Here is a 57671-nt window from a genome sequence, read left to right on the forward strand (position 1 = left end):
CCCGGCTGACCGACCATTATCTGCAAATCATCGCGAATCGCGCGCCGATCGGATTCGAGGCGGAGTTTGTCAGTACCCGCGGATTCAACACGATGTATCGCGGCATCCTGATGCCCTTTTCCTCCGACGAGGATTCAATCGATTTCATCTACGGCGTCATCAATTGGAAGGAGCTGGTCGACGCGGAGACGCAAGCCAAGCTCCAGGCGGAAATCACGGCGGCGGTCGCGACCGCACCCAAATCTGCCGTGACCGCACCGGTGTGGGCCGATGGTCCCAGTGCCGGTTTCGACGACGATGCGCCAATGGACCGCGAAAGCCCGACGATCGCCGGAGCCACGCTGATCGACCAATTGATGCTCGCACAGCAGACCGCCGCTGCGCTCCGCGCCGCCGACACCCGCCACCGCGCCACACTGTACCGCGTGCTCGGACGCGCCCACGAATTTGCCGCAGCGGCGGACGCCGATCCGGTCGGATATGACGCGCTGCTGGCATCGGCAGGAATCGCCGTACAATTGCGCGCGCCGATGACACCGATCGTGAAACTGATCTTCGGGGCCGATTACGACAAAACGCGTCTGACCGAATATGCGGCCGTTCTCGCCCACGCCCGCCGCATGGGCGTCGCAATAGGGGCCTTGGGTGACTTCCTCGATTCGTTCGAGGGGGGCATCAAGGGCGTGGTCAAGGCCGAGCGCGCCGCCCGAACCCCAAATCCGAAGGCGCGGGTCGATCGCGCGTCGGCGCTGGCCAATCGTCCGACCCTCGCCAGCGTCGCGATCGAAAGCAACGTGGCACCGGGGGACTATGTCCTGCTGCTCGCGCGCGCCAGCGACGGGGGCATGCTCGATATCGTCGCTGAAATTGGCGACGACGCTACGCTGACCGAGCGGGCGATGCGCCGGATGGTGTAAGCCGCCCCCTCCGCCCCGGCCGGGCAAATTTGTGCGCTGCCACAAGTCTTGAGGTCGTCACGCGACCGGCGCATAGGGCGGCTATGGCAAAAACCACGCTGAAATCGCTGTCGGATGCATTGGCCGTCCGGTTGACCAAAGGTGCGCTTCCGGGCGAATTGCAGGGGTTCGGCAAGACCGAGCGCGCGGATGCTGCGGCGTTTGTCGCCGCCACGGCCGAACGGCGCACGACCGGCGTTCCGAATATCGCGCTGGAGCCGCTGCCCGGCACCGACCCGCGCCGACGGATGCGGCTGGCCATCGTCAATGACGACATGCCCTTCCTGGTCGATTCGATCGCCGCGACGATCGGCAGCCACGACATTGCAATCGACCGCATCATCCACCCCGTCGTGTGCGTAAGCCGCGATTCGGACGGGGCGCTGGTCAGCGTCGACGACAAGGGTTCGCCCGAATCGATGATCTATATCGAGCTGGAGCGTGCCGATGCGCGCGAACGGCGCGATCTGATCGCCGCACTGGAACGCAATCTGGCCGATGTGCGCGCAGCGGTGGGAGACTGGCAGGCGCTGCAGGATGCGATGGCGGCGGACATCGCCACGCTGCCCGCCGGGGAAGGTGCCGCCTTGCTGTTCTGGCTGCTCGACCAGAAGTTCACGCTGCTGGGCCATGAATTGTGGATCGGCCGGAGCGAGACCGCGCTTGGCATTGCCCGCAACCCGCGCGCGGTGCCGATCCTGGCCGAAGCCTCGCGCACGCTCGCGATGGAATGGTTCGCCAAGGGCGGGCAAGCGCCCTTGCTGCTCAAATCCAACCTGATTTCGGGCGTGCATCGCCACGTCCCGCTCGATTTGGCGGTCGTGCCGGTTCGCGACAAGGACCAGATCGTCGGCCTGTCGATCCACGCCGGTCTGTGGACCAGCAGCGCGCTGAATGCGGCCCCGCAGGATGTGCCGGTATTGCGCGAACGGCTCGCGGCGCTCGAGGCGAAGTTCGGTTTCGATCCCAAGGGCCATACCGGCAAGGCGCTCACCCACGCGCTGGCCGGTTTGCCGCATGACCTGGTCATCGCCTTTACGCCCGATGCGCTCGAGGATGTCGCGCTTACCGCGATGTCGCTCGCGGACCGCCCGCGCCCGAAGCTGCGGCTGGTGCGCAGCGTGCTCGGTCGGCATCTGTTCGCGTTCGTTTGGCTGCCCCGCGACGACCTGACCACCGCGCGCCGCACTGCGATCGGCGACATGCTGGCGGAGGCGGCCAAGGCGAGCGTGCTCAACTGGTCGATCGAAGTCGACGACACGATTGCGCTGATTCGCTTCACGCTCGATCTGCGCGAGGGCGGCGTGCTGCCCGATACCGACGCTCTCGACACGCGGATCGCGCGGATGGTGCGCGGCTGGGTGCCGGCGGTCGAGGCGGCGCTGGTCGAACAGACCGATGCGGCGCGCGCCGCACGGCTTGCCCTGAAACATGCCGCCAATTTCCCGGCGGGCTATCGCAATGCCAACACTGCCGAGGAGGCCGCGCGCGACATCGTGCGGCTGGCGCGGCTGGAAACCGCAGCCGATCGCTCGGTGCGGATGTATCGCGACGAACGCGGCGCGGCGCGGCTGAAAATCTATCGTCTGGGCGGGGCGCTGGCACTGTCGGATGCGGCGCCGGTGCTGGAGAATTTCGGCTTCCGCGTGATCGAGGAATTGCCGACCGCGCTGATCGGCGACGAACAGGGTTTTGTGCATGAATTTCTGGTCGAGGCGGCGGGCGTGCGCTTGTCAGCCGACACCAGCGTGCTGGAAAATGCGATCCAGGCTGTGCTGGAGGGCAAGGCCGAAAACGATGCGTTCAATCGCCTGATCGTCGATGCCGACATGGCACCGGCATCGGTCGTGCTGTTCCGCGCATGGTTCCGCTATCTGCGCCAGGCGGGACTGACCTATGGTCTGGTTACGGTGGTCGACGCGCTGCGGCGCGCGCCGAAGGTGGCCGCCGCGCTGATCGAGCGCTTCGCTGTTGCGCATGATCCGGCACGCAAGCGCCGTGACATCGCCGCCGCCGACGCCGCGATCGATACCGGGCTCGACGCGGTTTCCGCGATCGACGACGACCGCATCCTGCGCTCGCTGCGCAGCGTCATCGCCGCAACGCTGCGCACCAACGCCTTTGCCCCCGCTGGCCAGGCGGCGCTGGCGTTCAAGCTCGACAGTCACCTCGTTCCCGGCCTGCCCGCGCCCGTGCCATGGCGCGAAATCTGGGTCTATTCGCCGCGGATCGAAGGCATCCACTTGCGCGCCGGGCCAGTGGCACGTGGCGGCTTGCGCTGGTCTGACCGGCGCGACGACTTCCGCACCGAAATCCTGGGCCTGATGAAGGCGCAGCGCGTCAAGAATGCCGTGATCGTACCGACCGGTGCCAAGGGTGGCTTCTACCCCAAGCAATTGCCGCCTGCGTCCAATCGCGATGCCTGGCTGGCCGAGGGCACCGAAAGCTACCGCGTGTTCATCCGGGCGCTGCTGTCGATCACCGACAATATCGTCGAGGGCGCGGTGGTGCATCCGACCGACGTCGTCATCCATGATGGCGACGACCCCTATTTCGTCGTCGCCGCCGACAAGGGCACTGCGACCTTTTCCGACGTCGCCAATGCGATTGCGCTCGAACACCATTTCTGGCTGGGCGACGCCTTCGCCAGCGGCGGCTCGGTCGGCTATGACCACAAGGCGATGGGCATCACCGCCAAGGGCGCGTGGGTCAGCGTCCAGCGCCACTTCGCCGAGCGCGGGGTGGACGTGCAGACGCAACCGATCCGCGTCGTCGGCTGCGGCGACATGTCGGGCGACGTGTTCGGCAACGGCATGTTGCTGAGCCAGACGCTCAAGATCGTCGCGGCGTTCGACCATCGCCATATCTTCCTCGATCCCGATCCCGACCCCGCCGCAAGCTGGGCCGAGCGGGCGCGCATGTTCGCCCTGCCCCGTTCGAGCTGGGCGGATTACGACGCCTCGCTCATCTCCAAGGGCGGCGGCGTGTTCCCGCGCACCGACAAGATCATCAAGCTGTCCAAACAAGTGCGCGCGGCGCTTGGCATCGAGGCAAGCGAAATGGAACCGGGCGCGCTGATCTCGGCGATCCTGAAGGCCCCAGTCGACCTGATCTGGTTCGGCGGCATCGGCACCTATGTGAAGGCGCGCGCCGAGAACAATATCGCGGTCGGCGATCCCGCCAATGATCGGCTGCGCGTCGACGCCGAGGATCTGCGCGCCACCGCGATCGGCGAAGGCGCGAACCTGGGTGTCACCCAGGCCGCGCGCATCGCCTTTTCGGCACGCGGCGGGCGCATCAACACCGACTTCATCGACAATTCGGCCGGCGTCGATTGTTCGGACAATGAGGTCAACATCAAGATCGCGCTTAACCGCGAGATGATCGAAGGCCGCCTCGGCTATGACAAGCGCAACACCTTCCTCGCCGGGATGACCGACGATGTCGCGCATCTCGTGCTGGAAGATAACCGCCTGCAAACGCTCGCGCTGTCGATCGCCGAGAGCGATGGCGCGCGCGACGTGCCGAGCTATGTCCGCTTGATCGAGATTTTCGAGGCAGGCGGTTCGCTCGATCGCGCGGTCGAGGGGCTGGCCGGCAATGACGACCTGTTGCGGCGCGCCGCCGAAGGGCGCGGGCTCACCCGGCCTGAACTCGCCGTACTGCTGGCGACCGCCAAGCTCGCCCTGCAGGCATCGATCGAGAAAGCGGGCCTCGGTCTCGATCCCGAGTTACTGCCCGATCTCCACGCCGCCTTCCCGCCTGCAATGCGCAAGAAGTTCGGTGCGGCGATCGACCAGCACCGGCTGCGCGGCGAAATCGTCGCCACCAAGCTCGCCAACCGCATCGTCAACCGCATGGGCGTGCTCTACCCGTTCGAACTCGCCGAGGAAGAAGGCGCGGCGATGAGCGACATCGCGGCGATGTTCGTCGTCGCCGAACGCCTGTTCGACTTACCGACCTTGTGGCGCGAGATCGAAACGGCGGCGATGCCCGAAAATGCGCGCATTGCCTTGTTCGACGAAGTTGCGGTCGCAACGCGCTCGCAAATTGCCGATCTGCTGCGTGTCACGCGCAGTGGCACCGGGCCGGGCGCGGCGCTCGCGCGGCTCAGCAAGGGCATTGCCCAGCTCGACAAGCAGACCAAGGCATTGCTGCTCGAAGAAGCCAGCGCGCAGAGCGCCCGCATCGCCGTCACTCTGGAAACGGCGGGGGCACCCAAGAAGCTGGTGCAGAAGGTCGTGCGCCTGTTCGAACTCGACGGCGCGGTCGGCCTGGCCGATCTCGGCGAGCGGCTGGGCCTGAACGAGACCGTGCTGACGCGCGCCTTCACCCGGCTCGGCCAGGCGCTGGGGCTGGATTGGGCGCAGGCCCATGCCGCGCGCATTTCGTCGAGCGATCCGTGGGAACGCTTGCTGATCGCAGGCCTCGCCCGCGACTTCCAGCAGTTGCGGCTGGAATTTCTCGGGCGCGGCGCGAGCGGCAGCGACGCGGATCCGCAGGCGCTGGTCGAGACGTGGCTGGCCGACAATGCCGGGCGCGTCGGCCAGTTCAAGGCGGTGGTCGACCGCGCCCGCATGGCCCCTGCACCCAATGCGGCGATGCTGGCGCAGATTGCGGGTCAGGCGCGGGTACTGCTGGGACGGTAAACCGGTGATCCTCCCCGTGCCGGGGAGGATCAGGCCCGCGCCCGCTGCCGCGCCTTCAGTTGCGCCCGCCAGCCCCGCGCGCGCCACCACATGATGATTCCGGTCACCGCCAGGATCGCGGGCAACAGCCCGCCCAGGAAGATCACGATCTGCCACACCAGCCCCATCCGGGTGCCGTCGTGGATTCGCCGCATCGTGCGCGCGAGCGGTTCGGGCGCGGCGCGGGTCGCCTCGGTCGCGCCATTTCGATCATCGATCGCAACGCCGCGTGCTTCATGCGCAAAGCCGACCTTCCACATCGGTTTCTGATCGGTCGGCCATTCCACTTTGGACACCTCGCCCGGTACCGCCGCCCGCGCGCTGGCGATCACGGTAGCAAGCGCGAGGCCCGGCTGCGCCAGCGGCACCGGGCGCGGTGCATTCGGCCGCATTCCCGCCGCCGGGCCGCCACCGCCAAAGACTTGCGGGAAGGAAATCCACGCCCCCGTCAGTGACAGCACGAACAGCGGCAACGCGATCCAGAAGCCGAGCAAATGATGCAGATTGGTGTCGGTGTTGCGGTGCCGCCGCCAGCGCAAGCCGCGTACCCAGCGCCCCACCGTCGGCCACCACAGCCATAGCCCCGATACGCACGACAGCAGCATCGCGACGCCGATCCAGCCAACCACCTGCCGCCCAACGCCCGGAATGAGCATCGACCCGTGGATCATGTGCAGCGTGCGGATCAGACCGCTCCCGCTATTGGCAAAATCCAGCACGCGCGCGCTCGGCGGATCGAGCCAGACCGTCTTGCGCGGCGGCGGACCTTGGACCCGCATGCCCTTGCCCGCGAGGCTCGCCGAAACGACGACCGGTTCGCCCGGCGCATCCGGCAGCGTCAGTGCCGCAATGCGGTCCCCCGGCTCGAGTACCCCGCGCGCGGCCGCAACGTAACGCTGCGGGTCCAGCGTGTTGCTGCCGCTGGTCGCATAGCGTTGCGGGTTGAGCGCATGGTCGAGCGCTTCGTCCCACACCAGCGCAGCCCCAGTCAGCGAGAGTGGGATGATGAGGATCGCGAGGGTCAGGCCGATCCATTTATGCACCTGAAACCAGGCGTTGCGCAGACCGATCTTGCTCATCACACCTCCGCCCACTGGCGCAGCAAATTGTGGTAGACACCGGTCAGCCGGACGACCTCGCTGTCCCCCTGCCCCAGCCGCGCGCCGACCGACTGGATCGCGGTGTCGAGATCGAGCAGCGTGGCGCGCGCTTCGTTGTTGCGGATCATCGACTGGATCCAGAAGAAGCTGGCGACGCGCGCGCCGCGCGTTACCGGCGCGACATGGTGCAGGCTCGACGCCGGATAGAGCACCATCTGCCCGGCCGGCAGCTTCACCCGCTGCTCGCCAAACTGCATCTGGACGACGAGTTCGCCACCGTCATAGCTGTCGGGATCGGCGAGGAAGAGCGTCGCCGACAAATCGCTACGAATGCGGAAGTCGCTGCCGCGGCGGATACGGATTGCGGTGTCGACATGCGCGCCGAAGCCGTCGCCCGGCGCATAGCGGTTGAACAGCGGCGGAAACACCTTGAGCGGCAGCGCAGCGGCCACGAACAGCGGCGAGGCGGCGAGCGCGTCGAGCACCATCGCCCCGCCGCGCCGCGCCGCCTCCGAATCCTCGGGCAGTTGCGCATTGTGCTTGGCCAATGCCGACTGGTTGCCCGAGGTATCGTTGCCGTCGATCCATTGCGCGGCATCGATCAGCGCGCGCACTTCCGCGACCTGGGTCGCGCTCAACATATCGGGAATGACGGTCAGCATGATGCAGCGGTCCTGAGGGCTTGCACGCCACGTTTGCGCAGCGCGGGGATATCGGATGTCGCCAGCCAGGCCGCTGCCTTCTCGACAAAGGCCGGGGTCGCTGTCGCGCCCGCGCGGCGAAGCCAGCTCAGTGCTTCGTCGATCCCACCCTTGGCAGCCAACATACGGGCGTGGTTGAAGGCACCCCGGAAATCACCGCCGTGCGCCGCGCGGGCATAGCAGGTTGCCGCCTTGGCAAGATCGCGCGGCACGACCCAGCCATCTTCATGAAAGCTACCGACGAAATTGATCGCCTTGGCATTGCCAAGCGCCGCCGCCTTGCAGAACCATTCCAGCGCCAACGGCTTGTCCTCGGTCACGCCCTGCCCGAGCGCGAGCAGCGTCGCATAATTGTACATCCCCCAATCGAGCCCGCGCTCGGCGGCGATGCGATAACACGCTGCCGCGCGCGCCTTGTCGGGCGCGGTGCCCCAGCCGAGATCGTAGCACCGCCCGACCATGTTGATCGCCATCAGGTGATGCTGCGCCGCCGCCTTGACGAACCAACCCAGCGCGGCGGGCGCATCCTGCGCCACACCCGTGCCGTCGAGCAGCAATTGACCGTACAGCGCCTGCGCCTCGGCCACCCCGCCTTCGGCGCACTCGCGCAGGAAGGCGGCGCGCTCTTCCGGCGATCCGGACAGGCGCGCGGCGATCTCCGCTTCCGACAGCGCGATCAAAACGCCACCTTCACCGTGCCGAACACGGTACGACCGGGCGCGATCGACGCATAATGGCTGGTGTAAGTCTGCGTGAAATAGACCTTGTCGGTCAGGTTCTGCGCGTTGACCGACAGTTCCAGCCGATCGTTGAGCTTGAACCGCGCCTGCGCGTCGAAGCGCCAATAGCTGGGGATGCCGCGCGTCAAGATCTTCGTCGCAGGATTGACCGTGATCACCCCAGCCGCAGTCTGCGTGGCCGTGCGGTTGTCGGCATAACCGCCATTCTGCTTGTCCATGTAATAGGCCCCGCCGCCGATCGAGAGGCGTTTGGTGACTTCATAATTGGTCGACAGAGTGAAACTATTGCGCGCGGTCTGCGGCACATCCTTGCCGGTGTTGACCGAGGGTACCAGCACCGTCGTTGCCTTCGCCGCGCCGTTTGCCGCCACCGTCAGTGCGGTGAAACCGCCATCGACGATCTTGGCGTCAAGGAAGGTGTAGCCACCGAACACTGTCCAGCCCGGCAGCACGGTGCCGCTGGCGGTGAGTTCGAGACCCCGGATGCGCGTCGAGCCGAGATAGGCGATGTTGTTATTGGCATCGGTCACGCGGGCATTGGCGATGTCGGTCTGGAACACCGCGAGGCCCAGCGCCAGCTTCTCGCCGAACAGGCTCGCCTTCGCGCCGACTTCATACGACTTGGTCTTTTGCACCTTCAACGAATCGAGCACGTTCGCCGTGGCCGAGGTGGTTGGTAGCGCATTGTCCTCACGGCCCTCGCCCAGCAGGCTGTTGGGCGGCGTCGCTGCGGTGGCATAGCTGGCGTAGAGGCTGGTTTCCTTGGTCGGCTTGAACACCAAACCCGCCTGCCAGTTGAACAGCTCGTCGGTGCGCGAGAAGCGGAACGACGTGGTCGCATTGGCCGCCTGCCCGGGCGTAATCCGCGAGGTGAAGCGGTCGTAGCGCGCGCCGACGTTCAGGATCAGCGACGGCAGCAGCGTGATCGAATCGAACCCGTAAAGCGCCTGGGTTTCGGCGTCGTTCTGCGTCTCTTCCAGCGGCAGCGAGCGCACGATCGGCGACGCGGTGGTCGAAGTGTCGCTGGCGTAATTGACCCAGGGATCGTTCGGATTGGCCGAGAAGATGCTCGCACAATAATAACGCGCGACGGTGGCGGTGTTGCAGCGCGGGGAAATAGTCGAGCCGTTGGAGAGGATCTCGACCCCGCTGGAATTGAGATAGCCGCGCGTGACATAGGTGCCGCGCCGCGCCTTTTCCCACGACACTTCGGCACCAACCGCAAAATCGTGTTTGATCGTGCCGGTGTTGAAGCTGCCCGACAGATCGAGCTGGTCGATGATGCTTTCGGCATAGCTGTAGCGCGTGTTCGAGCGCCGCCACACTTGCCCGCTGCCATAGACGTTGCCGGTCGAATCGTCGGGCAAGGTGAAGATATAGGCTTGGCTGTCATGGCTGAAGCGCGCGGTATTGCGCAGCGTTACCCCGCCAAAATCATGCTCGACCCGCACCGTAGCCTGATCGGTCGTGCTATCGCGGAAATCACGGTTGGCGAGGCCATAAAAGGCCGTGCGCGCGACATAGCCGGTCTGACCGGTGGCAGTGGTGATCTGCCCCAGCGCCGGTTCGGTGCGGATCGCGCCGGTGCCGGGCGCATTGGCGATCGTGTAGAGATAGGGAATACCGCTATCGGGCAATTCGTGGCTTTCCAGGCGATAATAGCCGACGGTCAGCCGCGTTGGCGTGCCAAGCCCGATCGTGAAGCTGGGGGCCACACCCCAGCGCCGTTGATAGATGGCGTCGCGTCCGGCGACATCCTGGTCATGCCACAGGCCTTCGATCCGGAAGGCGGCGGTATCGCTGAGCTTGAGGTTCAGATCACCAACAATGCGCTTATAGTCGGCATTGCCATAGCTGCCCGCGATCGAGCCAAAGGTGCGCGCCTGGGGCAGCTTGGTGAGGATGTTGATCGTCCCACCTGCGCTGCCGCGCCCGCCGAGCGTGGAATCCGACCCGCGCACGATCTGAACCGAATCGATCGCGAACACTTCGCGCGTCTGTGAGGCCAGGTCGCGCACCCCGTCGACATAAATCGAGCCCTGGCTGTCAAAGCCGCGGATGAACGGCCGGTCCCCGATCGGGTTGCCGCCCTCAGCCGCACCGAAGGTGATGCCGGGCACGGTGCGCAGCGCATCCTGCAACGTCGTCGAACCGGTTTGTTCGATCACCGACTTGTCGAGCACCACGATCGACTTGGGCGTGTCGACGATCGGCGCGACCAATTTGGGGTCAGCGGGGCGACGCTCGTGGATGCCGTTGACGATGATATCGGCCTTGCGCTCCGGATCCTCATCATTGGCGGGGGGCGGCGCGACATCGTTGGCGAAGGCCGGAAAACTGGCAAACGCCCCGACACAGGACAAAGCGAGATAAGCGGGCTTGCGAACGGCGTGTGACAAAGTGTGATCCCCTTGAAGATGGAGATCGGCTATTGCGAGTCACTCGCATTGTCAACGCTATTGCGATTTATTCGCATTTTTGCGCCGCCAACACCCAGCTTCGCAAAGTGCTGGCAAGGTTGGGGGGATCGTCCGCAAGGATCCGCACCGAATCGATTTGCGCGATCAACGCGTTGAGCGGCAGCAGGCGCATTTCCGCCTGCTCCTCCAGCGCACGCCAGAAGATCGGCTCCAGACTGATCGACGTTGGGTGTCCGGCAATGGTAACGGAACGCTTGACCGGGCCGATAAACCCGCCCGGCGGCGCTTCAACCACGCCCTCGCCCCATCGGGGCGTCGAAAAGGGCGGCGATCTGCTCTATGATCGTACCCCCTAGCTGTTCCGCATCCATGATCGTCACCGCGCGCGCATAATAGCGTGTCACGTCATGGCCGATACCGATCGCCGCCAGTTCGACCGGCGACTTGGCTTCGATCCAGCCGATCACCTGCCGCAAATGGCGTTCGAGATACGACCCGGAATTGACGCTCAGCGTCGAATCGTCGACCGGCGCGCCGTCCGAGATCACCATCAGGATCTTGCGTTCCTCGGGCCGCGCGATGATCCGCGAATGCGCCCAGAGCAGCGCCTCGCCATCGATATTTTCCTTTAGCAGCCCCTCGCGCATCATCAGCCCAAGCGAGGTGCGTGCGCGCCGCCACGGCTCGTCGGCCTTCTTATAGACGATGTGGCGCACGTCGTTCAGCCGCCCCGGCTGCGGTGGCCGCCCGGCGGCGAGCCAGGTCTCGCGCGATTGTCCGCCCTTCCACGCGCGCGTGGTGAAGCCGAGGATCTCGGTCTTGACCCCGCACCGCTCCAGCGTGCGCGCCAGAATGTCCGCGCTGATCGCCGCGATCGAAATCGGGCGACCGCGCATCGACCCCGAATTGTCGATCAGCAGCGTCACCACCGTGTCGCGGAAATCGGTTTCGCGCTCGACCTTGTAACTGAGCGACAGCGTCGGATTGACCACGATCCGCGCCAGCCGCGCCGCATCGAGAATGCCCTCTTCCTGGTCGAAATCCCAACTGCGGTTCTGCTGCGCCATCAAGCGGCGTTGCAGGCGGTTGGCGAGCTTGGTCACTGCCCCCTGCAAATGCACCAATTGCTGGTCGAGATAGGAACGCAGCCGCGTCAGTTCATCCGCATCGCACAGATCGGTCGCCGCGATGACTTCGTCATAGGCGGTGGTCCATGCTTTATATTCGAATTGCGGCGCGAAATCCGCGAACGGTCGGTTGGGGCGCACCGGGAGCATCCCCTCCTCGCCTTCGTCGCCGGGCTCGCCGTCCATATCGTCGAACGAATCGTCGCTTTGCTCGGTGCCTTCGCCCTCTTCGCTGTCGGAATCCTGCTCGGACCCGCGCGCCTCGATTTCGCCCTGGCCCTGCTCGCCTTCGTCCTCGCCTTCGTCGCCCTGATCGTCCTGCTGCTCTTCCGAGCCTTCATCCTCGGAACCGCCTTCCTCGGATTCGTCGGGGATCATGTCCCCTTCGATCAACTCCAGATCTTCGAGCAGCTTGGTGGTCAGGCTGGCAAAGGCGCGCTGATCGTCGATCGCGAGCCCCAGCGCATCGAGATCGCGCCCCGCTTTCTGTTCGATCCAGTCGCGGACGAGCTCGAGCCCCGGCACGGTGGCGTCGGGCGGCGGGGCACCGGTCAAGCGTTCGCGCACGATCAGCCCGAGCGCGGTCGACAGCGGCACCTCGTCGCGCGTCCGTGCGCGCGTGATCGGGTCGGCGCGCAACCGCGTTTCCAGCGCAACGTCGAGATTGGCGGCGATCCCGGCATAACCGCGCGCGCCAAGCGCCTCGACTCGCGCGCCCTCAACCGCGTCGAACACCGCGCGCGCCACCGCCTCATGCGGCGCGATCCGGCCATGCAGCGCGGTGTCGTGATAGCGCAGCCGCAGCGCGAAACCGTCGGCGAAGCCGCGCGCCTCGGCCACCTGCTCGGCCGGCAGCGTGCGCGCGGGCATCGGCACCTTGATGTGCTTGCCTGACTGGCTCGGCGAATCGGCGGTGAAGGCCAGCTCGATCTCGGGCTCATGCGCAACCGCGCGCGCCGCGCCGCCCAGCACGGCCTTGAAACGATCGAGAGGGGTCTCAGTAGGCACGGCTCAGCTCCGGCGACACGCTATGCCTGCGGACAAAAAGGGCAAGACGATGGATCATGGCGTCCCTGCTACCAGATTGCGGCGCGTCGGAAAGCGGGGATGTTCCGATACTATCCTTCGATCCTCGGCAGGTCAGATGCAGCGGCGGCATCCCTGCGACCGCGTAGGTAGCCCTCAATCGTGCTGACCCGGTCGCGCAGCGCGACATGGCTATCCGCCAGCCGCGTCAGGCCGTCGCTGAGCGCGGCCAGTTTTTTCTCCAGCCCATTCATACGCTCTTGATAGGTCAAAACGGCCTTGACGAGCCCGAACGCCTTTTCGCTCGTGCTCACGCCGGGTCGCCTGCCAAGGCGCGATCGATCGCCGCGCAGGCGCGGTCGATCGATTCATTCATCGCGTCCAACTGGCGGTTCCACTTCGCAAGGCTGATTTCAAGCTCCGGCAGCACCAGGGCGAGCGCCTCATCATAACTGTCCGCTTCGCTTTGCCCCCCAGCAAGGTATCGGGTCGAAGCCTCACGCAGGACATGCCCAACGGATTTTCCCGCGCCGGACGCATAAGAGTCTAGCGCCGCCTTGTTCTCGGGAGTGGTCAGAAAGGTGACACGTTCGGTCTGCATCGCGGCAATCCTTATCATGTGATTATAAGGTTTTCGCGCCCTTGGACAAGATCCCCTCACAGCGGGATATTATCGTGCTTCTTCCACGGGTTCTCCAACTGCTTGCCGCGCAGCTTGCGCAAGCCCAGCGCGATGCGGCGGCGGGTCGAGTGCGGCTGGATCACCTCGTCGATGAACCCCTTGCTCGCCGCCACAAACGGGTTCGCGAAGCGCGCCTCATACTGTGCGGTCTGCTCGGCAATTTCCTCGGGCGTGCGGCCGCGAAAGATGATTTCGACCGCACCTTTCGCGCCCATCACCGCGATCTCGGCGGTCGGCCAGGCGTAATTGAGGTCGCCGCGCAAATGCTTCGAGGCCATCACGTCATACGCCCCGCCATAAGCCTTGCGCGTGATGACGGTGATCTTGGGCACGGTCGCTTCGGCATACGCGAACAGCAGCTTCGCGCCGTGCTTGATGATGCCGTTCAGCTCCTGCGCGGTGCCCGGCAGGAATCCCGGCACGTCGACAAAGGTGACGATCGGGATTTCGAAGGCATCGCAGAAGCGCACGAACCGCGCCGCCTTCTTGGACGAATTGATGTCGAGGCACCCGGCCAGCACCATCGGCTGGTTGGCGACGAAGCCGACCGTGCGCCCCTCGATCCGCCCGAAGCCGATAATGATGTTCGCGGCATGGGTCGGCTGAACCTCGAAGAAGTCGCCCTCATCGACGGTCTTTCGGATCAGCTCGTGCATGTCATAGGGCTGGTTGGCCGACGCTGGCACCAGCGTGTCGAGCGACGCCTCGATCCGGTCCCATGGGTCCGACGAGGGACGTTCGGGTGCGCCTTCGCGGTTGGAGGCGGGCAGGAAATCGATGAAGTCGCGCGCCGCCAGCAACGCCTCGATATCGTTTTCGAACGCGACATCGGCCACGCCGGATTTGGTGGTGTGCGTCACCGCGCCGCCCAATTCCTCCTGCGTGACGATTTCGTTGGTCACCGTCTTCACCACATCGGGCCCGGTGACGAACATGTAGGACGAATCCTTCACCATGAAGATGAAGTCGGTCATCGCCGGGGAATAGACCGCGCCGCCCGCGCACGGCCCCATGATGAGGCTGATCTGCGGCACCACGCCGCTCGCCAAAACATTCCGCTGAAACACCTCGGCATAGCCGCCAAGCGAAGCGACGCCTTCCTGGATGCGCGCGCCGCCGCTGTCGTTGAGGCCGATCACGGGTGCCCCGACCTTCAGCGCCATGTCCATGATCTTGCAGATCTTCTGCGCATGGCGTTCCGACAGCGAACCGCCGAACACCGTGAAATCCTGGCTGAACACGAACACCAGCCGACCGTTGATCGTGCCCGATCCGGTGACGACGCCATCGCCCGGAATCTTTTGATCGGCCATGCCGAAATCGACGCAATTATGTTCGACATACATATCAAGCTCTTCGAACGAGCCTTCGTCGAGAAGCACATCGAGCCGCTCGCGCGCGGTGAGCTTGCCCTTGGCATGTTGCGCAGCGATGCGTTTCTCGCCCCCGCCCATGCGAGCGGCTTCACGTTTACGTTCCAGTTCGGCGATGGTCGAGGACATGGTCACTCCCTAAAACCCGTTGTGCGCTCTTTTCGCGGTTTGGCGACGGAACGCAACCCATGCACCCTTGCCAAGCACCAGCAGGGAACGGCAAATGCGCGCCCATAGGAGACCAAGATGTCCGAGCAGGAGCTTTATCCCGTCCCGCCCGAATGGGCCGCCCACGCCCGCATCGATGCGGACGGCTATGACCTGCTTTATGGCCGTAGCCTGGCCGATCCCGGCAGCTTCTGGCTCGACCAGGCCAAGCGGCTCGACTGGATCAAGCGCCCGGAGATCGCTGGCGATTGGTCGTTCGACAAAACCGATTTCCACATCCGCTGGTTCGCCGACGGCAAATTGAACGTCGCCGCCAATTGCCTGGACCGGCATCTTGCAAAACGCGGCGGCGACACCGCCTTACTCTGGGAACCCGACGAACCCACGGAGGAACCGCGCAGCTTCACCTATGCCGAGCTTCATCGCGAAGTCTGCGTCTTTGCCAATGTGCTCAAGGCGCAAGGGGTCGCCAAGGGCGACCGTGTCACCATCTATCTGCCGATGATCCCCGAGGCAGCATTCGCAGTGCTGGCCTGCGCGCGGATCGGGGCGATCCATTCGGTGGTGTTCGCTGGCTTTTCACCCGAGGCGCTGGCCGGGCGGATCGAGGATTGCGGATCGAGCATCGTCATCACCGCCGACGAAGGGCGGCGCGGCGGCAAGCGTGTGCCGCTGAAAGCCAATGTCGATGCCGCCGCCGCGCACGCGCCCGGCCTCAAGACCGTCATCGTGGTCGCCGCAACGGGTGCCGCCGTGCCGTTCGAACCGACACGCGATGTCTGGTATCACGAAGCGCGCGACGGCGTGCCCGCCCTTTGCCCGCCCGAGCCGATGGGGGCCGAGGACCCGCTGTTCATCCTCTATACCTCGGGCAGCACCGGCCAGCCCAAGGGTGTAATGCACACCAGCGGCGGCTATCTGCTGTGGGCCAGCCTGACCCACGAACTGTGCTTCGATTATCGCCCTGGCGATGTGTGGTGGTGCGCGGCGGATATCGGCTGGGTGACCGGCCACAGCTACATTCTGTACGGCCCACTCGCCAATGGCGCGACGACGCTGATGTTCGAAGGCGTGCCCAATTGGCCCGATGCCAGCCGCATCTGGCAAGTGGTCGATCGCCACAAGGTCCACACGATCTTCACCGCCCCGACCGCGCTCCGCGCGCTGATGAAGGATGGCGATGATTTTGTGGCCCGGACCGATCGCAGCTCGCTCAAGCTGCTTGGCACCGTCGGCGAACCGATCAACCCCGAAGCATGGCGCTGGTATCACGAAGTCGTCGGCGGCGGACGCTGCCCGATCATCGACACCTGGTGGCAGACCGAGACCGGCGGCGCGATGATTGCCCCCATGCCCGGTGCGACCGCGCTGAAACCCGGTTCGGCGACCAAGCCGATGCCCGGCGTTGACCCGCAACTCGTCAACCCGGAAGGCGAGGTGCTGAGCGGCGCGACCGAGGGCAATCTCGTCATCGCGCGGAGCTGGCCGGGGCAGATGCGCGGTGTGTGGGGCGATCGCGAACGCTTCTTCCAGACCTATTTCACGACCTATCCCGGCAAATATACCACGGGTGACGGCGCGCGGCGCGATGCCGATGGCTATTGGTGGATCACCGGCCGGGTCGATGACGTGATCAACGTCTCGGGGCACCGCATGGGCACCGCCGAGGTCGAAAGCGCGCTGGTGCTGCACCCCGAAGTGGCCGAGGCCGCCGTCGTCGGCATGCCACACGATATCAAGGGCCAGGGCATTTACGCCTATGTCACGCTCAATTCAGGGAACACCCCGTCCGAGGCGTTGCGCAAGGAGCTGATCGGCTGGGTCCGCAAGGAAATCGGCCCGATCGCCGCGCCCGACAAGCTGCAATTCGCGCCGGGCCTGCCCAAGACGCGTTCGGGCAAGATCATGCGCCGCATCCTGCGCAAGATCGCCGAGGGCGACGTGTCGAGCCTGGGCGATACGAGCACGCTCGCCGATCCGTCGGTGGTCGATGATCTGGTGGCGAACCGCGTGGCCTGACGCGCAGGCACGTGTTGCGGAGCCCCCACCCCACTGTTATGGTCGAGCATAACACAGGTTTTAGGGGGCTCCTTCATGCGTACATCCACCTTCGCCCGGCTCGCCGCCGCGGCCGCCATCGTCGCGCTCGCGGCACCCACGCTCGCCAAGGATGCCAAGAGCGGGCCGCGCTACGGCACCTTCGGCGTCGATCTGACGACGCAGAACAAGGCGATCAAGCCGGGCGACGATTTCTGGACCTTCGCCAATGGGGCGTGGGACAAGCGCACGCAGATCGCCGCAGATCGCACCTCGGCCGGCTATTGGGTGGTGATCAGCGACGAAGCCGAGCAGCATGTCCGCGACATCCTGACCGATCTTGCCGCCAATCCCTCAAGCTTTGGTGCATCGGGCAAGCAGATCGGCGATCTCTATGCGAGCTGGATGGACCAGGCCGCGATCGATGCGCACGGCACCGCGCCGCTCCAGCCCTATCTCGCCAAGATCGCCGCCGTGCAGGACAAGGCCGCGTTGCAGACGCTGTTCGCCAGCGTCGGCTATGCCTCGCCGGTCGAGCTCGGCCAGTTGCCCAACCCGTCCGACCCGACACGCTATGTCGCTGCCGCCAGCCAGGGTGGGCTTGGCATGGGCGGGCGCGATTATTACCTGCTCGAAGGCGCGAAATATGACGGCTTCCGCAAGGCGTATCGCGACTATGTGATCCAGATGCAGACGCTGGCGGGCATCCCCGATGCCGCGACCAAGGCCGATGCGATCATCGCGCTCGAAACCGCGATGGCCAAGGAGCAGTGGAGCCCCGAGCGCCAGCGCAATCTGATGGAAATGTTCAAGCCGATGGACCGCGCGGGCATGAAAGCGCTCGCGCCGCAGTTCGACTGGGATTTGATGCTGAAGACCGCCGGGCTCGACAGCATCCCGACCGTAATCATGGCGACCAGTACCGCGCTGACCGCCAATGGCAAATTGCTCGATTCGGTGCCGCTGCAGACGTGGAAGGACTGGGTCGCGTTCCGCTTCGTCAGCGATCACGCGCAATTCCTGCCCAAGGCGTTCGACGATGCGAGCTTCGCCTTTTACGGCAAGACGCTGCGCGACCAGCCGACCCAGCGCGACCGCTGGAAGCGCGGGGTTGCCCTCGTCAACGGTGGCCTGGGCGAGGCAGTCGGCCAGATCTACGTCGCGCGCTATTTCCCGCCCGAGAGCGAGGCCAAAATGGGCGAGCTGATCGGCGATCTGCGCGGCGCGCTGGGCGAACGGCTCAAGGCGAATAGCTGGATGGACGCCAAGACCAAGGCTGCGGCCCTTGCCAAGCTCGACAAGTTCGACCCGCGCATCGGCCACCCGGTCAAATATATCGACTATGCCAGCCTCAAGGTGGATCGCGGCGATCTGCTCGGCAATGCGGTGCGTAGCGGGGAATTCCAGCATCAGCTCGATCTCGACCGGCTGACCAAGCCCGTCGATCGCAGCCTGTGGGACATGACCCCGCAGACGGTGAACGCCTATTACAATCCGCTCTCGAACCAGATCACCTTCCCCGCCGCCATCCTGCAGCCGCCCTTCTTCGATCCCAAGGCCGATGCTGCGGTCAATTACGGCGCGATCGGCGCGGTGATCGGGCATGAGATCGGCCATGGCTTTGACGATCAGGGCAGCCTGTTCGACGGGACCGGCAAGATCAGCAACTGGTGGACTCCCGAATCCAAAAAGGCCTTCGCCGCGCGCACCGCCGTGCTCGGCAAGCAATATGACGGCTATGAACCGATCCCCGGCACGCACATCAAGGGATCGCTCACCATGGGCGAGAATATCGGCGATCTGGGCGGCGTGGAAATGGCCTATGCCGCCTATCAGCGCTATCAGGCGAAGCACGGCAAGGCACCCGTGATCGGCGGGCTGACCGGCGACCAGCGCTTCTTCCTCGCCTGGGCGCAGGTCTGGCAGGAGAAGGACCGCGAAGGCGCGCTACGCCAGCAATTGCTGACCAATGCGCACAGCCCGGCCTTCTTCCGCGTCAACGGCGTCGTGCGCAATGTCGACGCCTGGTACACCGCGTTCAACGTGAAGCCCGGCGACAAACTGTACCTCGCCCCCGCCGACCGGGTGCACATCTGGTAAGCTGAAAGATGGATCGCCCTTCCCGCTGCTTGGGAGGGGCGATCGATTACCGCAGCAGTACCAGTTCCTCCGCCATCGACGGATGCAGTGCGACCGTCTGGTCGAAGGCATCCTTGGTCAACCCGGCCTTCACCGCGACCGCCGCCGCCTGCAAGATCTCGGGTGCATCGGGGCCGATCATGTGCAGCCCCAGCACCACGCCGGACTCGGCATGGCACACCATCTTGTACAGCGCGCGTTCGTTGCGGCCGGCCAGCACATTCTTCATCGGGCGGAAGTCTGAGGTATAGACTTTGACCGAGCCGAACTTGTTCTTCGCCTGCGCCTCGGTCAGGCCGACGCCCGCCATCGGCGGGTGGCTGAACACCGCGCTCGGGATATTCTCGTAATCGACTTGGGTAGGCTTGTTGCCAAACAGCGTATCCGCAAACGCTTGCCCTTCGCGGATCGCGACCGGGGTCAGTTGCACGCGATTGGTCACGTCGCCCACGGCATAGATGCTGTCACAGCTCGATTTGTTGTCCGCATCGACCACGATCGCGCCCTTGTCGTCCAGCGCGACACCCGCCGCCGCCAGGCCAAGCCCTTCGGTATTGGGGGTGCGCCCGGTCGCGAACAACACGCAATCGACTTCGATCGGCTCGTGGTTGGTCATCGACACGAGCAGGCTGCCATCGGCTTGCTTCTCGATGCCGCGGAACGCCGCGTTGAAACGGAAGTCGAGCCCCTTCATCATCGAAATCTGCAACAAGCGGTCGCGGATCGACTCGTCATAGCCGCGCAGGATGACGTCGCTGCGGTTGATCAACGTCACCTTTGCGCCGAATTCGTTGAAGATGCCGGCAAATTCATTGGCGATATAGCCCGCGCCCGCGATCAGGATGCGCTTGGGCACGGCGTCGAGATGGAACACTTCGTTCGAGGTGATGCCGAGCTCGTGCCCCGGGCATTCCGGCACCACCGGCGTCGCGCCAACCGCGATCAGAATGTATTTCGCGGTCACTTCGCGCCCGTCGCCCAGCCGCACGCTGTGCGGCCCGGTCACTTCCGCACGATCAAGGATGATGTCGACGCCATTGTTGTTGAGCGTGGCGGTATAGGCACCGTTGATGCGGCTGACCTCTTCCATCACATTGTCACGCAGCCGCACCCAGTCGAAGCCGAGATTGTCGGGCACGTCCCAGCCGAAGCGCCTGGCGTCCTTCAGATCCTCGGCGAAGTGCGCGCCGTAAACGAGTAGCTTCTTGGGCACGCAGCCGCGGATGACGCAGGTGCCGCCGACGCGATATTCCTCGGCCACCGCCACCTTCGCGCCATGCGCCGCGGCGACGCGCGACGCGCGCGTGCCGCCCGAACCGGCACCGATGACAAAAAGGTCGTAATCATAAGAAGCGGTGGTCATCGAAGGCTCCGTAAGGGAATTCAGCGCAAGCCCGCGCGGCGCATCGGCATGGCGTCGATCGCGGCGATCAAGGTTGCGGGGGTTATCGGATCGGTCTGGCGCAGGGCGTCATGCCCGTCCTTGCCGATCAACAGGACAGTGAAATGGTCGCGGGGCAGCGACCAAAGCTGGCGCAACGCCGCCGCACGATCGCGCGCGCCCGTTACATGGTCCGCCATGATGGTGACGATCACGACGTCGCGCGCGGCGAGCGGCTCCTGGCTTGCGGCAAGCGCAGCGACCTGCTGCTGCGCTTGCCGATCGGTTCCGGCGGGTGCAGCGATGACGAGCAATCGGTGGTGATGACGCATCTCCACCACCGATTGGGTCATCAACGCCAGCGCCGCCAGCAACATCAGCCGAACGCGCGCTTGATCAGGTCGGTGGTCGACACATCGAACTCCTGCCCGCCCGCATCAGCGGCCTTGGCCATTTCCTTGCCCAACTCGACGCCGAACTGGTCGAACGGATTGATGCCGAGCAGCACGCCGTTCACGAACACACGCTGTTCGTAAAAGGCGATCAGCGCGCCGAGCGTGCGCGCGTCGAGCACTTCGAGCAGGATCGTCGAGGACGGCCGATCTCCCGAATAGCAGCGCGCGAGATCGTCATTCGGACGCCCCTTCATCAGCGCCGCCCCTTGCGCAAAGGCGTTGAGCAGCAACTGGCGGTGATGCTCCTCGGCCAGCGTATCGCCCGGCTCGATCACCGCGACGAATTCGACCGGCACCAGATGCGTGCCCTGATGCAGCAACTGGAACACGGCATGCTGCGCATCGGTGCCGACCCCGCCCCAGGTGATCGCAGCACTGGGCCGGCCAAGCGGCGTGCCGTCGATCGTCACGCCCTTGCCGTTCGATTCCATCTCGAGCTGCTGGAGATAGGATGGCAGCAAGCGCAGCCGCTCGTCATAAGCGAAGGTCGCGCGCGTCTCGGCGTGGCGCACTTGCGTGTAATACAGGTCGGCAAAGGCCGCGAGCGCGGGCGCATTCTGGCTGAGCGAGGTCTGGCGGAAGTGGCGGTCCATTTCGCCCGCACCATCGAGCATGTCCTGGAAATTATCCCATCCAAGCGCGAGCGCCGCCGGGAAGCCGATCGACGACCACAGCGAATACCGCCCGCCGACCGAATCCGCGAAAGGCAGCACGCGAGTTTCGTCGACGCCCCATTCGACCGCCTTGTCGGGGTCAGCGGTCAGCGCGACGACACGGCCATAGACATCGTCCACCCCGGCCTCACCCATCCACTGCAGCACCGATTCGGCGTTGGTCAGCGTTTCCTTGGTGGTGAAGGTCTTCGACGCGATGACGAGCAGCGTGGCGGTCGGATCGAACTTCTTGAACACCTCTTCCAGTGCCGCACCGTCGATGTTGGAGACGATCGCGACGTCGTAGCGGCTGTCTTCGCGCCCCAGCGCGTCGATCAGCAGATCGGGCCCAAGTGCCGATCCGCCGATGCCCACGTGCAGCACATGGCGAATCGGCCCGAGCGCCTCGCCCTCGATCGCGTCGATCAACGCGCGCATGCGCGCGTGCAGCACCCGGGCCTGGGCGACATCGTCGACACTGCCTTCGCCACGCTCGGCGACATGGGTGACGGCGCGGCCTTCGGTGGTGTTGATAATCTCGCCCGCGAACAGCGCCTCGCGCTTGCCCGCCAGGTCCTGCGCCTTGGCCAGCGCCTCGAACGCGGCCACCGCTTGCGCCGTCAAATGCGTCTTCGACCAGTCGAAATGCAGACCCGCCACATCGACGCTGAAGGCCGCCAGCCGGTTGGGGTCTTCGGCGAACAGGGTTTCCAGGCGCGGCGCGGGCAAGGCTTCGATCGCGGTCCAGTCGGCAGGCATTAGGGCACCTCTTTGGTCAATGGGGGCGGGGGGAGGGTCCGCCTTAGATTGCCCTAGCGCCGCGCGGTTACAACCGCCAGCTTGACGCGACACCGGAGCCGCACCAAACCGCGCGCATGGCCGACCCCACCTCCCCCGCCCGCAAATCCGAAACGCGCGAGACGCTCGTCTTCTTGCTGAAGCTCGCGGTGATCGTATTCGTGTTCCGCAGCTTCGTGTTCGCGCCGTTCAGCATCCCGTCGCAATCGATGCTGCCGCGATTGTACATTGGCGACTATCTGTTCGTGTCGAAATGGAATTACGGCTATTCGCGCTGGTCGCTGCCGTGGGGCGTTCCGCTGATCCCGGGCCGCATCCTTGGGCGCGATCCGGCACGCGGCGACGTGGTGGTGTTTCGCGGCCCGCCCGGAGAGGATCACGATGTCATCAAGCGCGTGATCGGCCTGCCCGGCGACACCATCCAGATGCGCCACGGCCAGGTGATTCTCAACGGCACGCCCGTACCCAAGGTCCGTGTCGCCGATTTCACCATCCCGCTCAGCCCGAATTATCCCGGCGGCAGCGAATGCCCGAGTGAGTTCGAGGACAGCCTGAACGGCACCCCGATCTGCCGCTATCAGCAATTCCGCGAGACGCTGCCGAACGGCAAAAGCTACAACGTGCTCGACCGGGGCGAGCAGCCCAATGCCGATGAGACTGGCGTCTATGCCGTCCCCGCCGGGCATATCTTCGTGATGGGCGACAATCGCGACGACAGCGGCGACAGCCGCTTCGATCCGCCCGAAGGCATGGGCATGGTGCCGATGGAGCGCGTCGAAGGCAAGGCAGTCTTGTCGTTCTTCTCGACCGATGGTTCGGCCAACTGGTTCCTGCCATGGACGTGGTTTTCGGCGGCGCGCTGGAGCCGGATCGGGGCAGGTTTTTGAGCAACACGCTGCACGACTGGCTGACCGCGGCGCTGGGCCACGCCCCGCTCGACCTGATACCGTTCGAACGCGCGCTGACGCATGGCAGTCAGGCCGCAGCGAATTATGAGCGGCTCGAATTTCTGGGCGACCGCGTGCTCGGGCTGGTGATGGCCGAATGGCTGTTCGAGCTGTTCCCGGGCGAGCCCGAGGGTGCCTTGTCCAAGCGACTGAATGCGCTGGTGACGGGCGCGGTCTGCGCCGATGTCGCACGCGGCCTTGGCGTCGCCGCGCAGCTCCGCCTCGGCAAGCAAGCGCGCGACGATGGCGCGGCCGACAGCGACAATGTGCTGGGCGACGTGATGGAGGCATTGATCGGTGCCTTATACCTCGAAGCGGGGCTGGACGGCGCGCGCCGTGCGATCCGCAAGATCTGGGCGGACCGCCCCAGCCGCCAGATCGCCGCCCCGCAACACCCCAAATCCGCGCTGCAGGAATGGGCCGCCGCGCACAATCGCAAGACGCCGGCTTATGACGTGGTCGAGCGCTCCGGCCCCCACCACGCCCCGCGCTTCCGCGTAAAGGCCACGCTCGGCACGTTTGCCGAAGCCGAAGCCGAAGGCAGCTCCAAACAGGAAGCCGAAACGGCGGCGGCGGCGGCGTTGCTCGCCAAATTGCGCTAAGCGCGCGACAGGTTCAGGGCGAACGGTGTATGGGGGGCGGACGGTATCGTTACTTCCGTTCGCCCTGAGCCTGTCGAAGGGCACCTTCCCACACGGGCGAGGCTGACATATGGCGTTCTGGGCCTATCTCTTGCGCTGTTCCGACGGTAGCTTCTACACCGGCCATACCGAAGCGCTTGAACATCGCATCGGCCAGCATCAGTCCGGCCAGATCCCCGGCTACACGCACACCCGCCGCCCGGTGACCCTGGTTTGGAGCCAGGACTTCCCCTCTCGCCTCGAAGCGCTGGAGGCAGAGCGCCAGATCAAGGGGTGGAGCCGCGCCAAGAAACAGGCACTGATCGCTGGCGATTGGGAACGGCTTTCCTTACTGGCACGGAATCGCCAAGATACGAGCAGCACTTCGACAGGCTCAGGGCGAACGGAATTGGCGGGCGATGTCTCCCGTACCGTTCGCCCTGAGCCTGTCGAAGCGCCCGCACTACCCAAGGACCATCAATGACTGACCCCACCCCCCAACATTGCGGCCTCGTTGCCATTCTCGGCGCGCCCAATGCGGGCAAATCCACCTTGGTCAATGCGCTGGTCGGGCAGAAGGTGGCGATCGTCAGCCCCAAGGCGCAGACCACGCGCGTGCGGCTGATGGGCGTCGCGATCGAGGGCGACACGCAGCTCCTGCTGGTCGACACGCCCGGCATCTTCGAGCCCAAGCGGCGGCTCGATCGCGCCATGGTGCAGGCGGCCTGGGGCGGTGCCGAAGGGGCCGACGTGCTCGCGCTGGTGGTCGATGCCAAAGGCGGGCTCGGCGCGAAGGTCACCGATATTGCCGAAGCAATCAAGGACCGCCGCGAACCCAAATACCTCATCCTCAACAAGGTCGATCTGGCCGACAAGGGCAAGCTGCTGCTGCATGCCGAGAAATTGACCGGCATGGTCGATTTCGCCGAGACCTTCTTCGTCAGCGCGGCGACCGGCGACGGCCTGCCCGAACTGAAGGCGCACCTCGCCAAGGCGATGCCCGAGGGCCCATGGCATTTCCCCGAGGATCAGGTATCCGACGCAAGCGAGCGCAGCCTCGCCTCCGAAGTGACGCGCGAGCAGCTCTATCTCCAGCTCCACGCCGAACTGCCTTATGCCTCGGCGATCGAGACCGAACAGTATAAGGAGCGCGAGGACGGCTCGGTCGAGATCCACCAGCAGATTTTGGTCGAGCGCCCGACGCAACGCGCGATCGTGCTCGGCAAGGGCGGCGCGCGCATCAAGGAAATCGGCGCGCGCGCGCGGGCGGAACTCAGCGAGATCATGGGCCGCCCGGTCCATCTCTATCTGCACGTAAAGGTGCGCCCCGGCTGGGACGACGAACGCGACGTCTATCGCGAAATGGGGCTGGACTGGGTGGAATGAGCAAGACCGTGAAGGCGGCGCTGGTCCAGGCCGCCCCTATCCCGCTGGCAATCGGCGACGGCATCACCGCCCTGCTCGATCACGTTGCCGATGCCGCCGATATCGGCGCACAGTTGGTCGCGTTCGGCGAGACGTTTCTCGGGGGCTATCCGATCTGGCTGGATGAAGCGCCCAATGCGGCCTTGTGGGATCATCGCGGGACACAGGCATTGCATGCGATCCTGCTCGACCAGGCGCTGCGCCCCGACGATCCGCGCCTGGAACCGCTGCAGCAATTGGTCGATGCAGCCAATATTCTCGTTTCCGTCGGCGCGCATGAACGGGTGCGCTCGAGCCTGACCAACACCCAATATCTCTTCCGCCCGGGCTTGCCGCCGCTGCTCCATCGCAAGCTGGTGCCGACGCATGGCGAACGCATGATCTGGGGCCGGGGCGACGGCTCGACGCTCGATGTGCATCAAGCACCGTGGGGCACCGTCGGATCGCTGATCTGCTGGGAGCATTGGATGCCACTTGCGCGGGCAGCGATGCACCATGCGGGCGAAGCCGTGCATGTCGCGGCGTGGCCGACGGTGCGCCCGATGTACCGCGTCGCCTCGCAGCATTATGCGTTTGAGGGGCGTTGCTTCGTGCTTGCGGCCGGGCTGGTTCAGCACCGGCGCGATTTGCTGGACGGGCTCGACCGGGTCGGCGGCGATGCAGATGCGCGCGACCTGATCCTCGGCATCGCCGATACCCAACTGCAATCGGGCGGGAGTTGCATCATCGCGCCCGACGGGACACTGCTTGCCGAAACCGGCGCGGATCCCGACCTGTTGATCGCCGAGCTGGATCTCGATGCAATCGGGCGCGGGCTGACCGCGCTCGATACCGATGGCCATTATGCCCGGCCCGACGTCTTCGAATTGCGGGTCGATCGTCGGCCCCGGCTGGGCGTGGCCGATGCCGAGGACGGATTCGCGCAGGGCTGAACGTTCAGGAAAGGCTCGTCAGCAGCGCATCGACCCAGGCTGGCACCAATTCTCCCGCGGGGCCGAGCCGGGTTTCGTGAAAATAGCCGCTGCCCGCCGACCGCTCCAGGTTCAGTTCCAGCGTCCGCGCGCCCGCATAGCGCGCACCCTGCACAAAACCGGCGGCGGGATACACCGCGCCCGACGTACCAATCGAAACGAACAGGTCAGCCTCCCCCAGCGCGCGCTCGATCCGGTCCATCGCATAGGGCATTTCCCCGAAGAATACGATGTCGGGACGCAGCGCCAGCCTCCCGCACGCGCCGCACGGTGCCCCGGGCGGCAGAGCCGTTACCCAGCGCACACGCGCGCCGCAGGCGGCACAAAGGGCCGATTGCAATTCGCCATGCATATGCACCAACCGCGCAGCGCCCGCGCGCTTATGCAAATCATCGACATTTTGCGTGACGATCAACAGTTCGCCACGCCACGCCGCATCGAGCCGCGCGAGCGCGACATGCGCCGCATTGGGGACAACAGCCGACAGCGCGGCGCGGCGTGCATCATAAAACCGATGGACCAAAGCCGGATCGGCGGCGAGCGCATGAGGCGTACATACATCCTCGACGCGGTGCCCCTCCCACAAGCCGCCAGGACCGCGAAACGTGGCAATTCCACTTTCGGCCGAAACACCGGCACCGGTCAGGATCACAAGGTTGTGCGCGTCGAACATTAGACCACGCATAACTTAATCCTCGTCCCCGTGCCACGTCCGGTACCGTCATTCGACAAGATCCGTCCGTCGCCTCGGACAACAGAAGCGACTGCACTTATATATAGTTAATATTTAAATAATTATTACAAAACGTTCTGCCGACACGATGCTCACTATTCCGACGCTCTACAATATAAAAAAATGAGCGATTGGATTTTAGAATGAACTTTCTTGCCCAAGTTAAAATCGGTAAACGATTGCTTATCATTGGCGCAGCATCACTGGCCGGTCTTTCGCTCGTATTGATCTTGTCGGTAAATCAGCTGAATTCGGCTTTGCGACAGGGCTTTAACGAGCGCACCAAGCAGACCCTTGAAGTGGCCTATAGCCAACTTCAGCGCTTCCAGGCCGAGGAAAAAGCCGGCCGGATGACGCACGATCAGGCTCAAGCCACTGCAAAAGAAGCGATCCGGACGATGCGCTTCGGCAAGGACAGCTATTTTTTCATCCTCGACACCAATTACAAGATGATCCTGCATCCGGTGAAGCCCGAGAAACAGGGCAAGATGGTCCGTGACGAAAAGGATGCCGACGGAAGAACGCACTATCAAACGATGGTCGAGGTCGCGACATCGCCTGCGGCTGCCGGCTTTGTCGATTATAATTTCAAGCTTCCCGATGGTTCGGGTTCAAAGCCGAAAATCTCGTATGTGCGCCTGTTCAAGCCGTGGGGCTGGGTGATTGCCACCGGCGTGTTCAACTCCGAGATCAACGAGGCCGTTTCCCGCTCGGCGTGGAACCTGGCGATCGTAGTGGTCCTGGTTCTTGCCGCGCTCGCCGCCGTAATCCTTACGATCAGCAATTCGATTACGGGACCGCTCAAGCATATCACCGCTCGCATGGGGAGCCTCGCCGACGGCGATACCCAGGCCGAAATCCCGGGCACGGAACGCGGTGACGAACTGGGCGGGATGGCGCGTGCGCTGCTCGTGTTCCGCGACAACGCCATTGCCAAGTCGTTTGCAGAAGCGGTCCAGGCCAAGTCGGACGCCGACCAAAAGGCGATCGTGTCGCTCCTTTCGGAGAAGCTGGAAGCTCTGTCCGAGGGCGACCTCACCAGCACGCTGCAGGACGGTGTTCCCGCCGACTATGTCGCGCTGAGCAACAACTTCAACACCGCGCTTTCCAACCTGCGCGATTTGATCGGCGTCCTCGCCGAGGGCTCGATGCGGATCGAAACCGGTTCGCATGAAATCGCGGCCGCCTCGGACGACCTCGCCCGGCGCACCGAGAGCAATGCTGCAAGCCTGGAACAGACGTCCGCAGCGCTTTCGCAAATGAACAGCCGCCTCCGCTCCAGCGCCGAAGCCGCAGACCGTACCGTCAATTCCGCGCAGCAAGCGATCGGCGTGGTCGGGTCGGGTCGATCGACCGCCGAACAAGCGACCGCCGCGATGATCCGCGTTTCCGATAGCGCGCGCGGCATCGACAGCGTCATCGAAGGTCTCGACAAGATCGCCTTCCAGACCCGCGTTCTCGCCATGAATGCGGCGGTGGAAGCTGGCCGGGCGGGTGAAGCCGGGCGCGGTTTTGCGGTGGTCGCCGATCTGGTTTCCGCACTGGCGATGCGCGCAGAGGAAGAGGCACGCCGCGCCCGCGAACAATTGACCGCGACGCAGACCGATATCGTTGTCGCAGTCGATGCCGTTAAGAATGTCGATAGCGTGCTGCAGCAGATCAGCGGCAGCGTCGAGCAAGTCCACGAGTTCGTCGAATCGATGGCGAACGACAACCGCGCTCAGTCGTCGACGATCAGCGAAATCGCCTCCGCCGTGAATGCGATGGACCACTCCACCCAACAGAATGCTGCCATGGTCGAACAAACCTCGGCCGCCGCGCGCAATCTGGCTGGTGAAGTTGCCACGCTCAGCCGCCAATCGGCCCGCTTCAATGTCGGCTCGACCTCGCCGACCAGTATGCCAAAGCCGGTGGCCATTGCAGCGCGCGCGCGGCCAAGTGGGAAAATCTCCCCGCCGCCGCTTGCCGCCCGCACACCGACCGCCGCCAACGCCGACTGGGCAAGCTTCTAACTCCCGAGCGGGGTGACCTGCGAAGGCCACCCCAAACACCGCTCCCTCCACGACACCACCGCTCCGCGCCCCGTTTGGGACGCCTGGCGGAGCCTTGCCAACAAGATCGAGGATCATCATGCGCATCTCCCGTTCCGGTTTCGCCATTGGCGTTTCGCTGCTTTCCCTTGTCACCGCGTCGGGCGCAGCCCACGCCGCACCGGATGCTTCGGCTTCGCCGAGCGCGCCCGCCGCCAGCCCGTCGCCAACCTCCGAAGCGAGCAGCACCAAGCCGACCGCCGTAGCCAGCGCCGCCAAGACAGCGCAGCAAGCCAATGTCGACCCCAACCGGCCAGTACCGCCCGCACAACGGTCGACCCCGCCGAGTGAAGCAACCGAGCAGCGCGCGCCCGCCAACCCGTCGGTGCGCACTTATCCGCGTCAGGCCGACGGCCATGGCATCATGCTGGGTGGCTATAACGCCTCGCGATGGGCCGAAGATTGGCGCGTGATGCGGGACCCTAAGAAGCGCAAGGATATCCTCGATCGCCTCAAATACATCCCGATCGACGACCAGGGCAAAATCTACATCACGCTGTCGGGCGAGGTGCGCTATCGCATCAACGACTATTCGGAGCCCAATCTGGTAAAATCGGGATATCGGCTGGAGGAGCAGACGCGTCTGGTCGGCGGTGCCGATGTCCATATCGGTCCCGTGCGTTTCTACGGCGAACTCGGCCATGGTGGGTTGAGCGGGTACAATTACGGCGTGGCACCGGCAAAATCGCGCGACGCCCTCATCGCCCAGCAATTCTTCGGGGAGATCAGCGGGACGATCGGCAATTTCGGCCTCGGCGTGCGCTATGGCCGTCAGGAATTTACCGATGGCCCCTCCAATCTGGTGTCGCAAAAGGACAACAACACCATCCATACCTCGGTGCAGGGTCTGCGCACCTGGGGTCAGACCGGTAACGTCCGCGCCGATTTCTTCGATTTCAAGCAAGTCACGCTCGGCACGCACGGGCTGAGCGACGACGTCGCCGATGACAAGACGCGCTTCTCGGGCGCGACCTTCGGCCTGGTGCTCGCCAATTCCAAGACCCGCAAGCTGTTCTTCGATCCGTTCGCCTGGCGCGAGCGCAACGATTCGCTGAAATGGGGTCGTGTCACCGGGCGCGAAGTGCGCAACTATTACGGCGCACGCTTGTGGGGCAGCCTCGATCAGTTGACCCTCGATTGGACGGTCGATCATCAAAGTGGCAGCTTTGCCGGGCGCGACATCAGCGCGTGGAACGCCTTCATCGCGCAGACCTATGTCATCAACCCCAAAAACTGGAAGCCAAAGGTCGGCATCCATTTCGACTTTGGCGAAGGCGGTGGCAGCTATGGCAGCGGTACGCTTCATGTCGCCAAGGCCCCGTTTGCGGGGACGATCGCCTATAGCTATCAGGGGGCGCTCAACTTCACCAACCTGTTCCAGGCGTCGCCCAACCTCACGGTCTCACCCTTTAAAAAGCTGGATCTGACGACCGAATATCAACACAGCTGGCGGGTCAGCCCGCACGACGCGATCTACCGCGGAGCGGGCACCCCTTATACCGGCAGCGAAACCCTTCCCGGTAATAATGTTGGCGACGCGATCCGCCTTCAGGCGACGTTGAAGGTTACGCGTCGGCTGTCGATCGTCGGGCGCTATGAATATTTCATTCCGGGCCCGATCCTTGACCAGCTCGGCTATGTCAATTCCCACTATCTGGCCAGTTGGATAAGCTACCGCTTCTGACCAACGGCCGGGCCCTTCGCTAGTCCCGCCGTTTCGACCAATTCCGGCATGGCGTCGGCGGCTCTGCTTCGGTAGAGCCGCCACGCAGCAAATCGGGAGACGTGCGATGACCGCGATCGGGATTATCGGCAGCGCGGGCCGAATGGGTCAGGCGCTTGCCGCCGCTGTGCCCGACCTGGGGGCGACCTTGGCTGGCGGAATCGACGCGGGCGGCGACCCCGTCGCACTGGCGCTCGCTGCCGACGTGCTGGTCGATTTTTCGACACCGGCGGCGCTGGAACGCACGCTTGCCGCCGCCCGGCAAGCGCGCACCCCGATCCTGATCGGTACCACCGGCCTTGCGCCTGCCCATCACGCGCTGATCGACGCCGCCGCTGCCGAAATCGCGGTGTTGCAAACGGGCAATGTCTCGCTCGGTGTCACCTTGCTCGCCAAATTGGTGCGCGAAGCGGCGTCGAGGCTGGGGCCCGATTGGGACATTGAAATCGCCGAGATGCACCATCGCCACAAGGTCGACGCCCCCTCTGGCACCGCCCTGCTGCTCGGCGACGCCGCCGCCGCCGGGCGCGGTATCACCCTTGCCGAAGCGCGCGTGGCGGACCGTGCCGGGCTGACCGGCGCTCGCTCCGAAGGGACGATCGGCTTTGCCAGCCTGCGCGGCGGATCGGTTGCGGGCGATCATCTGGTGATCTTTGCCGGCGAGGGCGAGCGGATTGAGATTGGGCACCGCGCCGAAAACAGAGCGATTTTCGCGCGCGGTGCCATCACCGCCGCGCTGTGGCTCGCCGAGCAAGGCGCCGGACGCTACAGCATGGACCAGGTGCTGGGGGTTTGAAAAAAGCCGACGTCGTCGAATTTTATGCCCGGCTGGCGGCGGACAATCCCCATCCGGAAACCGAGCTGGAGGCCGGCAACCCTTTCCAGTTGGTCGTCGCGGTCGCGCTGTCGGCACAGGCGACCGATATCGGCGTCAACAAGGCCACCAGGCGGCTGTTCGAACAGGTGAAGACGCCCGCGCAAATGGTTGCGCTTGGCGAGGACGGGCTGAAGGAGCACATCAAGACGATCGGCCTGTTCAACACCAAGGCCAAGAATGTGATCGCCTTGTCGCAGCGCCTGATCGATGTTTACGGTGGCGAGGTGCCCGCCGATCGCGACGCGCTGGAAACGCTGCCCGGTGTCGGGCGCAAGACCGCCAATGTCGTGATGAACGTCGCCTTCGGGGCCGAGACGTTCGCGGTCGACACGCATATCTTCCGCGTCGGAAACCGTACCGGTCTGGCGCGCGGCAAAACGCCGCTGGCGGTCGAACTGAAGCTCGACAAGGCGACCCCGCAACCGTTTCGGCTGCACGCGCATCACTGGCTGATCCTGCACGGCCGATATGTCTGCAAGGCCCGCACCCCCGAATGCTGGCGGTGCGTCGTCCGCGACCTGTGCGCGTACAAGCCCAAGACGACAGCACCAAAGCGTGGCGCGACAGAAGCGACGTGACACGCATATGATGGCGCTGTGCCGGTCATGCCAGACCGCAGGTAGGGACTGGCGCAGCGCGATTGGCTTTGCTAGGCGAAGGATCAGGCACCCGTAGCTCAGCTGGATAGAGCGCTGCCCTCCGAAGGCAGAGGCCACTGGTTCGAATCCAGTCGGGTGCACCATAAAATCAATGATTTAGCTGAATGTCGCAGTGGCCGTACGGGAAACGTACGGAAACATCATCGGACGGAATGCGACTAATGAACGCGCGCCGGGACGATTCTTCGTGCGCAGCCCAGTGCAACGCACGCGCGGCCTGCCCCCTACCGATCGAATACGAATTCGCGAGGGAGCTTAGATTTCGCCCTATCTATACAGCTTCACGTCAGAATTTTGCCAATGGTTGCCGACGCCCCCCACATTCCTCCCCAAACTTTGGGCGATATTTAATGGAGCGTCACGACAGGATTTGCGATTGCTATGGCGCGAAACAACCGAACGAGCGGCGGGTTGCGAGACGGGGTGGGCGACCCGAACAGCCGATGTCGGGCCGATAGCGATCCCGCGGTTGACCTCGCTGAACGCAAGAGTGTGCGGTAGCACCGCACACTCTTGGCACCGCGCCATGCTGGACTTCCGTGTATCGGCCCGGCCATGCGATGGCCGCAAACGCCCAGCCCAAAACGATACCCGGCATCACCGGTCTCGGCCCATTTCATCAGGGCAACGATGCCGCCTGATTGGAAGACTTCCTGTGCGGCGTTTTCGCGCAGGCGAGAGATACGCTCGTCGCGGGCGCGATAATCGAGCGCCTCTTCCTCGATTTCGTCAGCCGACTCATCGACCCATGACTTGCTAAATCGCCACGCGCTTCATTGCACCAACCCGCCCTCCAGACCGGGGCGGGTCCTATGGCGCGAGGGGGAGATCCATAGTGAAGACGTTATGAGCGCCCTCCCGCTGATACGAGGCGGTCCCACCGTGCCGCAAGCTCGCGACGTGAACCAGCGCGAGGCCAAGCCCGATCCTGTCGCCCCGGCCGCCGAACCGCGCGAACGGATCGGCCCGGCGATCGTCAGGCAGTTCGGGCCCGGCACTGGTAACAAAGAACCGCACTTTTTCATCCAGCATGCGGACGCCGTAATGAACCGTCGCTCCTTCAGGAGCAAATCGCACAGCGTTATCGAGCAGATTGTGGATCGCGCGCATCAGGAGGCCATGATCGCCATCAATCCAGACGCCGTTCTCCTGCAGATCGCTCTCATCGCGCAACGTCAGACGGCGCCGCTTCGCCCGTGCCCACGACATATCCGCCGCCTCTGCCGCCACGTCAGCAAGATCGACCGGTTCGCGCCGCAGCAACGCAGTGCGCGCCCGGGCAAGGCGCACGAAATCGTCCGCCATCGCCAGGCCGCGCTGCGCATGGCGGCGTAGCCAGTCCACCCGGAGGGTTTCACCGCGCGATTGATCAAGCAAGGTCAATATCTCCGCATAGGGAGACCGGATGTCATGGCCCAGTAAATGCAGCGTGTCCTCGCGCTCCCGCTCCATCGTACGCAGGGCCGTGACATCGGTGAGCCGGACGATCCTTTCACCCCCTCCAAGCTTGACCTCCGCCAAGACGAAAGCGCGGTCGGCCTGCGTAACCACCTGACCCGTATCAGCGTCCAATTGCCTAAGCGTACGGCGTAAATCGGCAAAGGACTGCCCGATGCACGCCATGCCGAAGATCTGGGTCGCCGCTGGATTGGCCGATCGAATGATGTCGTCGGGTGCCACGACGCATATCGCATCAGGAAGATGGTCGACCAGCCGCGCAACGAAACGTTCGAGCCGAATCAGTTCTGTTTGCAGCAAGGCTGCACGAAGCCCCATGAGCATCAGCCCGGCTCCTGCGGCCAGCGCTGCCGCTTGGGTTCCGATAGCGATAGCGACGAACATCGATGCAGCGCAGAACGCGGTCGGCATCAGCATGCCGATCAATCTGGAGTGTCGTATCCGGCATTGCCCCTCCCCAGCGGCCGCGTCGGCGAACAGAAACAGGAAAAACGGGATGGCAAACGTAACGTTGACGACATGACCGGGAGGTGGTGGATTCGGCCCCCTAAACACCCATCCGTTCATTAGGGTAGAGTCGAGCCAGTAGCTCGTCAGAAGCGCTGCCAATGCTATCGCGAACCTTCGATGCACAGGATCGGGTTGCGCCGCGATTGCGAAAATCGACAGCACCGCGGCGCCCATGTTGATAATCGCGTGGTATCGCGAGGTCAGCTTGTCCCAGGCAGGATCGGCAGCATGCTGGTGCGGAAATATCGAGGGATAGAGGAGGTAAAAAAGCAGGCCCGCCAGCAGCAGGGCCTGTGCTCCATCGATCAAACGATAAGGCCGCGTCGCGTCGTGTTCCTGGCCGCGGGCGAGGATTAGCAAATACGGTATCAGCCGAAGCATAAAGAACAGTTCGTCGAAATAAACCCGCGCGCCATCAGGGTAATGCGCCTGCAACCACGTTATCGCCCAATAGGCCATGTCCCAGAGCACCAGCGCGAGACAGAGCATCACCCAATGCCAGCGAATTTCCGTGCCCGATCGGCACGCACGCGTGAGGCAAAATGCGACCATCACGCCAAGCACCAAGGTCACACCGAGCGCGGTGGTCCAGACATGGCCGACATAGCGGAGCGCCAGGAACGCATGACAGGTCGTCGCGCAAAGCAGCACAACGCACCACTTTCGATTGTCGCTATCCGGTGTCGAGGCGATCACAGCGCGTCCGCTACATCGTCCTGCGCGGCCGAGACATAGGTGTCGAGGCGATAGCCATAACCGAACACCGTCTGCAAACGGTAGCCGTTCTCCGATCGCAACTGAAGCTTCGCGCGCAACCGGGACACATGCATATCGAGCGTGCGCGTCGATAGCCCGGCTGCACTTTTCCAGACGCATTCCAACAAATAGGCGCGCGACAACGGACGGTCTCGCCGCTGGAAAAAATGGAGGGCGAGCGCATATTCCTTGGGCGTCAATTCAATCGCGCGTCCGTCGAACAGAACATGCTCGCCCTGCAAGTCAAAGCTGTAGCGGCCGAACACTTCAGGCTCGTTGTCACCATCGCGGCGCAACGTGCGCCGCAGGATCGCGTCGATCCGAGCCGCCACGACCTTTGCCGTCTCCGGCTTTACAATTTAGTCGTCCGCCCCTGCCTCCAAAGCGGCGACGATATCGTCGCGATCATGCCGAGCCGTAAGCATCAACATGGCCGGCGGCACGGCAATGTTCGCGCGCGCCCAACGAACAATCTCCAGCCCCCCGATATCCGGCAGGTTCCAATCGATGACGAGCAAATCGAACGTGTCACGCGGCAGCGTGCCGATCAAATCTCGCCCTCTGCGGAAGGGAACGCAGACATGCCCCCTTTCGGTCAGCACGCTCCGGATGAACGCCAGAGCCGTCTCGTCATCATCGATTACACCGACCCGCATCATTATCCTGTCCGGTTAACGATCCCTAACACCCGATCGCGGCCGTAATCCACTATCCCCTGGCTTGGTTACATCTATTTACAACACCGGCGCTCGATCCCGACGGCGTTACATTCCGTTACACCATGTCAGCGGTTTCGCAGTGGACGGGTTCTACATCGCCTGATGCAGATGTCGGATCCCACAGGTAGACCGCTATGAAAATCAAAGTCCCCACCTCCGCTGTTGAGATCGGCATGTTCGTTGATTCGATGGAAGGATCGTGGTGGCTCAACCCGTTCTGGAAGAGCAGTTTCCTCATCGCCTCTCAAAAGGACTTGAAACGACTGACATCGAGCAACATCGCATGGGTCGTGATCGACGATAGTCGCGGTGTCGGTTTTAAAAAGGCACCGCGCACGGTTGCGGCGATCCCGCCGGAGCCCAGGCGGGCCCGAATGCCGACCGTCCACGTTCCGCCGCCCCCTACTCCCACACCATCAGCGAGACGTCCTGACTTCGAGACACAGCGCGTTGCCGCGATCATCGACCGATCGAAGCGTGAGGTAATTCGTCTGTTTACCGACGCGCGGATGGGCAAGGCGCTCGAACGGCGGGCGATGACGGCAGTGGTCGACGATATCTGTGATTCGGTCGGCGACGATCCGACCGCTGTCCTGAAAGTGACGCGCCTCAAAAAGAAGAACGAATACACCTATCTGCACTGCGTAGCGGTTTCCGCATTGATGATCGCGCTGGGTCGGCACTTGAAGCTCGGGGAAGACACCGTGCGCGAACTGGGCCTCGCCGGCTTGCTTCACGACATCGGAAAGATGACAATCCCAACCGACCTGCTCGAGAAACCCGGCCGACTGACTGCGGCCGAATTCGAGATTGTCCGGGCGCATCCGGAGAATGGATATGCGATGCTGATGGAGGACAATATGTCCTCCATCGTCCACGACGTCATTCTGCATCATCACGAAAAGCTCGACGGCAGCGGCTACCCGCACCGCCTGTCCGGTGACTCAATCACCTTGCATGCCCGGATCGGCGCGATCTGTGACGTCTATGACGCGGTGACCTCCAAGCGGTCCTATAAGCGCCAATGGACCCCGTCCGAGGCGCTGACCCAGATGCGGTCCTGGACGGGACATTTCGATCCCGAGATCCTCGACGCCTTCATGCGCTGCATCAGCATCTATCCGATAGGTCTTCTCGTTCGGCTGCGCAGCAATCGCCTCGCCGTCATTCTGACCGAGAATGTGACCCGCCCGACGGAAGCCATCGCGCGCGCCTTTTACCTGCCGCGTGAATTGCAATTCATCGAGCCAGCTGACGTTCGGCTTTCGTCGGGTCTGAAGGGGGATGCCGTCGTCGAGATCGAGGATCCGGAACGTTGGTTCCCCGGCGAGTGGGAGGGGGTCCGCGACGCTGTGCTGTCAGGACAGCAGCCGACCTTCGCCACCCTTGGCGACCTTTCCGCCGCCACGGTGGCATCATGACCACGCAGGCCGAACGGAATGCCGTGGCAACGGGCACGCTCCGCACGCGCCCTGCCCCGCAGTGCGCACCGCCGTCGCGCCCGAAAATCCTCTCCCGGCTGCTGCGAGGATGGTCTAGCGAGGTCCCGGTCGCGGCGGACGCGCAACCCTCTCATAAACGCAAACTCTATGACGAGATCGGTCACTTCCTCTTCGCCCATAACCTAGATTTGACGCCGCTAAACTTTGGATGCGCGCATGATTACGTCGTTGGTGGCGATCGACGTTTGGTTAAGGACGTCGATACGGCGCTCGATCAGCAAAGCGTTTCCAACGGCTGGATCGAGGACTATGTCGCCGGGCGACAGCGCCATTCGCTTGCACCAGAGATGCTGGTCACCATGGCTGCCCAGGCAGAGGGTGAGCTCAATCGCTGCCTTGTGATCATGAAGGCGTCTGCGGACCGCGCCAACGACTATAGCGAATCGCTGAGCGCGCCGCAGCCGGCGGTGACGGCGGAGGACATGATCGAACGCCTTGCGGGTTTGACCCGCGAAATGATTGGCCAGACGCGTCTCGCCGAGGCCGAGATGCGCGCCAGCTATAGCAAGGTCAGCCAATTGCAAACGTCGCTCCGCGCAGCCCGCAAGGCATCGGAGACAGACCCCTTGACCGGCCTTCCCAACCGGCGCGGTCTGGAACGGCGCTTCGGCGAGTTGTGCGCGACCCATGCACAGCGTCCAATGGCGATTGCGCTGTGCGATGTCGATCATTTCAAAGCAGTCAATGACCGGTTTGGACATGAGACAGGCGACCGCGTCCTAAAAACGATCGCCGGTGAGCTCCGCTCGGTAAAAAATCGCGGGGGATATGTCGTACGGCTAGGCGGCGAAGAGTTCGCCGTATTGCTGCCCGATCATGCACTTGAACGCGCAGGGGCGGAAGTGGACCGTGTCCGCGAACGGCTGGGCGCACGCAATCTGATCGACAGCGTCACCGAGCGGCCGATCGGCTCCATCACCTTCTCAGCCGGCATCGCAATGGTCGATGGTCAGCAGGGACTGAGGCGCGCCTTGCGACTGGCGGACGCGGCGCTCTACGCGGCCAAGCATGCCGGCCGAAACCGCATCTATGCTGCGTTCGGTGACGGACAAATGGCACCGATGCACAACGATATGCGGTGATCGACCGCCCTGCGATCGGGATAGCACAGTAGAGGGGTTCTCTCGCAACGCCCGTTCCATCATTTATCGGCTCAGCACGCCGACCACATCATCCGCTGGTGAAAATCTAGCGGGGGGTCGATGTCGCGAAAACCGAGCTTGAGATAGAGTGCGCGTGCCCGAAGGTTGGTATGGGCCACGTGCAAATCGAATCCCTTGCTGCCCGCCGAAACAAGCGCGGCCTTGGTCCAGTTGATCAACGCCACGCCGAAACCGCGTCGGCCGGGCAGAAACCCCATATCCAGCGCGCGCCACATGCTGCCGTGCCGGTCGAGATAATAGCGCCCGATCGGCACCACCGTCTCGCCCTGCGCGCGCTCTACGATCCAATAATCGGCGCGAGGAAACTGTTTGAGGAAATGGCGGTGCTGCAGGTCGAACTGTTCGCGGATGATCCGCTCACGGGCCTCTGCGCCCCATGGTGCCAGCACGAAATCGGGCGCGGTGAGGGCGCGGTGCAGCGCACGGAGAAAACCGAGATCGTCTCGTCCCGCCGCCCGGAGCCGCACCCCGGCAGCCTGGAGCGTAGCCGAGAGTTGGGGCGGCGCGGCACGCGGAAGGGGAAAGCGCGGCAAAGGGCGATCGACCGGCGTCTGAGCGGTTGCGCCCATGCTGGCAAGCTTTACCATTGACCAATGAATCGCAACGCCGCCGAAGCGGTACATTGGGGGATGACTATGAAACTGCCGACGCCGGAAGATTTCGAACCGTGGGTGGGCAAAGTCGTGCGCGTGTTGACCGTGCCCGAGCCGGTCGAGGTCCGGCTGCTACGGCTCCATCGCAAGGCCCATTTGGTCAACGAATTTCGCGAACCTTTCACACTCATCTTCGAATCGCCCGAAACCGTCTATCTGCTCGATGAAACCTATGAATTCGATTGTGGCAATGGTGGCCCCTACCCCATCGCCATAAGCCAGCTACAGCCGAGGCCCGGTCAGCCCCGGCTGTATCAGGCGACCTTTTGTTAGGGGTGCGGCGGCCAGATGCCGACTGTCGCGATCATGGTGAAAACCGCGATTACCGGCTGGATATTGGGCACTGGGGTGGTCCCACCCGCCAAACCGATGGTGACTGATCCCTGCGGCGTGAAGGGACCCCCAGTAACCGTAAGGCCGCCGAGATTGACGGCAGTCGTGCCTGAGCCTGCTGGCGCATAGACTTTCACCGTGCTGGGCCCGCTGGCGGGGAAGCCGTTGGCAAGCTGGCTTCCGGTGCTCGCAGCGTTCGTGACTTGCGTCGTTGTAGCCGCAGTCAGCGCAGACAGGCTGCCCGAGGCGGACGTCATCCCTGGCAAACCCTGGAACGTCGCCTGGTGGTTGTGCAGCGGCATGTTGCTTTGGGTCAGCTGGTTGGCTTCGGTTCCGCTCTTTGCCCCCAGGGCATAGTTGGACAAGCCAGGCCCCTGGCCCGTGCCCACCAGCACACGACCGCGCGCATCGGGAATGCCAAACGTGCTTACGCCGTCACCACCGAAATTCGTACCGAGCAACGCAAACAGCGCCTGGTTTTGCGAAAGCGGTATAGTCTGCCCACTACACTGCAACCATCCGTCCGGAGCGTAGCTGAAGCCGACCTGGATGATCTGGCCGATAAAAGGGTCGGACATACTGATTCTCCTTGATTTGTTAAGAGTATACAGGACAAGAAACAAAGGTATGCGACGCTGTTTGAAGCCGCGCGATACACTGCGGCGCGCAATAATGCTGCCAATTAGCCTGCGGGGGCAAGAGCAATAGACCTTGATACGAAATTTTGTGCGCAATTTGCGTATTTTGTGCGGTGCACCATGAAATGATGTGCTCGCACGATTTTTAATATTAAAGAAATGTGGCACTTTAGCGAGCGCTGCCGCGTGCCCGACCCACGATTTTCCAACTTTTCTTAGAGTTAGCCGGGCTCGTTTGGCAATGTTGCGAAAATTCTATCCGCGTCAGGCCAACAACGCTGCGCATCCGCCGCCGCAGCGCAACACAAGCCGCCGCGCGATCGTCAAAAATGCCGGCTTGCAGTCAGCCCGATAGAGCGGGGCTGGCCGATAGTGCCAAAATACGCACCATAAATTGTGGCCCCGCCCAACGGATAGCTTTCGAGATACCGGATATCGGCGAGATTTTTGATCCACAGTTGGAGAGAAGTGCCGGATCGATCGTCCGTAAAGCCAAGCTGCGCATTGGCGATCCCGACATTCCCCAATCGGGAATAGCGGCTGTTGTCGATATTCCCGTAATAATGGGAGCGATACCCATAGTCGAAGCCGACCGACACCGTCCCGCTGGCCGCGATCTGGCGGGTATAGCGCGCCGACCCGTTCAGGATCCACCGCGGCGCATCCGCCAGCGGGCCGCCGCTCAAATCACAGCTGGCAGACCCGAGCGTCTCGGGCGGGCAGGGCGCGGTAGGATAGCTGTCATAGTGCGCATCATCATAGGCGGCGGTCATGGCCATTTCGAACCGCGATGAGGCCCGCCACCGCGCCTCCATTTCCACGCCGCGCGTCGAAACGCGCCCGACATTCGCCAGGATCGCCCCGAACAAGCGGTTGAGCGTCGCCTGATAGGCACCAATCCGCGTATAGAAGAGGGCAAGGTCGAAATGGACATGCCCGCCCAACGCGCTCGATTTCAGGCCAAGCTCGAAGCTGTCGGCATGTTCCGGCCGCACGATTTGATCATCCGTCGCCGTCGCGACGATGGGATTGATTCCGCCGGCCTTGGCCCCGCGCGCATAGCTCGCGTAGAGATGAAGATCGCGGGATCGGGCATAGGTCAACGCGAGCGTTCCCGACGGGTCGACCTCCTCGACCGCGAGCGCCTGATGATAGCTCGACTGGGCGGCATTGGCCGGACGGTCGATCACGCCCGACTTGCGTTCATATGTACCACGCGCGCCGATCGTGAGCGCGAGCCTCGGGTGAAAATGCCAGGTGCCCTGCGCAAACACAGCTACACTTTGCGAATTCAAGTCGGCTTCGGTCGAACTCGTCACACCATTGAAGGCGACCAAGGATGGCGGCGGCACGGCCGTATTGCCCAGGAAATTCGCCGCTTTGGCACCAAAAGCGAGACGAAGCGCCGATTGTAGCGATTGCCGGAAGTAATAGAGCCCGGCCGTCGCATCGATCCTGCCGCCGCCGGGATTGGCGATGCGAACCTCCTGGCTGAATTGCCAGTCGTCGGTCGGCACGGACGCGTTCGTGTAGGCCTCGGCGCTCGACAGATCGCCGTCGAAACCCGCCCGATAGCGCCATGCGCGATAGCCCGTCACCGACGTGATCTCCGCCGCCCCCAGGTCATAGACAAGATTGGCGGTGAGCCCGCCCTGGCGAACGCGCAGAAATGTTGGAGCGTTTGCCGTGGTGCGATAACCGGGGCCGCCCAGCACCGCATTACCGCCTGCAGCCGCAACCCGCGCACTGTAGGTCGCCGATGGAGGGCCCAAGGACCCTGCGACCAGCGTGCAGCAACTGTCGCGCTCATCGTGATATTCCGCAATCAACCGCAAGCGCAGGCGCGCGTCCGGCTCGATCAAAAACTGAAGACGGGCGCCCGTGCGATCGGTGCCGTTCAGTCGGCCTCCGCCGTCGAGCCGGTCGATCCACCCGCCCTGCCCGGTGTGATAGACCGACAGGCGCGCTGCCAGCACATCGTCGACCAGGCCCGTCGAGACGGACCCGCGGAACCGCACAAGGCCGTTGGTACCGACCGAGGTTTCGACGCTTCCCTCCGGCACAAAGGTCGGGGCCCTGGAAGTGATTACGATCGCGCCTGCCGTGGTGTTCTTTCCAAAGACCGTGCCCTGTGGGCCGCGCAGAATCTCGACCGCGTCGATGTCCGACAAATCATAGACCGCCATTCCGGGACGACCAAGATACACGCCATCGACGAAAATCCCGACGGCGGGTTCGAGCCCGTCGCTCGCCGGATTGCGACCGATACCGCGGATCGAAACGTAGTTTCCGCGCGGATTAAAATAGCTGATATTCAGGCTGGGCGCGAGTTGTTTGAGATCCTCGATCTGGTGAAGCCCGCGTCGATCGAGTGTCGCTCCGGTGACTTTCGTAACTGCGATCGGGACGTCATCGGCCTTCTCGTCGCGCTTTCGCGCCGTCACGACGATGTCGTCTTGCCGATCCATCGCCCCGGCCCCGGTTGCAGCCAAGATCGCAAGCAGGTGCCACGCCACCACCAGCAGCACCCTCTGCGTCTTTACGCTACCCGCCATTTGCCCTGAGTCCCGCCCCCGCGCCGAGCCTTATACGGGCTGTCCCGGGCGTACGAAAGGGACGCACAGCGCCGGTGTGGGCCACCACATACACCGCAGCCCGTTACAAATCGATTGACGGTCACCATCTTTATGTTAGTGTTACTAACATGGAGTTGGCATCACTGACCTGACGATTCGTTTGACACGCCCGAGGTAGTGCGGCCGCACATGAGAGCGGAGGCTGAGACATGTTCGACGAGGTAAGCGCGCGCGACGATGCAGACACCCCCGCCGCCACCGGCGAGCAGTCGAACCAAGGCGACATCGACTCCCTCGGACTGTTGCTGCTTCGCATTCGTCACGGAGATCAGCGCGCCTTCAAACGGGTCTACGACACCACCGCGCCGCGCCTTTTGGCGAAGGCATTGTCGATCCTTTCGAACCGTGACGCGGCTGAAGACGTGCTGCAGGAGACCTATGTCCGTATCTGGCGCAACATCGCCCAGTTCGATCCCGCACGCGGCACCGCCGCGACGTGGATCATGCGTGTGCTCCGCAATGCAGCGATCGACCGGCTTCGGCACGATCGGACGATTGCACGCTACCAAACCACGACCGACACCATGCCCGACCTGCCCATCGCGCCGGAACCGGTCACCGACCGCATCGATCTTGACCGCGCGCTCGCCCGGATCTCGCCCGAACAGCGCCTGTCCATCTGCCGCGTCGTCGTCCATGGCTGGACGCACGATGAAGTCGGCAAGCTGGACGGCGTTCCTACGCCAACCGCCAAGGCCCGCGTACAACGCGGCCTACGCCGTCTGCACGCCGCTTTGGCCGATACTGACCCTGACGCAAGGGTGGCAAGACAGGCGGAAAAGGCATTAGCATGATCGAGCAGCGCCGTTGGATGATCGGTGCTTGCGTTGGTGACACTTGCAGGTTTGGTAGAGAATGACGAACGACGCCTCCAAGGCACCGTATCAGAGCCCGCTCCGCGCGCGCCTCAAAGAGCAGACATCGCTCATCATCCTCGATGCGGTCGAGTCTATCATCCGCAATGCCGATCTCGCCGCGGTCAGCATCGCGGAGGTCGCCCGCGTCGCCGAAGTTACCGAACAGACCGTCTACCGGCACTATCGCACCCGCGACGAACTGATCCGCGCGTTCATCAAATGGCATCTGGAACGTGCGGTCGGGGGGCCGGACATTCAGCTTCCGCGAACGATCGACGAACTGCTTATATGGTTGGAAAGTCGTTATCGGGCCTGGGAACGGGATGGACAGGTGGTCAGCGAGACCTACCTCTCGGCAATCGGACGGGAATTGCGCAAACCTTTGTATGAGCTGGGATATCAGAACCTGAACCGGATGCTTGGCAACGAACATCCCGAACTGAGCGACGCAATGCGCAATTATGTCGCATCGGCCATGCTCACGCTGATGAGCACCGAGAATTTCGTCTTCCTTCGCCACAACCTTGGATACGACGCGCGCGCCGTGCATGTCAGCGTGGTCAACGCGATCAATGCCATCCGGCGTGGCCTCCAACCCGATCTGTCGGCCGACTATATTTGAAAAAGGGTGTCGGTCACCCGTTTGCGGAGCTGGTGAGACGTGCCTGGATTGCGGTCCAAACGTCGGACGTCGGCATCTCGGATGCGCTCTCCTCCTGCCCCGCCCCGGGGGAGGAAACGAAGGAATCAAGCAATTCGCGGTAGCGATCGACAAGATCGCGAAACACACCGTCGTTGGTTACCCGATCTCTTGCCTGCTCCAGCAAAGGAGTGCGCAAAATTCCCAACACAAAATCCAACGCAAACGCCTGTTCAAATGACAGATTCTGGAAGTTATTTGTCGATATACGTGTAATTTGACGAGGCACTTTTTGCTTTTTCATCCGGCCACACGCCATCTATTTTAGTAGTTTTCAACAAAATTCAAGCTCATTTCCGAAAATGACTTCCGCGCAAGCGGTCGTATCATACGTTCGAGCGCGTGCCGAAAATACGGGGAGCACCGCTCCCCGTATTCCGGATGAACGCACACACCGCCGGAAGCGCCCGTATCGGGGGAAGCGATCGCTCCCGCCTGTGTGTGCCCCGATCACGAATGCCGATCCCTGGGGTTGGGCGGGTCGGCACCGTCATGCCGACGTGGCTGACGCTTTTCCTACGGAATCCGAAGGGGTTTTGGACGCATGCTCGCGAAAATTTCGTGACCGCCGCCGACATGTGCCCAAAAAAATCTGAGGCCTGTGCATCCGCGATCAATGCACGGCCGTAATGAGAGCATCGGCGGGCAGATTTCTAAGATCCTGCTTTCTCCGGTCGCACAGATGACTTGTGCGTTCATCTGTATCTTCAGAATTATTGCCCATCTATTTTACAATATTGCAACAATGAAGGACATATCCATGAAAAAGACCATCTTTGCTTCGATCCTGCTCGCCACCGCAAGCGTTGCCGGCGTCGCTACTGCTGCAATGGCGATGCCTGCGCCGGTTACCGTTGGTGGTGCGCCAATGTATGCCAATAAGAACATCATCCAGAATGCGGTGAATTCGAAGGATCACACCACGCTCGTCGCCGCAGTGAAGGCCGCCGGTCTGGTCGAAACGCTGTCGGGCCCCGGTCCGTTCACGGTGTTCGCGCCCACCAACGCCGCCTTCGCCAAGCTGCCCGCCGCCACCGTTCCGACGCTGCTGAAGCCCGAAAACAAGGGCCAGCTCACCTCGGTCCTCACCTATCACGTGCTGCCGGGCAAGCTGTCGGCCACCGCGCTGCGCGCGAAGATCAAGGCCGGCAATGGCCGCGCAATGTTCAAGACGGTCCAGGGTGAGGAACTGACCTTCACCATGGCGGGCCGCCGTCTCCAGATCACCGATTCCAAGGGTGGCACATCGACGATCACGATCGCCGACGTCAACCAGAGCAATGGGGTGATCCACGTCGTCGACGCAGTGCTACTCCCGTAAGGCATTGCTCCGACCTGGGGGGAGGCCAACCTCCTGCGCTTCCCCCCAGTTTTCTTCATTCGATGGCGCAGGATCCTGACATGACAGCGCGCAGCCTCGCCAGACCACGCCGTGGGACCATCCACCCGCTGATCGTGCGACTGTGTCACTGGATCAACGCGGTGGCGATGATCGTGATGATCCTGAGCGGCTGGGCGATCCACAATGCGGACCCAATCGCGCCGTTCCTCTTCCCCGACCGTATCACGCTCGGCGGCGGTTTGATCGGCGGGTTGCAATGGCATTTCGCGGCGATGTGGCTGCTGTTCGTCAACGGTATCCTGTATCTGGCCTATGGTTTTGCCAGCGGCAGGTTCGCGCGCAAACTCCGCCCGATCAGCCTGCGCGATGCCGTCGTCGATGGCCTCGCCGCGCTGCGCGGTCGCCTCGGCCATGCCGATCTGTCGGTCTATAACGGCGTGCAACGCCTGCTTTATGCCGGTGTGATTGCGCTTGGCGTGCTGGTGGTGGCGAGCGGCCTGTCGATCTGGAAACCAGTCCAGTTCGGCTGGCTGACCTGGCTGTTCGGCGATTTCGATGTCGCCCGCATCGTCCATTTCGCGGCGATGAGCGGCATCGTCCTCTTCTTGCTTGTCCATGTTGCGATGTCGCTGCTGGTGCCGCGCAGCCTGCTCGCGATGATCCGGGGGGCGTAAGCCATGAACGACGAAACCCGCTATATCCTGAGCGACGCCGCGCGCGGCCTCGACGTGCCGACGCGGCGGCTGTTCCTGCGCAACGCGCTGGGGCTTGGCACGCTTGCGATGCTGAGCGGCTGCGACGTGGTCGACGGCCTGAGCGCCGAGCGCGTGCTCGGATCGATGTCGGATTTCAACGACCGTGCACAGGCATGGTTGTTCAACCCCAACACGCTCGCGCGCGAATATCCGGCGCGGATGATCACCCGTCCGTTTCCGTTCAATTCCTTCTACACGCCCAATTCACCCGATCTGGCCCCGCGGATCGACCCGCGCGAGTTCGTGCTCAACGTCACCGGGCTGGTCGAGCGCAAGGACGATTGGACGCTGCGCCAACTCTACGCGTTGCCGCGCTTCACCCAGATTACCCGCCACGTCTGCATCGAAGGCTGGAGCGCGATCGGCAAATGGACCGGGGTGCGCTTTTCCGATTTTCTGGCGCGGGTCGGGGCGGATCGGCACGCGAAATACGTCACCTTCCGCTGCGACGACAATTACACCACCTCGATCGACATGGCGACCGCGCTCCATCCGCAAACCCAGCTCTGCTTCTGGATGAATGACGCGGTGTTGCCCCGCCAGCACGGCTTCCCGATGAAGTTGCGCGTGCCGACGAAGCTTGGCTTCAAGAACCCCAAGCACATTGGCGAGATCGCGATCGGCAATGACTATACCGGCGGCTATTGGGAGACGTACGGCTATAACTGGTTCAGCGGGCTCTGAGCCAAAGCCCGCGATCAGGCCGGGCGCACGACCAGAATGTGGAACGTACCCGGCAGCATGGCGGGGCGACCGCCAGCGGCAGGCGCTGGCCCGACCTTCGCGCTGGGCAAATAGAGCGTGCCGGTTTTGGGATCGAGCGCGCCGGTTCGGGCACCCACTTCGGTCTTGACCGTGCCGACATGCGTCACGGCGGCACCCGCCAGCGAGAGAATATCGAGCACGCCATCCTTGCCGCACGGAACGAACGCCAAATGCCGCGCTTCATCCAGGATGACCGCGTCTGGCCCCGCGCCGATCGCGATCAAGCTCGTCAGCGTGCGGGTCGCGACATCGACGACCGCCGCTTTGCCATTGGCGCACGCCGCGATGAGGCGGTTGTGGGGCTTGTCATAAGCGAGGCCGGTCGGCGCGTCGCAGCCGGGCAGCGGAATCGGTGAACCTGCTACCCCCCGTGCGACATCCACCGTCTCGATTTCGTTGGCGTCCTCATTGTTGATGAACAGCGTCCCGTCTGCGGAGAATGCCGCATATTCCAGCGCCGGTTTGACGGCGATGGTCTTGGTCAGCTTGGCCGTGGCGAGATCGATCACCGACACGGTGCCGCTGGTCGCGTTCATCACATACGCGTGGGTCTTCGTGGGATCGAGGATTGCAGCGTCGGGCTTCTTGCCGACGGCGATGGTGGCGGTCTCGGAGCCGGAGACGGGGTCCAGCAAGCGCACGGTGCCATCGGTCCCGCTGGACACCAGCAGCGCGCCGCCCGGCAGCGGTAGGGCCGCATGGCCGCGCTGAACGTTTCCGATCGACGAAACCTTGCCCGTCGCGAGATCGACCACGGTAACGTTGTTGCCCCGCGCGATGTAGAGATGGGTGCCTTCATCGTCCGTCCGCGCATAATCCCAGGGACCATCTGGGCCGGCGATCGCGGTGGCGACCACGTAGCGCGGCGCGGCGGCCGCGCCTCCCGCCAGCGGCAAGGCAAGGGCAACGAACGCGGCAAGAAGCGATTGAGGACGCATGGCGGTCTCCACGATAAAGCGAGGCCGCCCTTCTGACGGCATCTCCTGCGCACGTCACGTTAGCGTTTCCTAATGCGGCATTTTGCAGCAAAACGGCGATGACCCGCGCGGCATTAGGCCAGATTGTGAAGAATCAATGTCCAATCCCGGCTATCTGCATCCATAGCGCGAGCATCGCTTTCCAACGCCATGCTCGGAATTTCATGAACGGCGACCCACGGCCTGCGCGGCGACTTGTTCCTCGCCCGACGACGATCCTGCTCGCGGCACTGCTGAGCGGCTGCGCCCACTATGCCGCGCTGCCGTTGGCTGCCGATCCACTGCTGGCACCCACGATCGCGGTGTTGGATCATCCGGGAGCTGCGCTGCCGACCGGCCCGTTGTCCGTGTCTGACGTTGTCGACCTCGCGCTTGCCAACAATCCCGAGCTCAAGGCGGCCCGACTGAAGCGTGCCATTGCCGCCGGGCAGACGAAACAGGCCTCGACCTTGCCCAACCCGTCGCTGACCGGCGCGTTTCTGCCGCTGCTGTCGGGCGTGGGCACGGTCCCGGCGTGGAATGTGGGCCTCGGCCAGGATCTCAAGACGCTGCTCACCTATCGCACCCGCCGCCGCGCCGCGCGGGATAGCGAGCAGCAAGTCGCCGCCGATGTCGTGTGGCAGGAGTGGCAAGTCGCGGGCCAGGCGCGCCAGATCGCCAGCGACCTGATCGTCGGGCGCAACAGCCGCGCGAGCTATCTCGCCGCCTATGAGTTGCTCGCCGCGCGCAATGCGAAGCTGGAGCAAGCGCTGGCGGCGCGAAACGTGACGCTGGTGACCGTCGCGCCCGATCGCGTCGCGCTGCAGGCGGCGCGCAGCGCGCTCAACGCGCTCGACCAGAAACAGCTCGCCTTGATGCATCAACTCAATGCGTTGCTCGGCCTTGCCCCCGATGTGGTCGTGCCGCTGGCGACGCAGGTCGCGCTGCCGCCGTTCGACCCGGCCGCGATCCGCGCCGGGCTCGCGACGTTGCCCGAACGCCGCCCGGATCTGATCGCGCTGCGCATGGGCTATGCCGCAGCGGACGAGCAAGTGCGCCAGGCGATCCAGTCGCAATTCCCCGATCTGGTACTCGGCGGCAGCGTCAGCAGCGACAATTCCAGCGTCGTCAATGGCGGCCCGACCGCGACGCTCAGCCTGCCCGTGTTCGATCGCAACCAGGGCAATGTCGCGATCACGCAGGCAACGCGCGCACAACTCCACGCCGATTATGCCGCGCGGCTGGCATCGACGGTCGGGACGGTCGGCGCGATGCTGCGCGAGATGGAGCAACTCAGCGCCCAACTCGCCGAGGCGCGTCGCGACCTTCCCGCCGCGCGCCTCGCCGCCGAGCGCGCGCAATCGGCGTTCGGTGCCTCCAATCTCGACGAACGCGGCTATGTCGATCTCGTCTCGAACCGCTTTGCCAAGGAACAGGACATCATGACGCTGGAACTGGCGCTGCTCGACCGGCAGATCGCGCTGCAAACGCTGGTCGGCGACGGCCTGCCGACGGTCGACACCGGGGCGAATACGCAATGAAGGCGCTGATCGCGTTGACCGCAGCGCTTGCGCTCGCTGGCTGCGGTGCCGCGTCCGAGGAGACCAAGGCCGAGCCGCAAAGCGTGCTGGTTTCTACGGCCCCGGCGAAGCAGGGCGCGCTGCCGCAGACGGTCACCGCTTACGGATCGGTCGCACCCGCGCTCAACGGAGCCCAAACCTTCAGCGAAGCGCAGCCGGGGCAAGTGACCCGGCTGCTCGTCACGCCGGGCGCGACGGTGCGGCGCGGGCAAGCGCTGGCGGTGTTTGTCCCTGCGCCCGCCAGCCGCAGCGGCTATCTTCAGGCGGTCGAGGCGCTCGATTCGGCGCGCAAGCAACGCGCCACCATCGCGCAACTGCTCGCGCAGCAACTGGCGACACAGGATCAGCTGGTTCAGGCCGACAAGGCCGTGGTCGATGCGCGGACTGCGTTGGCCGCGCTGCAAGCCGAGGGTGCTGGCCGCGCCGTCCACACGCTGACCGCGCCGTTCGATGGCATCGTCACCGCCGTAAGCGTTGCGCAAGGCGACCGCACGCAAGCCGGAGCCACACTGCTGACCGTCGTACGCGCGGGGGGTATCGTCGTCACCGCCGGGATCGATCCGGCGGAGCATGGCACGGTCGCGGTCGGCCAGTTGGCCTCCTTGCTCCGTTTGTCGGGCGGCGCGGCGCTTACCGGCCATGTGCTGCGCGTCAGCCAGGCGCTCAACGCCAAAACCCGCATGGTCGATGTCGATATCGCCGTTCCCGCAGGGGCCTTGCTGCCCGGCGAAGGCATTCAGGTCGCAATCGCGACCGGGCAAGTCTCGGGCTGGATCGTGCCGCACCGCGCGGTGGTGACGGCGGGCGGGGTGCCGCATGTCTTTCAAATCTCGGGCAGCAAGGCCAAGGCGGTGCCGGTTACCGTCCTGCTCACCTCCAATGCGGGCGACGTCGTCAACGGCGCGATCGATCCGCAGCGCCGCCTGATCGTCGAGGGGGCGTATCAGGTCGGTGATGGCGATGCCGTGCGGTGGGCGCACTGATGCTCGAACGCTTGCTGCGCGAGCAATCGCGCGCCTTTGTTCTGATCGCGCTTGCGGTCGCGCTGGCGGGGATTGTCGCTGCGCTCGCCTTGCCGGTCGGGCTGTTCCCGCAAGTGTCGTTCCCGCGCGTGGTGGTCGATCTCGATTCGGGCAGCCGCCCCGCCGACCAGACCGCACTCACCGTCACCCGCCCAGTCGAGGAGGCGATCCGCGCCATTCCCGGCGTGCGCGATGTGCGCTCGGGCACCAGTCGCGGCACCGCGCAGATCTCGATCGATTTCGGCTGGGGCCGCGACATGACCGCCAGCACCTTGCTGGTCGATTCGGCTTTGGCGCGGACGCTGCCAACGCTGCCACCGGGCACGCAATATACCGTGCGCCGGATGGACCCGACGGTGTTCCCGATCATCTCCTACGCGCTCGTTTCCGAAACGGTCGATCCGGTGGCGTTGCAGGAGATCGCCAAATATCAGGTGACACCGCTGCTTTCCGCCATTCCCGGGCTGGCGCGCGTTGGCGTGCAGGGCGGCGGCACTGCCGAGGTGCAAGTGCTCGCCGATCCGCACCGGCTCGCCGACCACAATCTGTCGATGGCGGACCTCAGCGCGGCGATCAAGAACGGCAATGTGCTGAGCGCGGTCGGGCAAGTGCAGGATCGCGGGCGGCTGTCGCTGGTCATCGCCGATCGCAGCGTGGCGAGCGCGGCGGAAATCGGCGCGATCGTCATCAGCGCCGATCCACAAGGCGTGCTGCGCGTCCGCGATGTGGCGACGGTGCAGGAGGGCGCGGTGCCGGTGTGGCAGCGCATCGTCGAGGATGGCAAACCCGCCGTGCTGTTCAACATCTATGAACAGCCCGACGGCAATGCCGTGCAAATTGCCCAGGCGGTGCAGCAGAAACTGGCAAAGCTGGCGCTGCCGAGCGGCGTCAGGCTGGTGTGCTGGTACGATCAAAGCGCGCTGGTGACCGAAGCGGTGGCGAGCGTGCGCGATGCGGTGCTGATCGGTCTGGTGCTGGCGGCCCTGGTGTTGCTGGCGTTCCTGCGGAGCTGGCGCGTCACGCTGATCGCGGCGATCGTGGTGCCGACGACGCTCGCCGCCACGGTGCTGGTGCTGAGCGTGCTCGGGATGAGCTTCAACATCATGACGCTGGGCGGGATCGCCGCCGCCGTCGGCCTGCTGATCGACGATGTTATCGTGATGGTCGAACATATCGCGCGCCGCGCGGGCGCGAGTGGCGCGGACGGCACGCCGCGCGGCGCTGCCGCCGTCATCCCGGCGGCGCGCGAGTTTCTGGCACCGCTGACCGGATCGAGCCTCGCCACGCTGATCGTGTTCGTGCCCTTGTCCTTCCTGACCGGGGTGACCGGGGCCTTTTCCAAGGCGCTGTCGCTGACGATGGCGGCGGCGCTCGCGATTTCCTGGGCAATGACGGCGTTCGTCGTGCCGGTGCTGGTACGTTGGCTGGTCGATTTCGACACGTGGCATGATCCGGGCGAAGGCAAGGACGACCGCATCGCGCGGTTGCACAGCCGCGCACTCGACCGGCTTAATGCTCGGCCCTGGCTGCTCGCGGTCATTGCGGTGCCGCTGCTGCTGCTTGGCTATGTCAGCTACACCAATGTGCCGAGCGGCTTCATGCCCAAGGTCGATGAAGGCGGGTTCGTGATGGACTATTATACCCCGCCCGGCACCTCGCTCGACGAAACCGAGCGGGAGGTCGGCCAGATCGATGCGATGCTGCGCGCCAATCCCGATGTCCTCACTTTCTCGCGCCGCCTTGGCACCGGGCTCGGCGGCGATTTGGGGCAAAGCTATCATGGCGATTATTTCGTCCGGCTGAAGCCCGCCCACGCCCCGACCGAAGAGGTCGCCGCCGAAGTCGCGCGGCAAGTGACCGCCAAAGTGCCGGGCGTGCAGATTGAAGTGGCGCAATTGATCGAGGATTTGATCGGCGATCTCACCGCCGTGCCGCAGCCGATCGAGGTGAAGCTCTATGCGGATGATCCGGCGGTGCTGCCGGGCGAGGCCAGAAAGGTCGCCGCGCTGATCGGCAAGATCGATGGCGTGGTCGAAGTGAAGGACGGCGTGCAACTGGCCGGCGATGCGCTCGACGTGAAGATCGATCCGGTCCGCGCGGGGCTGGAAGGCGTTACCCCCGCCGATATCGAGACCCAGCTTAACGCGGCGCTGACCGGCAGCGTGGCGACCACGCTGGCGCAAGCCAGTAAAGCGGTCGATGTGCGCGTGCGCTTGCCCGAGGCGCTGACGATCAGCGAGACCGGGCTGGCGCAGCTCCCGATCCGCGCGATCGACGGGCATGTGTTCCCGCTGTCGCGCGTCGCGTCGCTCAAGTCGGTCACCGGCCAGCCGCAAATCAGCCGCGAAAATCTGGAGCCGATGATCGCGGTGACCGGTCGCATTCAGGGGCGCGGCATCGGGGCCGCCGTCGCCGATGTCACTGCGGCGCTCGACCGGCCGGGTGCGCTTGGCCCCGGCATCCGCTACGAACTAGGCGGACTGTACCAGCAGCAACAGATTGCCTTTGCCGGGCTGGTCAAGGTGTTCGGCGCGGCACTCGTCGCCGAATTCGCGCTGCTGCTGATCCTCTATCGGCGCTTCTGGCTGCCGGTCATCATCATCGGCTGCTCGCTGCTATCGACCACCGCCGTGTTCACCGCCTTATGGGCATCGGGGGTCGATCTCAACATCACCGCGCTGATGGGGATGACGATGATCATCGGCATCGGCACCGAAATGGCGATCTTCTACGTGTCCGAATTCGAAGACCTTGCCCGGCACATGCCACCGCCCGAGGCCGCGCGCGCGGCAAGCCGCAACCGCCTGCGCCCGATCACCATGACCACGCTGGCGGCGATCTTCACGCTGCTACCGCTCGCGCTCGCGATCGGCCAGGGATCGGGCATCCAGCAACCGCTCGCCATCGCGATCATCGCCGGGCTGCTGCTGCAATATCCGCTGGTGCTGCTCGCCATGCCAGTGCTGGTGCGGTTGACCACACGGAGAGATGCTCTGATTCCTTAAGGCGTCCCGCCTTTTCGCCGATGGTAACGCAACCGGCACGCCTTGGCGTTTCTGCAGGAGCGCGGTACGACCTGCGGGAAGAGAGGAATTCCGATATGACGTTTCGCGTTGCGGCCATGCCGTTGCTGCTGGTCGCTGCGGCGGCCTCCGCCCAGGTCGCAGCCCCGCCCCCGCCGTCGCAGACCCCTCCCGACGCGGGTATGCCGCTGTTGCCCGCATGGACGAAGCCTGCGTTGCGCGGTGCCTGGAACGATATCCGCCTGTCCCCCGATGCGCGCGCCACGGCGCTGGTCGCGGCCATGACGCGGGACGAAAAGCAGACCTTGGTCTTCGGCTATTTCGGCACGGACTTTCCACGGCTGCAATACCATGCACCCGCCGATGCGCATAGCGGCTCGGCCGGTTATGTGCCGGCGATCGCACGGCTCGGCATCCCGGCGCAGCATCAGACCGATGCCGGGGTCGGCGTTGCCACTCAGGGCGGTGCCCCGGTCAAGCGCGAGCGTACCGCCTTGCCCTCCAACCTGGCCACCGCCGCAAGCTGGGATATCGCGATTGCGCGTGCGGGCGGCGCCATGATCGGCGATGAAGCGCGGCGCTCGGGTTTCAATGTCATGCTGGCGGGCGGCGTCGATTTGCTGCGCGAGCCCCGCAACGGCCGCAATTTCGAATATGGCGGCGAGGACCCGCTGCTGGCCGGAACGATGGTCGGCGAACAGGTGATCGGGATCCAGTCGAACCATATCGTCTCGACGATCAAGCATTACGCGATCAACGACCAGGAGACCGATCGCAGTGCCGGCAATTCGGTGCTCGATCACAGCGCGGCGCGGGTGTCGGATCTGCTCGCGTTCCAATTGGCGATCGAACGCGCCGATCCGGGCTCGATCATGTGCTCGTACAATCGCGTCGACAGCATCCATGCCTGCGAAAACGGCTGGCTGCTGACCGACGTGCTGCGCAGCGATTGGGGTTTCAAGGGCTATGTGATGAGCGACTGGGGGGCAACACACAGCACCGTTGCCGCCGCCAATGCCGGACTCGACCAGGATTCGGGGTTTCCGTTCGACAAGGAACCCTATTTTGGAGGGCCGCTGCGTGAAGCGCTTGAGCGCGGCGCGGTGAGCCCGGCGCGGCTCGACCTGATGGCGCACCGCATCCTGCGCGCGCTGTTCGCGCAAGGCGTGTTCGAGCGTCCAGTGAGCGAGCAGCCGATCGACTATGCAGCCCATGCCGCCGTGACGCGTGCCGGTGCGGAAGCCGGGGCGGTGTTGCTGAAGAACGAGCACTCGTTGCTGCCGCTTGCGGCCACGGCAAAGCGGATCGCGGTGATCGGCGGCCATGCCGACAAGGGCGTGCTCGCCGGGGGCGGATCGTCGCTGGTCTATCCGGTCGGTGGAAACGCCGTACCCGGCCTGCAACCGACGGGGTGGCCAGGGCCGATCCTGTATTACCCCTCCGCGCCGCTCGACGAGATCAAGCGGCAGGCCCCGGGTGCCACGGTCCGTTACGCCGATGGCAGCGACCCGGCCGCCGCTGCGGCGCTGGCCCGGGACAGCGATGTGGTGATCGTGTTCGCCACGCAATGGGCGGGCGAATCGTTCGACGTGGCGATGGCGCTTGACGGCAATCAGGACGCGCTGATCGGCGCGGTCGGGGCAGCGAACCCCAACACCGTGGTGGTGCTCGAGACCGGCGGGCCGGTGGCGATGCCGTGGATCGATCAGGTCGGGGCGGTGCTCGAAGCCTGGTATCCGGGTACGGCGGGGGGGAAGGCCATCGCCAACCTGCTGTTCGGCAAGGCCGATCCCTCGGGCCGCCTACCCGTGACCTTTGCGCGCAGCGTGGATCAACTCCCCGATCCCGCCCAACCGCATAGCGGCGACGTGGTGTATAAAGAGGGCGCGACGGTCGGGTATAAGTGGTTCGACGCCAAGGGCATCGCGCCCTTATTCCCGTTCGGCCACGGCCTGTCCTACACGCGCTTCGTCAGCGACAGCCTCCGCGCGACGGCAGCGGGGGGCGTGCTCACCGCGACCTTCTCGGTACGCAACGCCGGTGCGCGGGCCGGGGCAAGCGTTCCGCAGCTCTACTTCGCCCCGGTCGCGGGCGGGTGGGAAGCCCCGAAGCGTCTTGCCGCTTTCACCAAGGTCGCGCTGGCACCCGGTGCGCGCAAGGCGGTGACGCTGACGGTGGATCCGCGTTTGCTCGCGACCTGGGACGAAGCCCACCATCGCTGGCACATTGCCGGGGGCACCTACAAGGTCATGCTGGCGGACTCGGCGCGCGACATCCGGCAGACGGTCACGGTGACCCTGCCCGAGCGGACACTGCCCGCTACGTGGCGCGCCCGCTGAGCGGGCCTCCCGTTTCGGGCACGCGCAGCATCGCAAGCGCCGCCAGCGCCATCACCGCCGCCGCAAAGGCCATGGTCCAGATCGGCTCGGTCGGAAAGAACGCCTTGAGCACCGACCCCATCACGGTCGCCACCAGCAGTTGCGGCACGACGATGAACACGTTGAACAGGCCCATATAGATGCCGAGCTTGGCCTGCGGCAGGCTGGAGGCGAGGATCGCATAGGGCATGGCGAGGATTGAAGCCCAGGCGATCCCGACCCCGATTTCGCTCAAAACCAGCAAATTGGGGTCGCGGATGACGAGGAAGCTCGCATACCCCAGCGCACCGCAGAGCAGCCCGATCACATGCGTACGCACCTTGCCGATCCGCGCTGCCAGCTGCGGCAACACCAACAGCGCCACGATCGTCGCGACGCCGTTATACACCGCGAACAGCACCCCGACCCAATCGCCACCGGCATTGTACGCGGCGCTGGTCGGGTCGCTCGCGCCGAAGGCATATTGGGCGACGACCGGGGTGGTGTAGATCCACATGATGAACAGCGCCGACCAGCTGAAGAACTGCACCAGCGCCAGCCGCTTCATCACCGTCGGCATTCCCGCAAAATCGCCGACGATCAGGCTGAGCGGATTGTCGCCCTTGCCGCCGCGCGCGAGCAGGATCGCAGCGATGCTGGCGACCCCATAAGCGATCAGTAGCGCGCCCAGCAGATAGACCTCCTTCTGCAGGCTCAGCATGGGCACCGCGATGACAATCGCCGCGCCCGCCGCGATCCAGCCGAGGCTACTGCCCAAACCCCGCGCCGCGAGCGCGCGGACCGGGTGCGTCGCGGTCTCGCCAAGCCTTGGCTCCCCAAAGGCCGCCATCTGTTCGGGGTTATATTCGCGCGTGGTGCCTATGGTCCACAGCACCGCCAGCAGCAGAGCCAAGCCGCCGAACCAGAAACTGTAGCGGACGGTCGCAGGAACGCCGCCCAGAGCAGCGCCCGATACGCCAAGGTGCGTCAGCACGAACGGGAAAAGCGAACCGACCACCGCGCCTGCGCCAATGAAGGCGGTCTGCAGCGCATAGCCCGCCGTATGCTGGTCCTCGCGCAGCATATCGCCGACAAAGGCGCGAAACGGCTCCATCGACACGTTGATCGACGCATCGAGCACCCACAGCGTCAACGCGGCGAACCACAGGATCCTGGCCTCGGGCATGACGAACAACGCCAGCGCCGCCAGGACCGCACCCGCGAAGAAATATGGCCGCCGCCGACCGAAACGCGTCCAGGTGCGGTCGCTGTAATGGCCGATGATCGGCTGCACCAGCAGCCCGGTCAGTGGGGCCGCGATCCACAGATAGGACAGATCATCCAACGATCCGCCAAGCGTCTGGAAAATCCGGCTCATATTCGCGTTTTGCAGCGCAAAGCCGATCTGGATGCCGAAGAAGCCGAAGCTGATATTCCACAACCCGCCGAAGCGCTGC

The 57671-nt window shown here is 64.2% G+C and carries 47 protein-coding genes and 1 tRNA gene (2 of these 48 cut by a window edge); 26 read left to right on the forward strand and 22 right to left on the reverse strand.

All coding sequences use genetic code 11. The features are described 5' to 3' along the window. Positions 1–917, forward strand: the 3' portion of a protein-coding gene (locus EJC47_RS00770) for a PAS domain-containing protein (protein ID WP_033964534.1). The gene continues 367 nt to the left of window position 1, outside the view; 917 of the gene's 1284 nt are visible here — the last part of the coding sequence; its start codon lies off the left edge, out of view; its stop codon occupies positions 915–917. 83 nt (positions 918–1000) lie between these two features. Then, positions 1001–5605 carry an NAD-glutamate dehydrogenase gene (locus tag EJC47_RS00775; protein WP_126845089.1) on the forward strand — a complete coding sequence of 1535 codons (4605 nt, stop codon included), beginning with the start codon at positions 1001–1003 and terminating at the stop codon, positions 5603–5605. Positions 5606–5634: 29 nt separating this feature from the next. Here EJC47_RS00775 and EJC47_RS00780 read toward each other — a convergent pair whose 3' ends face one another. From EJC47_RS00780 to EJC47_RS00820, 9 genes are all read right to left on the reverse strand, one after another. Then, positions 5635–6723, reverse strand: a complete 1089-nt coding sequence (locus EJC47_RS00780; protein ID WP_126845090.1) for a PepSY-associated TM helix domain-containing protein — start codon at positions 6721–6723, stop codon at positions 5635–5637. Further along, on the reverse strand, positions 6723–7406 hold the full coding sequence (locus EJC47_RS00785) for a Fe2+-dependent dioxygenase (RefSeq protein WP_126845091.1): 684 nt from the start codon (positions 7404–7406) through the stop codon (positions 6723–6725). The genes EJC47_RS00780 and EJC47_RS00785 overlap by 1 nt, the downstream gene beginning before the upstream one ends. After that, the gene (locus EJC47_RS00790) at positions 7400–8125 is read right to left on the reverse strand and encodes a tetratricopeptide repeat protein (RefSeq protein ID WP_126845092.1); all 726 of its coding nucleotides are present in this window, start codon (positions 8123–8125) and stop codon (positions 7400–7402) included. The genes EJC47_RS00785 and EJC47_RS00790 overlap by 7 nt, the downstream gene beginning before the upstream one ends. Then, positions 8122–10584, reverse strand: a complete 2463-nt coding sequence (locus EJC47_RS00795) for a TonB-dependent receptor (RefSeq protein WP_126845093.1) — start codon at positions 10582–10584, stop codon at positions 8122–8124. Before EJC47_RS00795 ends, EJC47_RS00790 begins: the two co-directional genes overlap by 4 nt. Positions 10585–10651: 67 nt before the next feature. Then, the gene (locus EJC47_RS00800; RefSeq protein WP_126845094.1) at positions 10652–10900 is read right to left on the reverse strand and encodes a ribbon-helix-helix domain-containing protein; all 249 of its coding nucleotides are present in this window, start codon (positions 10898–10900) and stop codon (positions 10652–10654) included. Then, positions 10893–12740 carry a cobaltochelatase subunit CobT gene (cobT, locus tag EJC47_RS00805; protein ID WP_126845095.1) on the reverse strand — a complete coding sequence of 616 codons (1848 nt, stop codon included), beginning with the start codon at positions 12738–12740 and terminating at the stop codon, positions 10893–10895. The genes EJC47_RS00800 and cobT overlap by 8 nt, the downstream gene beginning before the upstream one ends. A gap of 110 nt (positions 12741–12850) precedes the next feature. After that, positions 12851–13072 (reverse strand): hypothetical protein, encoded by a 222-nt coding sequence (locus EJC47_RS00810; protein ID WP_126845096.1) that lies wholly within the window; start codon positions 13070–13072, stop codon positions 12851–12853. Then, the gene (locus tag EJC47_RS00815; RefSeq protein ID WP_033964542.1) at positions 13069–13359 is read right to left on the reverse strand and encodes a hypothetical protein; all 291 of its coding nucleotides are present in this window, start codon (positions 13357–13359) and stop codon (positions 13069–13071) included. The genes EJC47_RS00810 and EJC47_RS00815 overlap by 4 nt, the downstream gene beginning before the upstream one ends. A 56-nt stretch (positions 13360–13415) precedes the next feature. Beyond that, positions 13416–14942: an acyl-CoA carboxylase subunit beta gene (locus tag EJC47_RS00820; protein ID WP_126845097.1), complete on the reverse strand. Its 1527-nt coding sequence runs from the start codon at positions 14940–14942 to the stop codon at positions 13416–13418. Positions 14943–15059: 117 nt separating this feature from the next. Between EJC47_RS00820 and acs the strand changes: the two genes are divergently transcribed. Continuing rightward, a complete protein-coding gene (gene acs / locus EJC47_RS00825; RefSeq protein WP_126845098.1) occupies positions 15060–17000 on the forward strand; it encodes an acetate--CoA ligase in 1941 nt (646 codons plus the stop codon). A 75-nt stretch (positions 17001–17075) separates the two neighbouring features. Then, the gene (locus tag EJC47_RS00830; protein WP_126845099.1) at positions 17076–19118 is read left to right on the forward strand and encodes a M13 family metallopeptidase; all 2043 of its coding nucleotides are present in this window, start codon (positions 17076–17078) and stop codon (positions 19116–19118) included. A gap of 46 nt (positions 19119–19164) precedes the next feature. On the opposite strand, the gene gorA is transcribed toward EJC47_RS00830, so the two are convergent. Genes gorA through pgi form a run of 3 tightly spaced genes read right to left on the reverse strand, consistent with a single transcriptional unit; the run spans position 19165 to position 22405 of the window. After that, positions 19165–20520 (reverse strand): glutathione-disulfide reductase, encoded by a 1356-nt coding sequence (gorA, locus tag EJC47_RS00835; protein ID WP_126845100.1) that lies wholly within the window; start codon positions 20518–20520, stop codon positions 19165–19167. Between the two features lie 20 nt (positions 20521–20540). Further along, complete coding sequence (locus EJC47_RS00840; protein WP_126845101.1) at positions 20541–20915, reverse strand: DUF4174 domain-containing protein; 375 nt, start codon at positions 20913–20915, stop codon at positions 20541–20543. After that, positions 20915–22405 (reverse strand): glucose-6-phosphate isomerase, encoded by a 1491-nt coding sequence (gene pgi / locus EJC47_RS00845; protein WP_126845102.1) that lies wholly within the window; start codon positions 22403–22405, stop codon positions 20915–20917. The genes EJC47_RS00840 and pgi overlap by 1 nt, the downstream gene beginning before the upstream one ends. A gap of 116 nt (positions 22406–22521) precedes the next feature. On the opposite strand from pgi, the gene lepB reads away from it, so the two are divergent. The 5 genes from lepB to EJC47_RS00870 all read left to right on the forward strand — a co-directional run bounded on the left by lepB (position 22522) and on the right by EJC47_RS00870 (position 26368). Then, on the forward strand, positions 22522–23331 hold the full coding sequence (gene lepB / locus EJC47_RS00850) for a signal peptidase I (protein ID WP_033964547.1): 810 nt from the start codon (positions 22522–22524) through the stop codon (positions 23329–23331). Further along, positions 23280–23993, forward strand: a complete 714-nt coding sequence (gene rnc, locus EJC47_RS00855; protein ID WP_409574460.1) for a ribonuclease III — start codon at positions 23280–23282, stop codon at positions 23991–23993. Before lepB ends, rnc begins: the two co-directional genes overlap by 52 nt. Before the next feature lie 109 nt (positions 23994–24102). Next, a complete protein-coding gene (locus EJC47_RS00860) occupies positions 24103–24495 on the forward strand; it encodes a GIY-YIG nuclease family protein (RefSeq protein WP_126845103.1) in 393 nt (130 codons plus the stop codon). Then, positions 24492–25397: a GTPase Era gene (era, locus tag EJC47_RS00865; RefSeq protein ID WP_126845104.1), complete on the forward strand. Its 906-nt coding sequence runs from the start codon at positions 24492–24494 to the stop codon at positions 25395–25397. The genes EJC47_RS00860 and era overlap by 4 nt, the downstream gene beginning before the upstream one ends. Next, a complete protein-coding gene (locus EJC47_RS00870) occupies positions 25394–26368 on the forward strand; it encodes a carbon-nitrogen hydrolase family protein (RefSeq protein WP_033964549.1) in 975 nt (324 codons plus the stop codon). Before era ends, EJC47_RS00870 begins: the two co-directional genes overlap by 4 nt. 4 nt (positions 26369–26372) lie before the next feature. Here EJC47_RS00870 and EJC47_RS00875 read toward each other — a convergent pair whose 3' ends face one another. Then, positions 26373–27080 (reverse strand): NAD-dependent deacylase, encoded by a 708-nt coding sequence (locus tag EJC47_RS00875; RefSeq protein WP_126845216.1) that lies wholly within the window; start codon positions 27078–27080, stop codon positions 26373–26375. Between the two features lie 203 nt (positions 27081–27283). Here EJC47_RS00875 and EJC47_RS00880 point away from each other — a divergent pair, with 203 nt between their 5' ends. The 5 genes from EJC47_RS00880 (at position 27284) to EJC47_RS00900 (ending at position 32572) form a co-directional block, all read left to right on the forward strand. Next, entirely contained in the window at positions 27284–29152 is a 1869-nt protein-coding gene (locus EJC47_RS00880; protein WP_126845105.1) for a methyl-accepting chemotaxis protein, read from the forward strand. Between the two features lie 118 nt (positions 29153–29270). Next, positions 29271–30914 carry an alginate export family protein gene (locus EJC47_RS00885; protein ID WP_126845106.1) on the forward strand — a complete coding sequence of 548 codons (1644 nt, stop codon included), beginning with the start codon at positions 29271–29273 and terminating at the stop codon, positions 30912–30914. Positions 30915–31020: 106 nt separating this feature from the next. After that, positions 31021–31749 (forward strand): 4-hydroxy-tetrahydrodipicolinate reductase, encoded by a 729-nt coding sequence (gene dapB / locus EJC47_RS00890; RefSeq protein ID WP_126845107.1) that lies wholly within the window; start codon positions 31021–31023, stop codon positions 31747–31749. Further along, positions 31746–32408: an endonuclease III gene (nth, locus tag EJC47_RS00895; protein ID WP_126845108.1), complete on the forward strand. Its 663-nt coding sequence runs from the start codon at positions 31746–31748 to the stop codon at positions 32406–32408. The genes dapB and nth overlap by 4 nt, the downstream gene beginning before the upstream one ends. Before the next feature lie 87 nt (positions 32409–32495). After that, a tRNA-Arg gene (locus tag EJC47_RS00900) sits at positions 32496–32572 on the forward strand. A 727-nt stretch (positions 32573–33299) separates the two neighbouring features. Here the strand turns inward: EJC47_RS00900 and EJC47_RS00905 are convergent. Genes EJC47_RS00905 through EJC47_RS00915 form a run of 3 tightly spaced genes read right to left on the reverse strand, consistent with a single transcriptional unit; the run spans position 33300 to position 35872 of the window. Continuing rightward, positions 33300–35153, reverse strand: a complete 1854-nt coding sequence (locus tag EJC47_RS00905) for a sensor histidine kinase (protein WP_126845109.1) — start codon at positions 35151–35153, stop codon at positions 33300–33302. After that, positions 35150–35545 (reverse strand): winged helix-turn-helix domain-containing protein, encoded by a 396-nt coding sequence (locus EJC47_RS00910; protein WP_185867515.1) that lies wholly within the window; start codon positions 35543–35545, stop codon positions 35150–35152. The genes EJC47_RS00905 and EJC47_RS00910 overlap by 4 nt, the downstream gene beginning before the upstream one ends. Positions 35546–35572: 27 nt before the next feature. After that, positions 35573–35872: a response regulator transcription factor gene (locus EJC47_RS00915; protein WP_126845111.1), complete on the reverse strand. Its 300-nt coding sequence runs from the start codon at positions 35870–35872 to the stop codon at positions 35573–35575. A 194-nt stretch (positions 35873–36066) separates the two neighbouring features. Between EJC47_RS00915 and EJC47_RS00920 the strand changes: the two genes are divergently transcribed. Beyond that, positions 36067–37353 (forward strand): HD-GYP domain-containing protein, encoded by a 1287-nt coding sequence (locus EJC47_RS00920; protein ID WP_126845112.1) that lies wholly within the window; start codon positions 36067–36069, stop codon positions 37351–37353. Further along, positions 37350–38516 carry a GGDEF domain-containing protein gene (locus EJC47_RS00925; RefSeq protein WP_126845113.1) on the forward strand — a complete coding sequence of 389 codons (1167 nt, stop codon included), beginning with the start codon at positions 37350–37352 and terminating at the stop codon, positions 38514–38516. Before EJC47_RS00920 ends, EJC47_RS00925 begins: the two co-directional genes overlap by 4 nt. A 71-nt stretch (positions 38517–38587) precedes the next feature. Here EJC47_RS00925 and EJC47_RS00930 read toward each other — a convergent pair whose 3' ends face one another. Continuing rightward, a complete protein-coding gene (locus EJC47_RS00930) occupies positions 38588–39166 on the reverse strand; it encodes a GNAT family N-acetyltransferase (RefSeq protein ID WP_126845114.1) in 579 nt (192 codons plus the stop codon). Positions 39167–39232: 66 nt separating this feature from the next. Between EJC47_RS00930 and EJC47_RS00935 the strand changes: the two genes are divergently transcribed. After that, complete coding sequence (locus EJC47_RS00935; RefSeq protein ID WP_033966619.1) at positions 39233–39523, forward strand: DUF6916 family protein; 291 nt, start codon at positions 39233–39235, stop codon at positions 39521–39523. Here EJC47_RS00935 and EJC47_RS00940 read toward each other — a convergent pair. Both EJC47_RS00940 and EJC47_RS00945 read right to left on the reverse strand, forming a co-directional pair. Then, the gene (locus EJC47_RS00940; protein ID WP_033966608.1) at positions 39520–40161 is read right to left on the reverse strand and encodes a phage tail protein; all 642 of its coding nucleotides are present in this window, start codon (positions 40159–40161) and stop codon (positions 39520–39522) included. The genes EJC47_RS00935 and EJC47_RS00940 overlap by 4 nt on opposite strands. A gap of 383 nt (positions 40162–40544) precedes the next feature. Further along, on the reverse strand, positions 40545–42776 hold the full coding sequence (locus EJC47_RS00945; RefSeq protein WP_126845115.1) for a TonB-dependent receptor: 2232 nt from the start codon (positions 42774–42776) through the stop codon (positions 40545–40547). A 230-nt stretch (positions 42777–43006) separates the two neighbouring features. Between EJC47_RS00945 and EJC47_RS00950 the strand changes: the two genes are divergently transcribed. Continuing rightward, positions 43007–43651, forward strand: coding sequence for an RNA polymerase sigma factor (locus EJC47_RS00950; RefSeq protein ID WP_126845116.1), 645 nt, complete (start codon positions 43007–43009; stop codon positions 43649–43651). Between the two features lie 61 nt (positions 43652–43712). Further along, positions 43713–44336 carry a TetR/AcrR family transcriptional regulator gene (locus EJC47_RS00955; protein WP_033966606.1) on the forward strand — a complete coding sequence of 208 codons (624 nt, stop codon included), beginning with the start codon at positions 43713–43715 and terminating at the stop codon, positions 44334–44336. 13 nt (positions 44337–44349) lie between these two features. Here EJC47_RS00955 and EJC47_RS00960 read toward each other — a convergent pair whose 3' ends face one another. After that, the gene (locus tag EJC47_RS00960) at positions 44350–44658 is read right to left on the reverse strand and encodes a hypothetical protein (RefSeq protein WP_126845117.1); all 309 of its coding nucleotides are present in this window, start codon (positions 44656–44658) and stop codon (positions 44350–44352) included. Between the two features lie 516 nt (positions 44659–45174). Between EJC47_RS00960 and EJC47_RS00965 the strand changes: the two genes are divergently transcribed. The 3 genes from EJC47_RS00965 to EJC47_RS00975 all read left to right on the forward strand — a co-directional run bounded on the left by EJC47_RS00965 (position 45175) and on the right by EJC47_RS00975 (position 47195). Beyond that, a complete protein-coding gene (locus EJC47_RS00965) occupies positions 45175–45735 on the forward strand; it encodes a fasciclin domain-containing protein (RefSeq protein ID WP_126845118.1) in 561 nt (186 codons plus the stop codon). Between the two features lie 80 nt (positions 45736–45815). Then, complete coding sequence (locus EJC47_RS00970) at positions 45816–46430, forward strand: cytochrome b/b6 domain-containing protein (protein ID WP_126845119.1); 615 nt, start codon at positions 45816–45818, stop codon at positions 46428–46430. Between the two features lie 3 nt (positions 46431–46433). Then, the gene (locus EJC47_RS00975) at positions 46434–47195 is read left to right on the forward strand and encodes a molybdopterin-dependent oxidoreductase (protein WP_033966604.1); all 762 of its coding nucleotides are present in this window, start codon (positions 46434–46436) and stop codon (positions 47193–47195) included. 14 nt (positions 47196–47209) lie between these two features. On the opposite strand, the gene EJC47_RS00980 is transcribed toward EJC47_RS00975, so the two are convergent. After that, positions 47210–48214, reverse strand: a complete 1005-nt coding sequence (locus EJC47_RS00980; RefSeq protein ID WP_126845120.1) for a YncE family protein — start codon at positions 48212–48214, stop codon at positions 47210–47212. Between the two features lie 203 nt (positions 48215–48417). Here EJC47_RS00980 and EJC47_RS00985 point away from each other — a divergent pair, with 203 nt between their 5' ends. The 4 genes from EJC47_RS00985 to EJC47_RS01000 all read left to right on the forward strand — a co-directional run bounded on the left by EJC47_RS00985 (position 48418) and on the right by EJC47_RS01000 (position 56196). After that, positions 48418–49773, forward strand: coding sequence for a TolC family protein (locus EJC47_RS00985; protein ID WP_126845121.1), 1356 nt, complete (start codon positions 48418–48420; stop codon positions 49771–49773). Then, complete coding sequence (locus tag EJC47_RS00990; RefSeq protein ID WP_126845122.1) at positions 49770–50795, forward strand: efflux RND transporter periplasmic adaptor subunit; 1026 nt, start codon at positions 49770–49772, stop codon at positions 50793–50795. The genes EJC47_RS00985 and EJC47_RS00990 overlap by 4 nt, the downstream gene beginning before the upstream one ends. Then, positions 50795–53839, forward strand: coding sequence for an efflux RND transporter permease subunit (locus EJC47_RS00995; RefSeq protein ID WP_126845217.1), 3045 nt, complete (start codon positions 50795–50797; stop codon positions 53837–53839). The genes EJC47_RS00990 and EJC47_RS00995 overlap by 1 nt, the downstream gene beginning before the upstream one ends. Positions 53840–53934: 95 nt before the next feature. Then, positions 53935–56196: a glycoside hydrolase family 3 C-terminal domain-containing protein gene (locus EJC47_RS01000; RefSeq protein WP_126845123.1), complete on the forward strand. Its 2262-nt coding sequence runs from the start codon at positions 53935–53937 to the stop codon at positions 56194–56196. Here EJC47_RS01000 and EJC47_RS01005 read toward each other — a convergent pair. Further along, positions 56177–57671 carry the 3' portion of an MFS transporter gene (locus EJC47_RS01005; RefSeq protein WP_126845124.1) on the reverse strand. Its footprint extends 23 nt past the window's final position, so the window shows 1495 of its 1518 coding nt (coding positions 24–1518); its start codon lies off the right edge, out of view; it ends in the stop codon at positions 56177–56179. The two genes, EJC47_RS01000 and EJC47_RS01005, sit on opposite strands and share 20 nt — an antisense overlap.

Origin of the sequence: Sphingomonas sp. TF3, from assembly GCF_003985085.1 — a bacterium.
GTDB lineage: Bacteria > Pseudomonadota > Alphaproteobacteria > Sphingomonadales > Sphingomonadaceae > Sphingomonas.

Excerpts from the sequence above, each read along its gene's own strand:
- EJC47_RS00965 (WP_126845118.1), top strand. The coding sequence starts at position 45,175 with ATGAAAAAGACCATCTTTGCTTCGATCCTGCTCGCCACCGCAAGCGTT.
- EJC47_RS00990 (WP_126845122.1), top strand. The coding sequence starts at position 49,770 with ATGAAGGCGCTGATCGCGTTGACCGCAGCGCTTGCGCTCGCTGGCTGC.
- EJC47_RS00915 (WP_126845111.1), bottom strand. The coding sequence starts at position 35,872 with ATGATGCGGGTCGGTGTAATCGATGATGACGAGACGGCTCTGGCGTTC.
- EJC47_RS00925 (WP_126845113.1), top strand. The coding sequence starts at position 37,350 with ATGACCACGCAGGCCGAACGGAATGCCGTGGCAACGGGCACGCTCCGC.
- EJC47_RS00955 (WP_033966606.1), top strand. The coding sequence starts at position 43,713 with ATGACGAACGACGCCTCCAAGGCACCGTATCAGAGCCCGCTCCGCGCG.
- EJC47_RS00820 (WP_126845097.1), bottom strand. The coding sequence starts at position 14,942 with ATGTCCTCGACCATCGCCGAACTGGAACGTAAACGTGAAGCCGCTCGC.
- EJC47_RS00930 (WP_126845114.1), bottom strand. The coding sequence starts at position 39,166 with ATGGGCGCAACCGCTCAGACGCCGGTCGATCGCCCTTTGCCGCGCTTT.
- era (WP_126845104.1), top strand. The coding sequence starts at position 24,492 with ATGACTGACCCCACCCCCCAACATTGCGGCCTCGTTGCCATTCTCGGC.
- EJC47_RS00945 (WP_126845115.1), bottom strand. The coding sequence starts at position 42,776 with ATGGCGGGTAGCGTAAAGACGCAGAGGGTGCTGCTGGTGGTGGCGTGG.
- EJC47_RS01000 (WP_126845123.1), top strand. The coding sequence starts at position 53,935 with ATGACGTTTCGCGTTGCGGCCATGCCGTTGCTGCTGGTCGCTGCGGCG.
- EJC47_RS00830 (WP_126845099.1), top strand. The coding sequence starts at position 17,076 with ATGCGTACATCCACCTTCGCCCGGCTCGCCGCCGCGGCCGCCATCGTC.
- EJC47_RS00920 (WP_126845112.1), top strand. The coding sequence starts at position 36,067 with ATGAAAATCAAAGTCCCCACCTCCGCTGTTGAGATCGGCATGTTCGTT.
- EJC47_RS00980 (WP_126845120.1), bottom strand. The coding sequence starts at position 48,214 with ATGCGTCCTCAATCGCTTCTTGCCGCGTTCGTTGCCCTTGCCTTGCCG.
- acs (WP_126845098.1), top strand. The coding sequence starts at position 15,060 with ATGTCCGAGCAGGAGCTTTATCCCGTCCCGCCCGAATGGGCCGCCCAC.
- lepB (WP_033964547.1), top strand. The coding sequence starts at position 22,522 with ATGGCCGACCCCACCTCCCCCGCCCGCAAATCCGAAACGCGCGAGACG.
- pgi (WP_126845102.1), bottom strand. The coding sequence starts at position 22,405 with ATGCCTGCCGACTGGACCGCGATCGAAGCCTTGCCCGCGCCGCGCCTG.
- EJC47_RS00785 (WP_126845091.1), bottom strand. The coding sequence starts at position 7,406 with ATGCTGACCGTCATTCCCGATATGTTGAGCGCGACCCAGGTCGCGGAA.
- EJC47_RS00875 (WP_126845216.1), bottom strand. The coding sequence starts at position 27,080 with ATGTTCGACGCGCACAACCTTGTGATCCTGACCGGTGCCGGTGTTTCG.
- EJC47_RS00780 (WP_126845090.1), bottom strand. The coding sequence starts at position 6,723 with ATGAGCAAGATCGGTCTGCGCAACGCCTGGTTTCAGGTGCATAAATGG.
- EJC47_RS00960 (WP_126845117.1), bottom strand. The coding sequence starts at position 44,658 with ATGAAAAAGCAAAAAGTGCCTCGTCAAATTACACGTATATCGACAAAT.
- EJC47_RS00870 (WP_033964549.1), top strand. The coding sequence starts at position 25,394 with ATGAGCAAGACCGTGAAGGCGGCGCTGGTCCAGGCCGCCCCTATCCCG.
- EJC47_RS00975 (WP_033966604.1), top strand. The coding sequence starts at position 46,434 with ATGAACGACGAAACCCGCTATATCCTGAGCGACGCCGCGCGCGGCCTC.
- EJC47_RS00815 (WP_033964542.1), bottom strand. The coding sequence starts at position 13,359 with ATGCAGACCGAACGTGTCACCTTTCTGACCACTCCCGAGAACAAGGCG.
- rnc (WP_409574460.1), top strand. The coding sequence starts at position 23,280 with ATGGACGTGGTTTTCGGCGGCGCGCTGGAGCCGGATCGGGGCAGGTTT.
- EJC47_RS00950 (WP_126845116.1), top strand. The coding sequence starts at position 43,007 with ATGTTCGACGAGGTAAGCGCGCGCGACGATGCAGACACCCCCGCCGCC.
- EJC47_RS00840 (WP_126845101.1), bottom strand. The coding sequence starts at position 20,915 with ATGTTGCTGGCGGCGCTGGCGTTGATGACCCAATCGGTGGTGGAGATG.
- dapB (WP_126845107.1), top strand. The coding sequence starts at position 31,021 with ATGACCGCGATCGGGATTATCGGCAGCGCGGGCCGAATGGGTCAGGCG.
- EJC47_RS00985 (WP_126845121.1), top strand. The coding sequence starts at position 48,418 with ATGAACGGCGACCCACGGCCTGCGCGGCGACTTGTTCCTCGCCCGACG.
- EJC47_RS00995 (WP_126845217.1), top strand. The coding sequence starts at position 50,795 with ATGCTCGAACGCTTGCTGCGCGAGCAATCGCGCGCCTTTGTTCTGATC.
- EJC47_RS00885 (WP_126845106.1), top strand. The coding sequence starts at position 29,271 with ATGCGCATCTCCCGTTCCGGTTTCGCCATTGGCGTTTCGCTGCTTTCC.
- EJC47_RS00860 (WP_126845103.1), top strand. The coding sequence starts at position 24,103 with ATGGCGTTCTGGGCCTATCTCTTGCGCTGTTCCGACGGTAGCTTCTAC.
- EJC47_RS00970 (WP_126845119.1), top strand. The coding sequence starts at position 45,816 with ATGACAGCGCGCAGCCTCGCCAGACCACGCCGTGGGACCATCCACCCG.
- gorA (WP_126845100.1), bottom strand. The coding sequence starts at position 20,520 with ATGACCACCGCTTCTTATGATTACGACCTTTTTGTCATCGGTGCCGGT.
- EJC47_RS00880 (WP_126845105.1), top strand. The coding sequence starts at position 27,284 with ATGAACTTTCTTGCCCAAGTTAAAATCGGTAAACGATTGCTTATCATT.
- EJC47_RS00935 (WP_033966619.1), top strand. The coding sequence starts at position 39,233 with ATGAAACTGCCGACGCCGGAAGATTTCGAACCGTGGGTGGGCAAAGTC.
- EJC47_RS00940 (WP_033966608.1), bottom strand. The coding sequence starts at position 40,161 with ATGTCCGACCCTTTTATCGGCCAGATCATCCAGGTCGGCTTCAGCTAC.
- EJC47_RS00775 (WP_126845089.1), top strand. The coding sequence starts at position 1,001 with ATGGCAAAAACCACGCTGAAATCGCTGTCGGATGCATTGGCCGTCCGG.